This window comes from Pseudomonas sp. RL_5y_Pfl2_73 (genome assembly GCF_963970515.1).
Classification (GTDB): Bacteria; Pseudomonadota; Gammaproteobacteria; order Pseudomonadales; family Pseudomonadaceae; genus Aquipseudomonas.
The window spans coordinates 1-48,715 of record NZ_CAXAPD010000035.1; the positions used below are offsets into that span (position 1 = coordinate 1).

39 protein-coding genes, 1 tRNA gene and 1 riboswitch are annotated in these 48,715 nt (G+C 61.0%); of the genes, 14 read left to right on the plus strand and 26 right to left on the minus strand.

Going from position 1 to position 48,715, the window contains the following annotated elements; all coding sequences use genetic code 11:
- Positions 1-552: 552 nt before the first annotated feature.
- On the plus strand, positions 553-1,413 hold the full coding sequence (locus AACY42_RS24865; protein ID WP_339482970.1) for a hypothetical protein: 861 nt from the start codon (positions 553-555) through the stop codon (positions 1,411-1,413).
- 27 nt (positions 1,414-1,440) lie between these two features.
- On the opposite strand, the gene AACY42_RS24870 is transcribed toward AACY42_RS24865, so the two are convergent.
- The 8 genes from AACY42_RS24870 to AACY42_RS24905 all read right to left on the minus strand — a co-directional run bounded on the left by AACY42_RS24870 (position 1,441) and on the right by AACY42_RS24905 (position 10,095).
- Positions 1,441-2,319: a hypothetical protein gene (locus AACY42_RS24870; RefSeq protein WP_339482971.1), complete on the minus strand. Its 879-nt coding sequence runs from the start codon at positions 2,317-2,319 to the stop codon at positions 1,441-1,443.
- A 1,182-nt stretch (positions 2,320-3,501) separates the two neighbouring features.
- On the minus strand, positions 3,502-5,343 hold the full coding sequence (locus AACY42_RS24875; RefSeq protein WP_339482972.1) for a tyrosine-type recombinase/integrase: 1,842 nt from the start codon (positions 5,341-5,343) through the stop codon (positions 3,502-3,504).
- 222 nt (positions 5,344-5,565) lie between these two features.
- Positions 5,566-5,641 (minus strand) — tRNA-Gly (locus AACY42_RS24880).
- Between the two features lie 63 nt (positions 5,642-5,704).
- The gene (pgsA, locus tag AACY42_RS24885) at positions 5,705-6,265 is read right to left on the minus strand and encodes a CDP-diacylglycerol--glycerol-3-phosphate 3-phosphatidyltransferase (RefSeq protein ID WP_339482973.1); all 561 of its coding nucleotides are present in this window, start codon (positions 6,263-6,265) and stop codon (positions 5,705-5,707) included.
- Between the two features lie 32 nt (positions 6,266-6,297).
- Positions 6,298-8,121: an excinuclease ABC subunit UvrC gene (uvrC, locus tag AACY42_RS24890; RefSeq protein ID WP_339482974.1), complete on the minus strand. Its 1,824-nt coding sequence runs from the start codon at positions 8,119-8,121 to the stop codon at positions 6,298-6,300.
- Between the two features lie 2 nt (positions 8,122-8,123).
- On the minus strand, positions 8,124-8,765 hold the full coding sequence (gacA, locus tag AACY42_RS24895; RefSeq protein ID WP_003200277.1) for a response regulator transcription factor GacA: 642 nt from the start codon (positions 8,763-8,765) through the stop codon (positions 8,124-8,126).
- A 126-nt stretch (positions 8,766-8,891) separates the two neighbouring features.
- A complete protein-coding gene (locus tag AACY42_RS24900) occupies positions 8,892-9,326 on the minus strand; it encodes a GNAT family N-acetyltransferase (RefSeq protein WP_339482977.1) in 435 nt (144 codons plus the stop codon).
- A gap of 10 nt (positions 9,327-9,336) precedes the next feature.
- Positions 9,337-10,095, minus strand: a complete 759-nt coding sequence (locus AACY42_RS24905) for a carbon-nitrogen hydrolase family protein (protein WP_339482978.1) — start codon at positions 10,093-10,095, stop codon at positions 9,337-9,339.
- A 613-nt stretch (positions 10,096-10,708) separates the two neighbouring features.
- Here AACY42_RS24905 and AACY42_RS24910 point away from each other — a divergent pair.
- On the plus strand, positions 10,709-11,779 hold the full coding sequence (locus AACY42_RS24910; protein ID WP_339482979.1) for a 3-deoxy-7-phosphoheptulonate synthase: 1,071 nt from the start codon (positions 10,709-10,711) through the stop codon (positions 11,777-11,779).
- Positions 11,780-11,850: 71 nt separating this feature from the next.
- Here AACY42_RS24910 and AACY42_RS24915 read toward each other — a convergent pair whose 3' ends face one another.
- A complete protein-coding gene (locus AACY42_RS24915; protein WP_339482980.1) occupies positions 11,851-12,825 on the minus strand; it encodes a hypothetical protein in 975 nt (324 codons plus the stop codon).
- A gap of 410 nt (positions 12,826-13,235) precedes the next feature.
- Between AACY42_RS24915 and AACY42_RS24920 the strand changes: the two genes are divergently transcribed.
- The 10 genes from AACY42_RS24920 to AACY42_RS24965 all read left to right on the plus strand — a co-directional run bounded on the left by AACY42_RS24920 (position 13,236) and on the right by AACY42_RS24965 (position 26,276).
- Complete coding sequence (locus AACY42_RS24920) at positions 13,236-14,081, plus strand: esterase/lipase family protein (protein WP_339482981.1); 846 nt, start codon at positions 13,236-13,238, stop codon at positions 14,079-14,081.
- A 96-nt stretch (positions 14,082-14,177) separates the two neighbouring features.
- Positions 14,178-14,459, plus strand: coding sequence for a peptidylprolyl isomerase (locus tag AACY42_RS24925; RefSeq protein WP_339482983.1), 282 nt, complete (start codon positions 14,178-14,180; stop codon positions 14,457-14,459).
- A gap of 200 nt (positions 14,460-14,659) precedes the next feature.
- Positions 14,660-16,528, plus strand: coding sequence for an extracellular solute-binding protein (locus AACY42_RS24930; protein WP_339482985.1), 1,869 nt, complete (start codon positions 14,660-14,662; stop codon positions 16,526-16,528).
- A complete protein-coding gene (locus AACY42_RS24935; protein WP_339482987.1) occupies positions 16,528-17,586 on the plus strand; it encodes a microcin C ABC transporter permease YejB in 1,059 nt (352 codons plus the stop codon). The genes AACY42_RS24930 and AACY42_RS24935 overlap by 1 nt, the downstream gene beginning before the upstream one ends.
- A complete protein-coding gene (locus AACY42_RS24940; RefSeq protein ID WP_339482989.1) occupies positions 17,586-18,608 on the plus strand; it encodes an ABC transporter permease in 1,023 nt (340 codons plus the stop codon). Before AACY42_RS24935 ends, AACY42_RS24940 begins: the two co-directional genes overlap by 1 nt.
- A 25-nt stretch (positions 18,609-18,633) precedes the next feature.
- Positions 18,634-20,214: an ABC transporter ATP-binding protein gene (locus AACY42_RS24945; RefSeq protein ID WP_339483016.1), complete on the plus strand. Its 1,581-nt coding sequence runs from the start codon at positions 18,634-18,636 to the stop codon at positions 20,212-20,214.
- 85 nt (positions 20,215-20,299) lie between these two features.
- On the plus strand, positions 20,300-21,715 hold the full coding sequence (locus AACY42_RS24950) for a sigma-54 interaction domain-containing protein (protein WP_339482990.1): 1,416 nt from the start codon (positions 20,300-20,302) through the stop codon (positions 21,713-21,715).
- Positions 21,716-22,015: 300 nt separating this feature from the next.
- The gene (locus AACY42_RS24955) at positions 22,016-23,407 is read left to right on the plus strand and encodes a GntP family permease (protein WP_339482991.1); all 1,392 of its coding nucleotides are present in this window, start codon (positions 22,016-22,018) and stop codon (positions 23,405-23,407) included.
- A gap of 7 nt (positions 23,408-23,414) precedes the next feature.
- Positions 23,415-24,191 carry a 3-hydroxybutyrate dehydrogenase gene (gene hbdH, locus AACY42_RS24960; protein WP_339482993.1) on the plus strand — a complete coding sequence of 259 codons (777 nt, stop codon included), beginning with the start codon at positions 23,415-23,417 and terminating at the stop codon, positions 24,189-24,191.
- 129 nt (positions 24,192-24,320) lie between these two features.
- Complete coding sequence (locus AACY42_RS24965) at positions 24,321-26,276, plus strand: acetoacetate--CoA ligase (RefSeq protein ID WP_339482994.1); 1,956 nt, start codon at positions 24,321-24,323, stop codon at positions 26,274-26,276.
- 99 nt (positions 26,277-26,375) lie between these two features.
- Here the strand turns inward: AACY42_RS24965 and AACY42_RS24970 are convergent, their stop codons facing one another.
- Complete coding sequence (locus AACY42_RS24970) at positions 26,376-27,491, minus strand: PilT/PilU family type 4a pilus ATPase (RefSeq protein ID WP_339482995.1); 1,116 nt, start codon at positions 27,489-27,491, stop codon at positions 26,376-26,378.
- Positions 27,492-27,623: 132 nt separating this feature from the next.
- On the opposite strand from AACY42_RS24970, the gene AACY42_RS24975 reads away from it, so the two are divergent.
- Complete coding sequence (locus tag AACY42_RS24975) at positions 27,624-30,161, plus strand: hybrid sensor histidine kinase/response regulator (protein ID WP_339482996.1); 2,538 nt, start codon at positions 27,624-27,626, stop codon at positions 30,159-30,161.
- Positions 30,162-30,209: 48 nt separating this feature from the next.
- Positions 30,210-30,485, plus strand: a complete 276-nt coding sequence (locus tag AACY42_RS24980; RefSeq protein WP_003182808.1) for a peptidylprolyl isomerase — start codon at positions 30,210-30,212, stop codon at positions 30,483-30,485.
- A 151-nt stretch (positions 30,486-30,636) separates the two neighbouring features.
- On the opposite strand, the gene AACY42_RS24985 is transcribed toward AACY42_RS24980, so the two are convergent.
- The 16 genes from AACY42_RS24985 to cobW all read right to left on the minus strand — a co-directional run bounded on the left by AACY42_RS24985 (position 30,637) and on the right by cobW (position 47,278).
- Positions 30,637-31,560 (minus strand): sugar kinase, encoded by a 924-nt coding sequence (locus AACY42_RS24985; protein ID WP_339482999.1) that lies wholly within the window; start codon positions 31,558-31,560, stop codon positions 30,637-30,639.
- Between the two features lie 68 nt (positions 31,561-31,628).
- Positions 31,629-32,846 (minus strand): amino acid deaminase, encoded by a 1,218-nt coding sequence (locus tag AACY42_RS24990; RefSeq protein WP_339483000.1) that lies wholly within the window; start codon positions 32,844-32,846, stop codon positions 31,629-31,631.
- A 40-nt stretch (positions 32,847-32,886) separates the two neighbouring features.
- Positions 32,887-33,651 carry an IclR family transcriptional regulator gene (locus tag AACY42_RS24995; RefSeq protein ID WP_339483001.1) on the minus strand — a complete coding sequence of 255 codons (765 nt, stop codon included), beginning with the start codon at positions 33,649-33,651 and terminating at the stop codon, positions 32,887-32,889.
- A gap of 140 nt (positions 33,652-33,791) precedes the next feature.
- Complete coding sequence (locus AACY42_RS25000) at positions 33,792-34,181, minus strand: RidA family protein (RefSeq protein WP_024616640.1); 390 nt, start codon at positions 34,179-34,181, stop codon at positions 33,792-33,794.
- 39 nt (positions 34,182-34,220) lie between these two features.
- Positions 34,221-35,027, minus strand: a complete 807-nt coding sequence (locus tag AACY42_RS25005; RefSeq protein ID WP_339483004.1) for an amino acid ABC transporter ATP-binding protein — start codon at positions 35,025-35,027, stop codon at positions 34,221-34,223.
- The gene (locus AACY42_RS25010) at positions 35,024-35,686 is read right to left on the minus strand and encodes an amino acid ABC transporter permease (RefSeq protein WP_339483005.1); all 663 of its coding nucleotides are present in this window, start codon (positions 35,684-35,686) and stop codon (positions 35,024-35,026) included. Before AACY42_RS25010 ends, AACY42_RS25005 begins: the two co-directional genes overlap by 4 nt.
- 9 nt (positions 35,687-35,695) lie before the next feature.
- The gene (locus tag AACY42_RS25015; RefSeq protein ID WP_339483006.1) at positions 35,696-36,358 is read right to left on the minus strand and encodes an amino acid ABC transporter permease; all 663 of its coding nucleotides are present in this window, start codon (positions 36,356-36,358) and stop codon (positions 35,696-35,698) included.
- 54 nt (positions 36,359-36,412) lie between these two features.
- The gene (locus AACY42_RS25020) at positions 36,413-37,270 is read right to left on the minus strand and encodes a transporter substrate-binding domain-containing protein (RefSeq protein WP_339483007.1); all 858 of its coding nucleotides are present in this window, start codon (positions 37,268-37,270) and stop codon (positions 36,413-36,415) included.
- 415 nt (positions 37,271-37,685) lie between these two features.
- On the minus strand, positions 37,686-38,027 hold the full coding sequence (locus AACY42_RS25025; protein WP_339483008.1) for a hypothetical protein: 342 nt from the start codon (positions 38,025-38,027) through the stop codon (positions 37,686-37,688).
- Positions 38,028-38,139: 112 nt separating this feature from the next.
- Positions 38,140-38,421 (minus strand): type II toxin-antitoxin system RelE family toxin, encoded by a 282-nt coding sequence (locus AACY42_RS25030; RefSeq protein WP_339483010.1) that lies wholly within the window; start codon positions 38,419-38,421, stop codon positions 38,140-38,142.
- Positions 38,411-38,659, minus strand: a complete 249-nt coding sequence (locus tag AACY42_RS25035) for a type II toxin-antitoxin system Phd/YefM family antitoxin (protein ID WP_024616638.1) — start codon at positions 38,657-38,659, stop codon at positions 38,411-38,413. The genes AACY42_RS25030 and AACY42_RS25035 overlap by 11 nt, the downstream gene beginning before the upstream one ends.
- Positions 38,660-38,725: 66 nt before the next feature.
- Complete coding sequence (locus tag AACY42_RS25040) at positions 38,726-40,372, minus strand: phospholipase D-like domain-containing protein (protein WP_339483011.1); 1,647 nt, start codon at positions 40,370-40,372, stop codon at positions 38,726-38,728.
- Between the two features lie 199 nt (positions 40,373-40,571).
- The gene (locus AACY42_RS25045) at positions 40,572-41,135 is read right to left on the minus strand and encodes a vWA domain-containing protein (protein WP_339483018.1); all 564 of its coding nucleotides are present in this window, start codon (positions 41,133-41,135) and stop codon (positions 40,572-40,574) included.
- Positions 41,136-41,236: 101 nt separating this feature from the next.
- Positions 41,237-42,235 (minus strand): ATP-binding protein, encoded by a 999-nt coding sequence (locus AACY42_RS25050; RefSeq protein WP_339483012.1) that lies wholly within the window; start codon positions 42,233-42,235, stop codon positions 41,237-41,239.
- Between the two features lie 201 nt (positions 42,236-42,436).
- A complete protein-coding gene (gene cobN / locus AACY42_RS25055) occupies positions 42,437-46,210 on the minus strand; it encodes a cobaltochelatase subunit CobN (RefSeq protein ID WP_339483013.1) in 3,774 nt (1,257 codons plus the stop codon).
- A gap of 3 nt (positions 46,211-46,213) precedes the next feature.
- On the minus strand, positions 46,214-47,278 hold the full coding sequence (gene cobW / locus AACY42_RS25060) for a cobalamin biosynthesis protein CobW (protein WP_339483014.1): 1,065 nt from the start codon (positions 47,276-47,278) through the stop codon (positions 46,214-46,216).
- A 98-nt stretch (positions 47,279-47,376) separates the two neighbouring features.
- A riboswitch (cobalamin riboswitch) is annotated at positions 47,377-47,590 on the minus strand.
- Positions 47,591-48,715: the final 1,125 nt, after the last annotated feature.

Sequence of the window (48,715 nt, forward strand, 5' to 3'; positions counted from 1 at the left end):
GGCCAGGCCAGACACGCAACTGGGAGCCGATAGGCACGGTGCTGCTGAACCCGGATCGGGAGCAGCCAGCCGAGAAAAGAGCAGCATAGTTAGACGGTGACGCGACAACTACCTTGAAAAACGCCGATAGCTCAACCATGAGGGTTGCCTCGAACTATGCTGTTGCCAAATCATGGTGTCTTTCGATGAATAAAGGCGGCGGCGGTGTCAAACAATGTTGCCTGATTGCGGCGCCACGCTGAACCGCTACAAGCTGATTGTTCTGGATGGCCTGTTTCGGACTGTCTTGTAAACCCTTTGCGACGATTTTAACTTAAGCTGGCGCCAAGGCTACCTGACCAATCAACAACCTAAAGATTTATCCCAATCTGCCGATTTGACAAGACCGCCGAATGGATTGAGCGAGGCAGCTATTGAGCTTTTTCAGACTCCCCATGCACGTCCGTGGCGTTGTCAGCCTACGGGGTATCAACGGGTGGATCACAGTTTTTGACTCACAACCAAAGGCTTCCCCCATGGGCCTTGGTAAATCACTCACTAGGGATCAATAGCATGAGTAACGGGATCATAGGAACGAAAATCGTGACGCGCACGGGTTCGTTTGAAGCTAAATTCATTCCCTTCATTTATGTCATTGTTGAAGACCGTCTCGCACAAGAGGTCATCGATTTGACGTTACGCCATAACTCCGTCAATGAGCCCAAGTCCGCAATCAAGTACATCACCTCCGGCGTATGGGCGAACCAAGCCTCCTGCATGTATGGTTTTTACACTTATGGCAACGAGCTGACCGCCTCCTATCAAATCCCGTTCTTCTCCGCCTTGGCAGTCACTGACGGCGACGTTTGCGAAGAAGAACTGAACAAAAGGCTCAATCAAGTCATCAAGGGCAGCCTCAATGAGGATCAGTCGGCGATTAAAGAGAAAATCAGGAACCACACCACGCAATTCAAGCTTGAACACCTTCGTGGGCCGAATGAAGAACCGATAAAAGCCCTACCCGAGTACAACCACAAGCTATGGTTCGACGAAATCACCGAGCAGATGATTCTCGACCAGCATCAGAAAGAGGTGGGCAGCCCCGACAAGCTGACCCGACTGTTAGCGCAGCATGAAATTGGCACATTGCTGGAAGTCATCCAATACTCGAGATCCATCCTCAATGGCCAGGACGCGATTGTTGAAAATGAAAAGATTGATTACCACCGCTACTACGATCTGCTTAAGGCTTTTGTCCCTCAAACACATCCCGACCACGCGATGAACCACATCGAGTACTATATCCTGAGAGCCATAAGACGTTACAACCCCATTAAATGGGAACGTTACACCTCCCCCGTGAGGGATAGGATCATGGCCCTTGCCCAAGAGAATTACGATAGGTTCAGGAACAGTAGCTTTGACCTCCGCTAGTCAGCTCAATTAGTAACCGCCCTTCATTCACTTTGTCGGGCGGCCATTGCCCTTTGCAACCGGGGCAATGCTGGCGTTTGACGCGGAAAAAGTCACCAGAGGCGCATCGAGCCGTTGGCGTATATCCCCAAGAACTCTCTCCAGAGCATCGAGCCGCGATGCATTTTCTCTACCTAGATTGATAAGGTCGTTACGCTGCTGCTGTGTATGGGACGGCTCTGCCGTCACCTCCACCGCCATCGGCCCCTCCCTGGAGAACCCCCACTGTACGGTAGCCAGCAGGATGCCGCTGAAACCGACAGTCGCTCCCCACTTGAACACTCCCCGGGACGCAATCCAGATCCAAGAATCGCAAATCCGCCCGTCTACATAGGTCCGCCGGAAATGACGCAGTTTGCCCACCGCCAAGTTGTCCTTGAATTTGGGCGCACCGTCGAGGCAAGTACATTGCATATAAGCCACAAGCAGGCCGAAATAGCGCGAAAGAACAGCCTCCTTCGCCAGATCGGCAGGGTCATTGACGACACCGAGTTCAATCGCATCCTCCAAAGGCTTCGTACCCTCAGTCACTGCTGGGTAAAGCAATACATGAACCCGGCCGTGATCGTCACGCACAAACTCCATTGTCGCGCCACGTTCGGCGAGCAACTTCACAGCAGGCCTCAGGGACCTATCAAAGCACTCCTGTTGGTCGTAGGGGCGAGCACCAAAAAAAACCTCGAGCTGGCGCGAGTTTTTTCCTCCCGCGCGACCGCCAGGGGCGATACATAAGCTGTAGATATCACGCAACTGCATGGCGGCATCATGACGATTACAAAGCCCATTGAAGCGTTCGGTGGCCGAGTTCAAGAACGCCTGAAACGCGGCGTAGCGCTGCTGACGAGCGCTGTTGGCAGGTGATGTCACTTATAAGCCCTTTGTCGATCGGGTATTGATTCATTGCTGATCATCAATGATGCACTGATCGCTGCACAAAAACTCATATCCTAACGCTCGTTAAGTTGACGAGCTATGCTAGCTACCGCCTCTCGGCGTAAAGTTTGCCACCCTGCCCAAACAAAACATCCACGCGGTGAACAATGACGGTGCGACTTTACACCAAAGCTGACCTGGCGCTGCGATCGGACCTACCGAGACACCGCAGCCTCCGCCATGACAGCATCTTGACGGGTCGATCTTCATCGTCCCGCTTCTTGCACACTGACTTGCCGCCGCCCACGTTAATCGGGATACAAACCGTTCACTAGCCGAAACTTGGCGACGCATGCGGGGGATACTCGGAAGCCGGCTTTGCTTACATGCGCTACATAACACGGCGCTTTTCACAGCGGGCAAAAACACTTAACAACTCACTTATTACTCCCAGTGGCACCACAGACGAAGCCGCCAACACAGCAAGCCAGCTTCCCAGCGTCCTCGTTTTTAAACAGCACCTAGGCTCGAAGTGCTATGTGCAGGAAGCGGAAGCCTTGGCTGGATTTGCGGAAGCAATTTGCAGAGTAACAATCAGTGGTGAGTCTTCATGATGCAAGTCTGATAGGCCTTCAAGCGATCAATCCTAGGTCGCCGGCATCGGTGTTGCAGATAATTCGTTAAAACATGCTCGCCAATGCGGTACCTCATTACACCACCTAGACGCTGCAACTAGATCCAGAATATTTTTGGGAGTAAATGTGGGAGTATTTTTCACACATGAAAAAGCCCGATCGTTTCCGAATCGAGCTAAGTCATTGAAAAATATGGTCGGGACGGAGTGATTCGAACACTCGCCCCCTAGCACCCCATACGAGGGGTAGCTGAATTCCATGTTTATCCACCAGCCGTATCTGCCGAAAGCATAAAAAACCCGGCACGAGGCCGGGTGATTACCCGCCCCTCAAAAACACAGCCCCCAAATGAGAGGGATGGAGAGCTGACAAGAGAGTGCGGGAGCGGGATATTGCCAAATGGCGTCTTCCTGCGCAATAGAATCCTCTAGCCGACCAGCTCCGAAACATCAGGCGACTTGCGTAGCCCACACATTCAGGAGTAGCGCTAGACGGGCCCAAGAAAGCAGCGACATTCGTTGTCACCGCACGAGACAGCACCTCAGTTTGAGCCCAGCGAGTTATAAACGATTCGCACAGTCACGTCGAAGTTCTCCAGAGTGAGTACATCGATTGGCGAGCGCCCCTTCAGTCGCTCATGAGGCTCACAGACCGTCCGATAAAGCCTCCACGCATCAACATCCGGAAACTGCGCTAACGCAGCAAGTACCAACTTGTGCCGCAGTGGATCAAGCTGCCAATCAGGAATGCGCTGACCGCGATTCCCAAGGCTCAGGGACAACAGGCGCCGAGCCTTGATATCGCGGTTGATCTGATCTCGGGATTTGCCTGCCAGTTTGGCGAAGACAAGCAGCGGCAAATTATTCGAAGCTTCATAGGTGGCTAGCATCTCGGCGCGCTGACGTTGTATCTCAGATACTTCGGGTTCGCGCAGCTGTTCAGTCTGCGTTGAAGCAGGTAGGACAGGTGAATACTGAGCCGCGTTAAGGACCGGTTCGTTGCTGACGGATGTTTTGGAGGCTGGGACCGTCGTCGCTGGGAAGCCACTGCCGTACAGAACGGCGTTTGTGTTCGCGTTTTCCAACGCAGGTAACGAAGCTGCACCCTCTAAACGAATGGTAAGCGGAGAACTTGCCGCTTTCGGCTGGCCCTGCCCCCACAGATCCAGACGGTTCGCCCAATCCTGCATCATGGTCCGGCGCTGCTCCACGTATTCCGCGTGATTGTAGGCCGCACTCACCTTATCCGGATCAGCATGAGAAAGCTGGGCATCCACCCATACCTTCGGGTATCCGATCTCGTTCAGCGCCGTCGAGATCGTCGCCCTCATCCCATGACCAGTGAGTTGATCGGCATACCCCATCCGACGCAACGCGCCATTCAGCGTGTTCTCACTGATACGCTTGCTCAGATCGCTTCGATGCGCAAACAAGTAGCGTTGTGCGGGGACAACCTGTTCCAGCAAGTGACGCACAATCTCCAGCGCCTGAACCGACAACGGCACGATATAAGGCGGTACATTTTGGGTCTGCTTACCTGGCTTTCGCATGGCTAGCTGGAGCTGTTTCACCACCTCCGCGGGTATCACCCACAACCGCTTCTCCAGATCGAACTGGTCGGGTGTTGCCAACCGCAATTCGCCCGTGCGGACACCGGTCAGCAGCAACAACCGAAGGCCAAGCCGAGTTTGGTTGGCGCCACCGTAGTTTCGAAGAGCAGCCATCAATGCCGGGAGCTCGTCCATGCGAAGAAATGGATTATGCGTAACCGGAGGTTTGGGGAGTGCAACTACGTCAAGGTCTGACGCTGGGTTGTGCTCCAGCCCCTCGATCTTCACCAGCGCATAGCGGAACAATTGGTTGAACCAAGTCCGGCATTTTTCGGCTGTCGTTAAGGCCTTGCGCTGTTCGATCCTGCTCAGCAAATCCAACAGATCGTGACGATTGATATCGTAGATAGAACGCCCACCCAGTATAGGCAGGACGTCTTTACTGAAGATCCTCAAAATCTGCGAGAGCGTGCTCTGGCGCCCTTCCTTCAGGCTCAGCCTGCGGAACTCCACCCACTGATTGAACACGGCCTCGAAGGTGTGCTCCTTCGCAGCATGAACAGCAAGTCGCTGTTGTTTACGATGCTCATAGGGATTGATGCCCTGGGCAACCAAGGCGCGCGCCTCGTCACGTCGAGTACGTGCTTCTTTGAGGGAGATTTGCGGGTAACAACCCAAGGACATGCGCTTCTGCTTGCCTGCCCAGTAGTAACGGAAGAGCCAGACTTTTCCGCCTCTGGCCGTCACATTGAGTGTGAGACCATCACTGTCGCCGAGGGTGTAGTCATTACCGGTGATTCGGGCATGCCGAACTGTCATTTCTGAGAGTGCCATCGCGAGCTCCTGAACAGAGTCAGGGCCAGATGCTCATCTCGCTACGCAAACTGCTCCAGCATCAAACCGATTCGGTACGCGTCAGGATTCTGGACTTAATCCTGGACTTAAACGCACCGGATAGTGCTGGATTTCAGTGGTTCCCGCTGGAACGAAAAAAGGGCCTAAAGGCCCTGATTTCAATCACTTACAGAATTCAGTGGAACTCTGTAGCGCAATATTTGGAGCGGGAAACGAGACTCGAACTCGCGACCCCGACCTTGGCAAGGTCGTGCTCTACCAACTGAGCTATTCCCGCGTCTTGGTGTGGCGCATTCTATAGATTCAGACTACGCCGTCAACCCCTTGATTCAAAAAAGTTTTATTTCGGGTCTACATCCGTCCGCAGATGCGGCCAAGCGGCGCGCAGATATTGGATCATCGACCACAGCGTCAGGCCGGCGGATACCACCAGCAGCGCATAGCCCAACAGCACCCAGAAGCTGAAGTCCGAAGGATTCGCCAGCAGGATCACCAGCGCGAGCATCTGCGCGGCGGTTTTCCATTTGCCCAGGTTCGACACGGCGACCTGGGCGCGGGCACCCAGCTCGGCCATCCATTCACGGAGCGCCGAGACAACAATTTCGCGGCCGATGATCACCGCCGCCGGCAAGGTCAGCCAGAGGTTGCCGTGTTCCTGGACCAGCAGCACCAGGGCCACCGCGACCATCAGCTTGTCGGCCACCGGATCCAGGAAGGCACCAAACGGCGTGCTCTGCTCCAGACGTCGAGCCAGGTAACCATCCAGCCAGTCCGTCGCGGCGGCGAACGCAAAGACCGAGGCGGAGGCCATGTAGCTCCAGTGGTACGGCAAATAGAACAGCAAAATGAAGATTGGGATGAGCAGGACGCGTAGGACGGTAATCAGATTTGGGATATTCATCGGCACAACTGGCTGCGAGGTTGACGGGCATTCTACTCGCTGTGCAGGTTTGCATAAATCGACTCAGCGAGCTTTTTACTGATACCGGGTGCTTTGGCTATCTCCTCGATGCTGGCACGAGACAGCTCCTGCAATCCACCAAAATGTTTCAACAAGTCGCGGCGTCGCGTCGGGCCGACGCCTGCCACACCTTCCAGTGTAGACGTACGGCGCGTCTTGCCACGGCGGGCACGGTGTCCAGTGATGGCAAAACGGTGGGCTTCGTCGCGGATCTGCTGGATCAGGTGCAGCGCCGGAGAATCACCCTTGAGGGTGAACTCATGGGCAGCGTCGTTCAGGTACAAGGTCTCGAAACCGGCCTTGCGCGTTGCGCCCTTGGCCACGCCCAGCAAGATCAGGTCCGGCACCATCAGTTCATTGAGCACATCACGGGCCATGGACAACTGGCCTTTGCCACCGTCCACCAGGAGGATGTCTGGCAACTTGCCCTCCCCGTCCTTCAGCTTGCCGAAGCGTCGCATCAACGCCTGATGCATCGCCGCATAATCATCGCCCGGCGTGACGCCTTCGATGTTGTAACGGCGATAATCGGACTTGATCGGGCCTTCCGGACCGAACACCACGCAGGACGCCACCGTTGCCTCGCCACTGGAATGGCTGATGTCGTAGCACTCCAGCCGCTGCGGCGGCTCGTCCAGGTTGAGGACATCGGCCAGGGCCTCGAACCGCGCCGCCACGTGTTGACGGTTGGCCAGGCGCGCACCCAGGGCCTGTTCGGCGTTGGTCACGGCCAGTTGCTGCCAACGGGCACGGGTGCCACGAACGCGGTGACTGATGGTCAGTTCACGACCACGAAGCTTGTCGATGGCTTCGATCAGGGCAGGGAAATCCTCGTGGACCACGTTGACGATCAACTCGGCAGGTAAGTCGCGTTCCGGGCTGCTGATGTAGTACTGACCCAGAAATGCCGCCATGACCTCGGCCACGTCTTCCTCGATGCCCACCTGGGGAAAGAAGTTCTTGCTGCCCAGCACGCGACCGCCACGTACGCTGATCAAATGCACGCAAGCGCCACCCGGGTTGATGAACGCAGCGATCACATCGACATCACCGCTGCCCCCTTCCATGCTTTGCTGGTCCTGCACGCGGCGCAGCAGGCCAATCTGGTCGCGCAACTCGGCGGCCCGTTCGAACTCAAGGTTGACCGCCGCGTCTTCCATGGCTACCGACAATTCATCGGTCAGCGCATTGCTGCGGCCCTCCAGGAACATCACCGAGTGACGTACGTCTTCGGCGTAGACCTGCGGCTCGACAAACCCCACGCAAGGCGCCTTGCAGCGCTTGATCTGGTATTGCAGGCAGGGCCGGGTGCGATTCTTGTAATAGCTGTCTTCGCACTGGCGAACGAAAAACGTTTTCTGCAGCAGACTGAGGCTTTCACGAATCGCCCCAGCGCTGGGATAAGGACCAAAATACCGACCCTTGGCCTTTTTGGCGCCCCGATGAATGCTCAGGCGCGGAAAGGCACCGTCGGACAGAAACACATACGGGTAGGATTTATCGTCGCGCAACAGAATGTTGTACGGCGGACGCCACTCCTTGATCAGCGTCTGCTCAAGCAGCAGCGCCTCGGTTTCATTGGCGGTGATCGTTGTTTCGATTTGCGCGATGCGCCCCACCAGGGCGGCAGTCTTCGGGGCGAGACCGGTCTTGCGGAAGTAACTGGCCAGGCGTTTCTTGAGGTTCTTGGCCTTGCCGACGTACAGCAGGCGCGCCTCGCTGTCGAACATGCGGTACACGCCGGGGCGACCGCTGCAAGTGGACAGGAACGCGCTTGGATCAAACAATTCAGTCATTTTCAGGCGCTGGCATCGACCATGCCGTGGCGCACCGCCAACAGTGTCAATTCGACGTCACTGCTGATCGAAAGCTTCTCGAAGATACGGTAGCGGTAGGTGTTGACGGTTTTTGGCGACAGGCACAGCTTGTCGGAGATGATCTGCACCTTCTGGCAACCGACAATCATCAGGGCAATCTGGATTTCCCGCTCCGACAGCGCATCGAAGGGAGAATCGTTGGTTGGCTGGAATGATTTGATCGCCAATTGCTGGGCGATTTGTGGGCTGATGTAGCGTTGCCCGGCAAAAACCAGGCGAATGGCCTGGACCATCTCGTTCAAGCCAGCGCCCTTGGTGAGGTAGCCCGCCGCACCCGCCTGCAACAACCGGGTGGGGAACGGATCCTCTTCACACACGGTCACCGCGACCACCTTGATGTCCGGGTGACTGCGCAGCAGCTTGCGCGTGGCCTCAAGGCCGCCGATGCCAGGCATCTTGACGTCCATCAACACCACGTCGGGTTTCAATTCACGCGCCTTGATCAGGGATTCTTCCCCGGATTCAGCCTGGCCAACTACCTGCAGGCCATCGATGTCAGCCAGCATTCGTGTAATGCCCGTACGGACGAGATCATGGTCATCGACCACTAACACCCTAATCAAGCAGACACCTCACGATTTGGTCTTATTTGGGTTGCACAACACCTTAGCAAAAAGCATCCGGCAGACCTAGCGCAAAGGAACAGATAAAAGTTACAACACATCTTTATTGGCACAACGTCCGAGGCTTCAGGCACCGACGTCTCGCTGCATCCTCAGGAAACACTCATCCTCGCCCACGACGCGCAGGCCCATGCGTTCGTACAACGCCCTGGCCGGATTATCCTTGAACACCGTCAGGCGCAGCGCCGGGCGACGCTCCAACCCTACCAGCCCCCAAACCTGTCCGATCGCCCAGGTACCAGCGCCCCGCCCGCGAAACGCCTCGCCGATCTGCAACTCCCGGATATACAACGCTCGGGCATCACGACTGAGGCTGACGAAGCCCAGCGCCTGGCCGGCACGACTGATTATCCAGCTCTGGCGAATGATCCAGGCCAGATCGAATGCTTCGTCCTGCCAGAGCAAATCATGCTTGAGGTAATAAGGAAGCATGTTGTCGCAGGTCAGCTGCCGGGCGAAATCGATGTCCCCGGCCGTTGCCACACGCCACTCGAAACTCATGAACACCTCATCAACGCACTGCCACCGGCACGACTTGCCCTACCCAACCGCTGGCGTCGCGGCGGGCGATCACCAACAGCTCCCCCGTGCCTGGCGCTGTCGCGAGCAGCGAACCGTCCGGGCCCCAGATAGCACTGCGACCAGCCGATTCCCAGCCTCCGGTAGCGCCGCCATGATTGGCCATCAGCACGGCCATGGCATGCTGCCGGGCGTATCCTTGCAGCAATGCCGTATCGGGCACGTAGCCCCCCTCGGTGATCAACACCCCCGCCGCATACAGCGTAGCGCCCTGCCCGGCTGCCGCGGCAGCATGGCTGGCGTGGGAAAAATCGGCGCATACGGCCAGGGCGATGTAATCCTGCCCCATCGCCAGTATCGAGCCGCCATGCCCCGGGGCGAAGGTGACTTCTTCCCCAGGGTGCAGATGCTGCTTGCTGTACACCCCGAGGGAACCGTCCGCGCCAAGGACCAACGCGCCGATCAACACCGGGGCGTCCGCCGACAGGTGAATCGGCATGCCCACTACCGCCGTCAAGCCGAGCTCACGCGCCAACTCGCGCAGCGGTTGCAGTACGGCATCGTCCGCCAGGATGGCCAGATCCGCCGCTAGGCCACGTTCGTAGCCGGTGAGCGACAGCTCAGGAAACACTAGCAACTGCACGCCCTGTTCGACGGCAGCCTGCATGAAACGCTGATGACACCTGACGTTGGCGCGAATATCCCCCGCGATGGAGATCGACTGGGCGGCGGCGAAGATTGGAGCGGTCATAGGTCATCCTGGGAGGCGCTGCAAACTTGAAGTTTGTCATAAAGCCCAGCGGACTCAAGCCGAGGCGAACAATTGCATGCCCTCGATAGCATTTTCTGATTGAACGGGCGCACCGTCCTCAAGTAAGCTCAGGGCCATTCATCGGAGACAGACCATGCTCAACGCCCTCTCACCGCTTCAAACCGCCAGCGCCCCGCGCTCGGTTGCGGCTGCCTGGGCGAACAGCGTTCAAACTCCGGTCAGCTTGTATTTTGGGTATTGGTTTAGCCACTGGCGCGCCTGATACCCAACCGGCGCCCACTTTAAACGGGTCGCCTTCCAGAGTTTTCAAACCCCCGGTCGGCCTCCCGACCGGGGGTTTTGTTTTTCAGGCCACACACATTTGCAGCACCAGACAACTTGAGGATTGAGCCATGAACTACGCCACTTTTTACCGTTACGACAGTTTTTCCGCCTGGCGATTTACCAGCCACCGCTCGGGACAGCCTGCCGCCTCCGATCGGTCACCTACCGGTGGCAAGCCTCAATTGCGGGCCAATCCGGCCAATTGTCGAACACCCCTCTAGGGCCGGCCCGCGGGAACGAACCCGCTGCTCGTCCAGGAAGCCAGATCATGAATTCGTCCATCTCCGCTTTGCCGCTGTCCACGCTCAACCCTGCCAACGAAGCCCTGACCCTGCGTCTGCCGAGCTCGTTGCAACTCAAGCACCAATTGCCGCTCAGCACCGCGTTGAGCCACCAAGTGAGCGCCCATCGCCAGGCTATCCGCGCGATCCTCGACGGTGAGGACTCCCGCCTGCTGGTCATCGTCGGTCCCTGCTCGATCCACGACCCCAAATCCGCCCTCGAATACGCCGCCAACCTGGCTCGCGTGGCCCATGAAATGAGCGACAGCATGCTGCTGGTCATGCGCGCCTACGTGGAAAAGCCCCGCACGACCGTGGGCTGGAAAGGCTTGGCCTACGATCCTGGCCTGGATGGCAGCGATGACATGGCCGCCGGCCTGACCTTGTCCCGGGAACTGATGCGCGAAATGTTGCAACTGGGCTTGCCTGTCGCCACCGAATTGTTGCAACCCATGGCCGCCAGCTACTTCGATGACCTGCTCAGTTGGGTCGCCATCGGTGCGCGCACCACCGAGTCGCAGATCCACCGGGAAATGGCCAGCGGCCTGGGCATGCCCGTGGGGTTCAAGAACGGCACGGACGGCGGGGTCGGCATTGCCTGCGATGCCATGCGCTCTGCCGCCCATCCCCATCGGCATTTCGGCGTGGACAGCCAGGGGCATCCGGCGATCATCCAGACACCGGGCAACCCCGACACCCACTTGGTGCTGCGCGGCGGCCATCGCGGGCCGAACTACGACCAGCAGAGCGTCACGCAGGTACACCACGACCTGACCCGCCTCAAGATACCGGCGCGGATCATGGTGGACTGCAGCCACGCCAACAGCGGCAAAGACCCGCTGCGCCAACCGCAGGTGTTCAATGACGTGCTGGAACAACGACTGCAAGGGAACCGCTCCCTGATCGGCATGATGCTCGAAAGCCATCTGTTCGAAGGCTGCCAGCCGCTGGGCCCGTCGATGCGCTACGGCGTCTCGATCACCGATGGTTGCCTGGGCTGGGAGTCCACCGAGCAGCTGTTGCGCGATGCTCATCACAGGTTGCAATTGCCAGCCTGAGATCCCGAGACACCAGAGGGCGGCGCAGACCTTGTGGGAGCGAGCTCCCGCAAGGTTGTGCAGGCCTTCGTTCAGCCTGGCGCCTTGGAACGCACCTGGACCGTCACCCACTCGGACCGCTGGCTGACGTCATCCAGGCGCTCGACCTGATAGAACACGTTCACCGACCTGTCGCGCTGCGCCTGCCAATACCAGGCAGGAATCACAAACACCAGCGGCCGACCTGCCGTGGCCTCGGTGATTTCGCGTTCAAGCACATAGGCGGAGTTGCCATTGCACTGCAACCCGACCCACTCGCCCGCCTCCAGCCCGGGGTCATCGATGACAACCGTCACCCCTTCTTGCAGGTCGTCGACCTCCAGCCACCCAGCGTTCATCTCCCGAATCTGAAGGGCCTTCAACGCAGGGCGCAGCAGCGGACCGATGTGCAACGACAAGGGCTCGGCACGACGCACCGAATGCCCACGCCTGACGACATAGGCCAGGACCAGATCGTGTCCCACATAGGGAGCGATCAACGAGTGGTCGATCCAGAGCGATACCTCGCAGCCAACCGCATGAGCTTCTATATCCAGCACATCGCGCCACAGCGCGTTGGAATCCTTGCTGGCAGTCAGGATCAAGCGATCGCCAACCGCCATCCTGGCGTAGGGCCGAATGCTCACCCAGGTTCCGTCAGGCACCCGATTCGGATCGAGACTGCCGCCTACCGCATCGTTGGCAATGGCAGGCAGCAGTTGCGGCGATGCATCGCCGATCTCCAGTTGCAGGTGTTCTGAAACCAACGTGCCCGGCAATCGTTTGCCCATCACCTGGTAGGAGATCTCCAGCGAGCCACCGTCCAACTCGGCGATATGCGGTTCGCGCACGACGAACACGACGTCTCGCCCTACTTGCCGCTCCGTGACGAACCCGGCCACTTCATGCCGGTAAGGCTCACCCTCGTTGTTGAGCCCATGCCAACGCAGCAGCACCTCATCCCCGCACGTCATCATGGGATAAGGTTTGACGGTAACGACGGTCTTGCGCCAAGCGGGGTTGATCACCCCGTCCCTGGCCGCAGCCAGGACCGGTGGCGACAGCCTTGTTCCTGAGGTTGAGCGGGATCGTTGAAGAGAGGGGTAAGTGATCATATGCAGGCTCCAGTCCTTGGATGAAGGCACCGTTTGCATAACGGTGCTCGATGGAGCTATTAAACCCCACTCGCGCCAAACCCACAGCCAGACAAGACGACAACGGCGGTGGTCCCTGGCGTTCAAAGATGTAGCTGCATACGACCCGGGTTATAGGAGACCGCCTATACCTTTTGCCACTGTCGGGTTATTTCCCACTTTTCCCACTATTTCTATTCCGGTTTCCCCGGCCCAACGCGGTTTCTTCCTACACCATCCATTTCAGACCTGGATTAGAGTGAGGTCGCAAATTCATCGTGAACCTCTTCGAAAAAGGTACGAACATGCAACGGAATGCAACCACTCAATTTCCCATCCTGTTGATCCATGGGTTGTTCGGGTTTGACAGGGTCGGCGGTTTCGAACTTTTCCATGGCATCAAACAAGCCCTACGCGCAGGCGGTGCCCGGGTGTTCATCCCGAACTTGTCAGCCACCCATTCCAACGAGGCCAGAGGCGAACAACTGTTGGCGCAGATCGATCGGGTCCTGGTCGGCACCGGCACCACTCGGGTCAACCTGATCGGCCACAGCCAGGGTGCGCTGGCCTCCCGGTATGCTGGCGCGCTGGCACCCGACAGGGTGGCCTCGGTCACGTCGGTCAGCGGCCCTAACCATGGCTCCGAGCTGGCCGACTTCCTGCACAAGGCCCTTACCCCCGGACGGCTGCCAGGGCATGTGGCAAGGGGCGTCGCCACGCTGTTCGCCGATTTCATCTCGTTTCTGGACGGCCAGGCGCAGCTATCGCCGGCCGCCGTCGCCGCACTGGCGGCACTGACCACTGAAGGCGTGGGCGCCTTCAATGACAAATACCCTCAAGGCCTGCCAAAGCACTGGGGCGGGAACGGTCCGGACAGGGTCAACGGCGTGCGCTACTACTCATGGAGCGGCACGCTGCGAGAGTCGACGGATAAAGAACAAGGACCTCTGCAGGTTTTCTGCCGCGCCTTTTCCGAATACTTCATCACCGAAGCCGGGCAAAACGACGGCCTGGTCGGGCGTTTCAGTTCGCACTTGGGCAAGGTCATTCGCTCCGACTACCCCATGGACCACATGGAGGCTATCAACCCAGCAGGCACCACAGAGCTTTACCTGCGCCACGCCGAGCGCCTGCGCAAAGCTGGCCTTTGATCGCCGGACCCAAGGTTTTGACGCATTTTTAACAACACCCCGTTAATGAATCCGGTAGGCTCAACACCTTTAAATACAGCGAAAGGAATTTCCCCCATGGCCAAAGCCACTGCCCGCCACATCCTGGTTTCCACTGAAGACAAGTGCAACGAACTCAAGGCCCAGATCGAAGCTGGCGCCGATTTCGCCGAAGTAGCCAAGACCAACTCCTCCTGCCCATCCAGCCGTCAGGGCGGCGACCTGGGTTCGTTCGGCCCGGGCCAGATGGTCAAGGAATTCGACACTGTGGTATTCAGCGCACCGATCAATGTGGTCCAAGGCCCGGTCAAGACCCAATTCGGCTACCACCTGCTGGAAGTCACCAGCCGTCAGGACTGATGACCCCTAGTGGGAGCACGGCTTGCCCGCGATGAACGATGACGCGGAACAGCTGTTGGACCGCGGCGCGGCAATTGCGGGCAAGCCTTGCTCCCACAGGACTTGCTCCCACGCATAGCTCCCTTCGCCATAAGCGCTGGCGATACAGACGCCGCTCGCGTACAAATCGTTTCATCGATCATCCGGCTCTAAGGCTGACAATGCGACTGGCGTTCCCTTCCCTGTTATTGACTGCCGTGGTCCTGCTGACAGGCGCCGTCGGCGTCGATGCAGCACCGCAACATGCCCTGACCGTCTATGGCGAACCGGCCAAATATGCCGAAGGCTTCAGCCACTTCGCCTACACCAATCCCCAGGCCCCCAAAGGCGGGACCATGCGCCGCTCGGCCATCCAGATCGGCCATTTCGACCATCTGCTGCCGTATATCGACAAAGGCATCGGGGTCAGCCAGATCGATGGCCTACTGTATTCGCCACTGGCCCAGCGCTCGTTGGATGAACCCTATACCGTCTACGGTCTGGTGGCGCAGAAGATGGAGCGGGCTGACGATGGCCTGTCGCTGCGCTTCTACCTGAACCCCAAGGCACGCTTCGCCGATGGCAAGCCCATCACCGCCCAGGACGTGCGCTACAGCTTCGAGCTGTTGATGACCCAGGGCAGTCTGAGCTATCGCACCCAGTTAGCGGCGGTCAAGGACGTCGTGGTCGAGAACGAGCGCACCGTTCGCTTCAACTTCAAGAACAACGAAAGCCGCACCCTGCCCCTGGACATCGCCACCCTGCCAGTCTTTCCCGAACATTGGTGGAAGAGCCGCGATTTCGCCAGCGGCGGCGGTTACGAGGCGCCACTGGGCAGTGGCCCCTACCGGGTGAGCAAGGTCGATTCCGGGCGCAGCATTACCTTCAAGCGCAATGCCAATTGGTGGGGCAAGGACCTGCCGGTCAGTCGTGGGCTCTACAATTTCGACCATTTCAGAATCGAGTATTTTGGCGACATCGACGTCGCCCGCCAGGTGCTGCGCGGCGGCGCCTATGATTACAACCGTGAATTCTCTGCCACCGGTTATTCCATTGGCTATGACAGTCTGGCCCTGCAGGATGGTCGCCTGCAAAAGGCCCACCTGGCCACCGAGGCCCCCCAAACCGCCCAGGGTTTCGTCTTCAACCTGCAAAAACCGCAGTTCCAGGACCGCCGCGTGCGCCAGGCCCTGGCCATGCTCTGGGACTTCGAATGGAGCAACCGCCAGATGATGCGCAACCTCTATGTGCGTCAGCAGAGTTACTTTTCCAACACCGACCTTGCCGCCCGGAAACTGCCCGATGCCGGCGAGCTGGCGATTCTCGAGCCCTTGCGCGGGCAGATTCCCGACGAAGTCTTCACCCAAGTCTTCCAGGCCCCGAAAACCGACGGCAGTGGCGTGATCCGCGACAAACAACTGCAAGCCCTGGCGCTGCTGGAACAGGCCGGCTGGGAACCCGACGGCGACCGCTTGGTGAATGCCGAGGGCGAGCCGCTGAGCTTCACGTTCCTGAACACTCAGAACAGTGTCGACCGCCTGCTGCTGCCCTACAAACGAACCCTGGCGCAAATCGGCATCGACATGAGCATCCGCCGTATCGACGCGTCCCAGTACGTCAATCGCCTGATGAGTCGCGACTACGACATGATCATTACCGGTTACCCCGTCAGCACATCGCCGGGCATGGAGCTCTACAACTACTTCGGCTCAGCGGCCGCCAACGACCCGGGGGCCAACAACTACATGGCCTTGAAGAACCCGGCGGTGGACGCGCTGATCGACGGGCTGGTCAAGGCCACCACCCAAGCCGACATGCTGCACCATGCCCACGCCCTGGACCGGGTGCTGCAATGGAATTACTACTGGATCCCCAACTATTACCCGCCAGGCAGCTCGACCGCGTGGTGGAACCGCTTCGGTTTCCCGAAAGTACAGGCCAGCAATGACGAAGCCATCGAAAGCTGGTGGGAAGTGAGCACCACACCGTTGACCAACGAGCAGATGCGCGCCGAACGCATCAGACGCGGCGCCCCTGGAGGGGCGCATTGATGTGGGCTTATATCGCGCGGCGCCTGTTGCTGATCATCCCCACACTGGTGATTATCCTACTGGTGAACTTCGTCATCGTGCAGGCCGCGCCCGGCGGGCCGGTGGAACAGGCCATCGCCCAGCTGCAAGGCATCGGCGGCACCGGCGTCGGCAGTTCGGGTAATGCCATGACCGGCAGCTCCCGCGCCAGTCGCGGCCTGGATCCGCAACTGATCAAGGACATCGAGAAACAATACGGCTTCGATAAACCGGCCCACGAACGCCTGTGGCTGATGCTCGGCAGCTATGCCCGTCTCGACTTCGGCAAGAGCTTCTTCCGCGGCGCAACGGTCACCGACCTGATCCTGGAAAAGATGCCGGTGACCATTTCCCTCGGGCTCTGGGCGACGCTGATCACTTACCTGGCGTCGATCCCCCTGGGCATCCGCAAGGCTGTGCGTCACGGCTCGGCATTCGATGTGTGGAGCAGCACAGCGATCATCATTGGTTATGCGATGCCGGCATTCCTCTTCGCGATGTTCCTGATCGTCGTGTTCGCCGGCGGCACCTCGCTGAACTGGTTTCCGGTGCGTGGGCTGGTGTCGGACAACTTCGAGTCGCTGTCGACGCTGGGCAAGATCGCCGACTACTTCTGGCACCTGGTACTGCCAGTCACGTCGCTGGTGATCGGCGGCTTCGCCACCCTGACGATCCTGACCAAGAACTCGTTCCTCAATGAAATCACCCGCCAGTACGTGGTCACCGCGCGAGCCAAGGGCATGAGTGAGCGACGGGTCCTGTACGGCCATGTGTTCCGCAATGCGATGCTGCTGGTGGTATCGGGTATTCCCCAGGCATTCATCAGCGTGTTCTTCGCCGGCTCCTTGTTGATCGAGGTGATTTTTTCCCTCGACGGCCTGGGACGCATGAGCTACGAAGCCGCGGTGGCCCGGGATTATCCGGTGGTGTTCGGCTCGCTGTTCATCTTTACGCTGTTCGGCCTGCTGATCAAACTCATCGGCGACCTCTGCTACACCCTGGTGGACCCGCGCATCGACTTCGCTGCGAGGAACGCCTGATGTTCAAGTTTTCCCCCTTGGGCCACCGGCGCTTCGAACGTTTCAAGAAGAACCGTCGGGGCTGGTGGTCGCTGTGGCTGTTCATCGGCCTGTTCATCCTGAGCCTGGGTGGCGAGTTGATCGCCAATGACAAGCCGCTGGTGGTCAGCTACCAGGGCTCACTGTATTTCCCGGTATTCAAGCGCCATACCGAACGGGAGTTTGGTGGACAGCTGCCATTCCAGGCCGACTACCGCAGCAGTTACGTGCAGAACCTGATCCACAAGGACGGCGGCTGGCTGTGGTTTCCACCGATCCCGTTCAGCGACGACACGCCCAATTACGACCTCAATCAGCCGGCCCCGAGCCCTCCCTCATCGCAGAACTGGCTGGGCACCGATGACCAATCCCGGGACGTGCTGGCCCGGGTGATCTTCGGCGCGCGGGTGTCGATCCTGTTCGCCCTGGCCCTGACCGCCATCAGCGCACTGATCGGCATCGCCGCCGGTGCGCTGCAGGGGTATTACGGTGGCTGGGTGGATTTGCTGGGGCAACGCTTGCTGGAAGTCTGGTCCGGACTGCCGGTGCTCTACCTGCTGATCATTTTGTCCGGCTTCGTGGAGCCGAATTTCTGGTGGCTGCTGGGGATCATGGCGCTGTTTTCCTGGCTGGCCCTGGTGGATGTGGTCCGCGCCGAGTTCCTGCGCGGGCGCAACCTCGAATACGTGAAAGCCGCCCGGGCCCTGGGTTTGTCGGACCGCAAGGTGATCGTGCGGCATATCCTGCCCAACGCGATGAACGCCACCCTGAGCTACCTGCCCTTCATCCTCACCGGGGCGATCTCCACCCTCACCGCCCTGGATTTCCTTGGTTTCGGCATGCCGGCCGGCAGTGCATCGCTGGGCGAATTGATCGCCCAGGGCAAGCAGAACCTGCAAGCACCGTGGCTGGGGCTGACGGCGTTTTTCACCCTGGCGCTGATTCTTTCTCTACTGGTGTTTATCGGCGAGGCGTTGCGAGACGCGTTCGATCCTCGATCTTGAAACGGCCATGAAGCGGAACCTTGAGATGAGCGACAACCTGATCGAAATCCGCGACCTGAGCGTGGCCTTCAACGACCAGACCGTGGTGCGCAACCTGTGCCTGGACATCCGCCCTGGCGAATGCCTGGCCCTGGTGGGCGAGTCCGGCTCCGGCAAGTCAGTGACGGCCCACTCGATCCTGCAATTGCTGCACGAAACAGAAGCCCGCACCACCGGCAGCATTCGCTATCGCGGCCAGGAACTGCTGGGCGCCGATACCACAGCCCTGCGAAAGCTGCGCGGCAACCGGATCGCGATGATCTTCCAGGAGCCGATGACCTCGCTGAACCCGCTGCACAGCGTCGAGAAGCAGATCGGTGAAACCCTGATGCTGCACCGGGGCCTGGGCGGCAAAGCGGCGCGCCAGCGCATTCTGGAACTGCTGGCCCTGGTGGGCATCCGGAAACCCGCCGAACGCCTCAAGGCCTATCCCCATCAACTGTCCGGCGGCCAGCGGCAACGGGTGATGATCGCCATGGCCCTGGCCTGCGAGCCGGAACTGTTGATTGCCGACGAACCGACCACCGCACTGGACGTGACCGTGCAGCGCAAGATCCTGCTGCTGCTCAAGTCCCTGCAGCAACGGCTCGGCATGTCCTTGCTGCTGATCAGCCACGACCTCAACCTGGTGCGCAGCATCGCCCAACGGGTGTGCGTGATGAAGGCTGGGGAAATCGTCGAACAGGCGCCTTGCGAAACCCTGTTCAGCGCACCGAAACATCCCTACAGCTGCGAGCTGCTGCATGCCGAACCGGAAGGCGAAGCCCTGCCCCGGGACGAGCGCGAAAACGTGTTGCAGGTACAGGACCTGCACGTGAGTTTTCCCTTGGGCGGCGGGCTGTTCCAGCGCAAGGAATACCTGCGCGCCGTGGACGGTATCAGCCTTAGCATCCAGCGCGGCAAGACCCTGGGCATCGTCGGCGAATCCGGTTCCGGCAAGTCCACGCTCGGCCAGGCGATCCTGCGGCTGATCGACTCCAAAGGCAGCATCCACTTCCAGGGCCAGGCCCTCGACCAGCTGTCGCACAAGGCACTGCGGCCGTGGCGCAAGCAAATGCAGGTGGTGTTCCAGGACCCGTTCGGCAGCCTCAGCCCGCGTATGTCGGTGCAGCAGATCATCAGCGAAGGCCTTGAAGTCCACCAGCCTTCCAGCGCCGAACAGTGTGAAGCCCGGGTGATCCAGGCCCTCAAGGAGGTCGGCCTCGACCCTTCGACCCGTCATCGTTACCCCCACGAGTTCTCCGGCGGCCAGCGCCAGCGTATTGCCATTGCCCGGGCCTTGGTGCTCAAGCCGGCGTTGATTCTGCTGGACGAACCGACCTCGGCACTGGACCGCACCGTGCAGAAACAAGTCGTTGCCCTGCTCCGCCAGCTCCAGGAGAAGTACGACTTGACCTACCTGTTCATCAGCCATGACCTCGCGGTGGTCCGTGCCTTGGCCCACGACATGATCGTGATCAAGGACGGCAAAGTGGTCGAGCAAGGCGCCAGTCATGACGTGTTCGACTCGCCCCAGCATCCCTATACCAAGGAGTTGTTGGCGGCGGCGCATCCGGGCTGGGCATAATCGGCGTTATGCAGTTGGACCGCGTCGCGGCCTTCGCGAGCAAGTCGAAGAGGCCCGAACAGAACCCACACATTCTGGAACTATCATGAACCCCACCGAAAGCCTCAAGGATTACAAGCGCGTCCGCACGCTGGCGATCCGCTCGTTGTTCGAGATCATCGAGCAGTCCAGCGAAGGTACGGTGATTGTCGACCGTGACGCGAATATCGTCTGGATGAACGAACGCTACGCCCGCCGCTTCGGCCTGAACTCGGCGCAGGAGGCGATTGGCCGGGCATGCGAAAGCGTGATTCCCAGCAGCCTGTTGCGCGAAGTGGTGCGCACCGGACGCCCGATTCTGCTGGACATGCAGGACACGCCCAAGGAGCCGTTGGTGGTGATGCGCCTGCCGATCCACGACAGCGTCGGAGCCGTGATCGGTGCCATCGGTTTTGCCTTGTTCGACGAGCTGCGCAGCCTGTCACCCATGCTCAAGCGCTACCTGAGCATGCAGGAAGAACTGGCCTCGACCCGCTCGCTGCTGCGGGCACGACAAACCAAATACAACTTTGCCCATTTCATCGGCACCAGCAACGCCGGCCTTGAGGTCAAACGCCGTGCCCGACGCAGCGCCAGCGCTGATTCGCCGGTGCTGCTGCTCGGCGAAACCGGCACCGGCAAGGAACTGCTGGCCCAGGCCATCCACAGTGCTTCGCCGCGCGCGCACAAGGCGTTCGTCAGCATCAACAGCGCGGCGATTCCTGAATCGCTGCTGGAAGCCGAATTTTTCGGCACCGCCCCAGGGGCCTTTACCGGGGCCGACCGCAAGGGTCGCGCCGGCAAGCTGCAAATTGCCCAGGGCGGCACGCTGTTCCTCGACGAAATCGGCGACATGCCGCTGCCGCTGCAAAGCAAACTGCTGCGAGTGCTCCAGGAAAAGGAATACGAACCGGTGGGCTCCAACGAGGTGCTGCAAAGCGACGTGCGGGTGATCGCTGCCACCTCCATGGACCTGGAAGCGGCGATCAAGCGCGGAGAGTTTCGCGCCGACCTGTATTACCGCCTCAACGTACTGCCGATCCAGGTCCCGCCGTTGCGCGAACGCCTGGATGACTTGCCGGCCTTAAGCGAAGCGATCCTTGAAGAACTGCGCAGCCAGCACGAATTGAACCGCGCAGCCCTCGACCTGCTGCGGCAACACGCCTGGCCGGGCAACATCCGTGAACTGCGCAACGTGCTGGAGCGGGCCGCACTGCTCAGCGATGACCCGGTGCTCACGGCGGTGGACATCCGCGCCGCCATCGGCACCTTCATACCGGTAACCCACACGGCAAGCCCGTCCCTGGAACCGCTGTCGCAAGAAACTTTCAGCCAGGCCCGGGCACGATTCGACCGGCAGTTGATCGAAACCACCCTCGCGCAATGCGGGGGCAAAGTGGTTGAAGCGGCCGAGCGGTTGGGGTTGGGGCGGTCGACGTTGTACAAGAAGATGGTGGCGTTGGGGATTGCCGAGTCTCAATAAAGAGATTTAATTCTCTATATATAGATAGCTCCTTTGGAGCCCTTCGCGCTCATCGCGAGCAGGCTCGCTCCCACATGGGATGGCGTTTCTCCTGTTCAACGCGGTCAACTGTGGGAGCGAGCCTGCTCGCGATGAGGCCAACCCTGCCAAAAAAATCTCAAAACAGAGACAAGCCTCTCATTCCCGCCCCACAACCTCAAACAATTTCCTTATATTTCAGCCAGTTACGCACCTGGCACAAAACTCGCTAAAGCCCCCCCCACAGCGTCACCACAACAATAACAATCCAGGAGACACACCATGAGTGTGATCATTGCCTTGGCAGCCCTCACGCTGCTGATGGTCGCCGCCTACCGTGGCTACAGCGTTATCCTCTTTGCCCCCATCGCCGCCCTCGGCGCCGTCCTGCTCACCGACCCGTCCGCCGTCGCCCCTGCCTTCACCGGGGTGTTCATGGAAAAAATGGTCGGCTTCATCAAGCTGTATTTCCCGGTGTTCCTGCTCGGCGCGGTGTTCGGCAAGTTGATCGAGCTGTCGGGGTTCTCCCGCGCCATCGTTGCCGCGGCGATTCGCTTGCTGGGGACGCGCCAGGCCATGCTGGTGATCGTGCTGGTCTGTGCCTTGCTGACCTATGGCGGCGTGTCGCTGTTCGTCGTGGTGTTCGCGGTGTACCCGTTCGCCGCCGAGATGTTCCGCCAGAGTAATATCCCCAAGCGCCTGATCCCGGCCACCATCGCCCTCGGCGCATTCTCGTTCACCATGGACGCCCTGCCTGGCACGCCGCAGATCCAGAACATCATCCCCAGCACGTTCTTCAACACCACCGCCTGGGCCGCACCGTGGCTGGGCGTGATCGGCACGCTCTTCGTGTTCAGCCTCGGCATGCTGTTCCTGCAACGCCAGCGCAACAAGGCCCAGCGCACGGGCGAAGGCTACGGCTCCGAGTTGCGCAACGAGCCGGAAACCGCCGAAGACATCAAGCTGCCGAACCCCTGGATCGCTGTTTCGCCACTGCTGGCGGTAGGGCTCATGAACCTGTTGTTCACCCAGTGGATTCCCCAGTGGTATGGCAAAACCCACAGCCTGGCGCTGCCGGGCATGGCGACGCCAGTGACCAGCGACATCGCCAAGCTCACCGCGATCTGGGCGGTGCAGGCGGCATTGCTGGTGGGCATCATCATGGTCTTGCTGTTCGGTTTCCGGACCATTCGCAGCAAACTGGCCGAAGGCAGCAAGAGCGCCGTGGGCGGCGCATTACTGGCGGCGATGAACACCGCTTCGGAATACGGCTTCGGCGCGGTCATCGCATCCTTACCGGGTTTCCTGGTACTGGCCGACTGGCTCAAGAACATTCCCAACCCACTGGTCAACGAAGCGGTGACCGTCACGCTGTTGGCGGGCATCACCGGCTCCGCCTCGGGGGGTATGAGCATCGCTTTGGCGGCGATGTCCGAAACCTTTATCAACGCTGCCCACGCCGCCAACATTCCCCTGGAAGTGCTACACCGGGTGGCCGCCATGGCCAGCGGTGGCATGGACACCCTGCCCCACAACGGCGCCGTGATTACCTTGCTGGCCGTCACCGGGTTGACCCACCGCGAAGCCTATAAAGACATTTTCTGCATTACGCTGATCAAGACCCTCGCGGTGTTCTTCGTGATCGGTACGTTCTACGCCACTGGCATTGTATGAGGCTCCCATGACGACAGTTCTTTCGGGCAAAACGGCCCTGGTCACCGGCTCTACCAGCGGCATCGGCCTGGGCATCGCCTTGAGCCTGGCCAAGGCCGGGGCCAACCTGGTCCTCAACGGCTTTGGCGATGCCTCGGCAGTGATCGCCGAGGTGAAACAGTTCGGCGGCAAGGTCGGCCATCATCCGGCCGACGTCAGCGACCCGGCACAGATCGCCGACATGCTCGCCTACGCCGAGCGCGAGTTCGGCGGCGTGGACATCCTGGTGAACAACGCCGGGATCCAGCACGTGGCCGCCGTGGAGGATTTCCCGGTGGAACGCTGGGACTCGATCATTGCCATCAACCTGTCCTCAGTGTTCCACGCCACCCGCCTGAGCCTGCCGGGCATGCGTGCCAAGGGCTGGGGACGGATTATCAACGTCGCCTCGGTGCACGGTCAGGTCGGCTCGGTGGGCAAGGCGGCGTATGTCGCGGCCAAGCATGGGGTGATCGGTTTGACCAAGGTGGTCGGCCTGGAAACCGCCACCAGCAACGTGACCTGCAACGCTATCTGCCCGGGCTGGGTGCTGACACCGCTGGTGCAAAAACAGATCGATGATCGCATTGCCGCCGGCGTCGATCCGCAGCAGGCACAGCACGATCTGTTGGCCGAGAAACAGCCGTCCCTGGCATTCGTCACCCCGCCGCAACTGGGGGAGCTGGTGCTGTTCCTGTGCAGCGAAGCCGGCAGCCAGGTGCGCGGCGCGGCGTGGAATATCGATGGTGGATGGTTGGCTCAGTAAATCCCTTGCGATCCCTTGTGACGAGGGGGATTCATCCCCTTGCTCCCACAGAGTGGAGATAAATCTCCTCGCCACAAGGTTGGGTCGCTCTATAGTTTGTGTGTACACAAAAAAAACAAGAGGCACCCCATGTCCGACATCCTCTGGCAACCCAGCCCCGAACGCATCGCCCAGTCGCGCATGAACGCCTTTCGCCAGTTCGTCAACGCGCGACATCACCTGCAACTGAACGACTACCCAACCCTGCACGCCTGGAGCATCGACCAGCGCGAGGCCTTCTGGCAGGCCATCGTCGATTTCTTCGAGATTCGCTTTCACCAGACGCCCGATGCGGTATTGGTGGAAGGTTCGCAAATGCCCAGCGCCCAGTGGTTCCCTGGCGCCACGCTGAACTTCGCCGAACACCTGCTGCGCCGCCGCGATGACGCCGTCGCGGTGGTGGCGCTCGACGAAAACGGCGGCCAGGAACAACTGACCTGGGCCGAACTCGCCGCCCATGTCGCTGGCCTGCAAGCAAGTCTGAAAGCCGCCGGCGTCACTCAGGGCGATCGGGTCGCCGCTTGCATGCCCAACACCTGGCAGACCCTGGTCGGCATGCTCGCCACCACCAGCCTGGGCGCTATCTGGTCGTGTTCCTCACCCGACTTCGGAACCCAAGGCGTCATCGACCGGTTCGGCCAGATCGAACCCAAGGTGCTGATCACCTGCGCCGGTTATCGCTACGCTGGCAAGGCCATCGACCAGCGGGCCAAGGTCAATGAAATCCTCGAACGGCTACCGTCGCTGCAGCAACTGATCGTGTTGCCATATGCGCTGCCGGACGTGCGCGTCGAGGCCTTCAAGACCTCGGCCGCTGTCGCGCTGTGGAACAACTTTTATCAACCCGGTGGCGAACCGACGTTCGTCAGCGTGCCCTTCGATCACCCGCTGTACATCCTGTATTCCAGCGGCACGACCGGCGTGCCGAAGTGCATCGTCCATGGCACCGGTGGCGTGCTGCTGCAACACGTCAAGGAACATGGCCTGCACGTCGACCTCGGGCCCGAGGATCGGCTGTTCTACTACACGACCTGCGGTTGGATGATGTGGAACTGGCTGGTGTCGGCCCTCGCCGTGGGCAGCACAGTGGTGCTCTACGACGGTTCGCCGTTCCACCCTGGCCACGAGCGCTTGCTCGACTTGATCGATCAGCAGCGCATCAGCGTCTTCGGCACCAGTCCCAAGTTCCTTGCCGCCCTGGAAAGCGAGGACCTCAAGCCCCGCCAGACCCACCGCCTCGACAGCCTGAAAACCCTCCTTTCCACCGGTTCGGCGCTGGCACCCCATAGCTACGATTACGTGTACCGCGACGTCAAGCCCGACGTCTGCCTGGCCTCGATGTCCGGCGGCACCGACATTGTGTCCTGCTTCGTCAACGGCAACCCGCTGTCACCGGTGCGCCGGGGCGAAATGCAGGGCAAGAGCCTGGGCATGGCCGTGCAGGTCTGGAACGAGGCCGGTAAACCGATCATTGGAGAAAAGGGTGAGTTGGTGTGCACCCGGCATTTCCCGGCGATGCCCATTGGCTTGTGGAACGACCCTCGGCAGGAAAAACTTCGCGCCTCCTACTTCGCCCAGTTTCCCGGGGTGTGGGCTCAAGGTGACTACGCCGAAGAACTGCCCCACGGCGGTTTCTTGATCCATGGACGCTCCGACGCCGTGCTCAACCCCGGCGGCGTGCGCATCGGCACGGCGGAAATCTATCGGCAGGTGGAAAAAGTCGAGCAAGTGCTGGACTGCGTCGCCATCGGCCAACAATGGCAGGGCGATGTCCGGGTGGTGCTGTTCGTGCGCCTGCGCGATGGCGTGATACTGGATGAAGCCCTGGAGCAACGGATCCGTCAGGTCATCCGGGCCAACACCACACCGCGTCATGTGCCGGCGAAGATCCTCGCGGTCAGTGATATTCCACGGACCATCAGCGGCAAGGTGGTGGAGCTGGCGGTGCGCAATGTGGTGCATGGCGAGGTGGTGAAGAACACCGATGCCCTGGCCAACCCCGGGGCTTTGGAGCAATTTCGGGATCGTCCGGAGCTGGCTACTTGAACTGAACAGGCCTCAGACGTGTGGGGAGCAAAAACACTTGTGGGAGCCAGGTCTGTAGGAGCAAAGCTTTGCTCCTACAATGGCTACTCCAATAGGTGTTCAGTCCATAAGCCCCCACTCACCCGCCGCCGGATCGGCCGGTGGCACCGCCCCCGACTCGGCATGCAGCTTCAAACGCAAGCGCAGATTGTTCGCCGAGTCGGCATTTTTCAGGGCTTCTTCCTCATCGATGGCACCTTCAACCACCAGGTTGAACAACGCGTGATCAAAGGTTTGCATCCCCAGTTCTTCTGACTTTTCCATGATCCCCTTGAGCTCGTCGAGCTCGTTGCGCCGGATCAGGTCGGCCACCGTAGGCGAGCCCAGCATGACCTCCACCGCCGCCCGCCGCTGGCCAGTGCAGGTGCGCACCAGACGCTGGGAGACGAACGCCTTGAGGTTGTTGCCCAGGTCATTGAGCAACTGCGGCCGACGCTCTTGCGGAAAGAAATTGATCACCCGGTCCAGGGCCTGATTGGCGTTGTGGGCATGTAAAGTGGAAATCACCAAGTGCCCGGTGTCGGCAAACGCCAAGGCATGTTCCATGGTTTCCCGGTCGCGGATTTCACCGATCAGCACCACGTCCGGGGCCTGGCGCAGCGTGTTTTTCAGGGCCGCATGGAAACTGCGGGTGTCGACACCGACTTCCCGTTGATTGATGATGGATTTCTTGTGCCGATGGACATACTCCACCGGGTCCTCGATGGTGATGATGTGGCCGCTGCTGTTGCGATTGCGGTAGTCGATCAGCGCCGCCAGGGAGGTCGACTTGCCCGAACCTGTCGCACCGACGAACAGCATCAGCCCCTGTTTCTGCATGATGGCGTCTAAAAGCACCCGCGGCAGTTTCAGGTCTTCGAAGCGCGGGATGTCCAGCTTGACGTTGCGTATCACCATGGACACGTCATTGCGCTGCTTGAAGATATTGACACGGAACCGCCCGACGCCGGCCAAGGAGATCGCCAGGTTCATTTCCAATTCCCGATCGAACTCAAGGCGCTGTTCGGCGTCCATGAGAGACTCGGCGAGCATGGCAATGTCACCGACCTTGAACGCCTCGTTCCCCAAGGGCTTGAGTACACCCTCGAAGCGCGCGCACGGTGGCGCGCCCGTGGACATGTAAAGGTCGGAACCATTCTGGCTCGCCAGGATTCGCAACAACGGATCGATTTCCATGGACTGAAACTTCCGCGAGACATCAATGAAACAAGCTGAGCCGAACATGAAACCCTTCAGCCCCACCCGCACCTACCTTCCCCAGAGGATAGTAGACGCCGTGGCACAGACACGACAGCCAGGGGTTGTGTGATGAACGCGATACCCACCGGCAGCGAAACACAGCGCCTGGTCAGCCAACTGGACTGGTCCCTGACCTCGCTGGGCACTGCCCAAAACTGGCCCCAGAGCCTACTCACCGCCGTGGACATCGTGCTCCATTCGCCCACGCCGATGGCCTTGCTGTGGGGACCGCAGCTGTCCCATCTCTACAACGACGCCTTCGCCCGATTGGCCGGTGACAAGCATCCCTGGGCGTTCGGCAAGCCGACCCATACAGCATGGCCCGAACTCAGGAGTGCGACCGAAGGGATTTACCACCGCGTGTTGCATGGCCAGACACACACCTGCCGCGATCAACAATGGCGCGTGCCCTTCGCCGGCCGTCTCTGTGATGTCTGGCTAGACCTGACCTACAGCCCGGTGCATGACGAAAGCGGCAGCGTCACCGGCATCCTGGTCAGCGCCATCGAGACCAGCGAACGACGCCGCCTGGCCATGGAGTTCGAACGCCGCTCCGAGGCCAGCCTCAAGGCCCAACACGAAAGCGAAGAGCGCTTGCAACTGGCCCTGGCCGCCGCCGATGCGTTGGGCACCTGGGATTGGGACATCAGCGAGGATCGCTTTATTGCCGACGCACATTTCGCCCTGTTGCATGGCGTCGACCCCAGCCTGGCGCGCCAGTTGCCCATCAGCGCCTATCTCGAAGGCGTGCACCCCGAGGACCGGGCGATGGTTGCCCGCAGCATCAAACACTGCATCACCCACGGCACTGAATACGCCGAAGAGTACCGACTGCTGCAGCCCGACGATGAGTTGCGCTGGGTGTACGTGCGCGGCCGTTGCTACAAGGATCGCCACGGCCGCCCCAAGCGCTTTCTTGGCGCGGCGCTGGACCTGACCGAACGCAAGCGCACCGAGCAAGCCCTGCGCCAGAGCCAGAGCGAGCTGCAGTTGATCATCAACGCCATGCCGATCCTCATCAGCTACGTGGACCGCGAAGAGCGTTTCCGACTGAACAACAGCGCTTACCTGGACTGGTACGGCCTGACCCCGCAGGAGCTCTATGGCAAAACCGTCCGCGAAGTGCTCGGCGAAGAGGCCTATGTCGCCCGCGCTCAGCAGATCGCCGAGGCCCTGGCCGGCAAGCCGTGCAGCTTCACCGTGCAGATGGACCATCGCGACGGGCGCCCGCGCCATTCGCTGATCAACTACCTGCCTCGCCATGGACCGGACGATGCGGTGAACGGTTTCTACATCTTCGTGATCGACGAAACCGAGAGTCGGAAAACCGAGGAGGCCCTGCGCAACCTCAACGAAACACTGGAAGAACGTGTCATTGCCCGCACCCAGCAACTGGCCGAAGCCAATCACCGGCTGCAAAGCGAGATGTTCGAACGCGAGCGTGCCGAAGAGGCCCTGCGCCATGCGCAGAAAATGGAAGCCGTGGGCCAGCTCACCGGCGGCATTGCCCATGACTTCAACAACATGCTCACCGGCATCCTCGGCAGCCTCGACCTGATGCAACGCTACATCGCCGCAGGGCGTATCGCCGAGATCGGGCGTTTCACCGAAGCGGCGGTGTCCTCGGCCAACCGCGCGGCTGCCCTGACCCATCGGCTGCTGGCCTTTTCCCGACGCCAGTCCCTGGACCGCAAACCGCTGGACGTCAATGACCTGGTGCGCTCGCTCGAAGACCTGCTGAGCCGGACCACGGGCGATCACATCGTGCTGCGGCTGCAACTGGCCAGCGAGCTGTGGCCGGTCAACACCGACGCCAGTCAGTTGGAAAACGCCCTGCTCAACCTGGTGATCAATGCCCGCGATGCCATGCCCGAGGGCGGCGAATTGATCATCGAAACCGCCAATGTCTATCTCGACGGTACGGACATCAACACCCTGGAGCCGGTCAAGGCCGGCGACTACGTGATGATCGCCGTCAGCGACAACGGCAGCGGCATGACCCCCGCCGTGCGGGCCAAGGCTTTCGATCCGTTCTTCACCACCAAGCCCATCGGCCAGGGCACCGGCCTGGGCTTGTCGATGATCTACGGGTTTGCCCAGCAGTCGGGTGGGCACCTCAACCTGGACAGTGTGCCGGGCCAGGGCACGCGGGTGCAGTTGTACCTGCCACGCTTGCACGTTTCGCCGACCCAACCACCCGACACGCCAGAGACGGTCGTCGTACCGCCGGCCATCGCCGGGGAAACCGTGTTGCTGGTGGAGGATGAACCCGCCGTGCGCATGCTGGTGCTCGACCTGTTGCAGGCCTTGGGCTACACGGCTCTCGACGCCCGGGACGCCGCGACCGCGCTTCCCGTGCTGGAATCGGACCAGCGCGTCGACCTGCTGGTGACCGATGTCGGGCTGCCGGGTATGAACGGCCGGCAACTGGCGGAAATCGCCCGTCAGCACCGACCTGGGCTCAAAGTGCTGTTCATGACCGGCTACGCCCAGAAAGCCGCCGAACGCCAGGGGTTCCTCGACCAGGGCATGGACATGGTCGCCAAGCCCTTCACCCTCGATCTGCTGGCCAACAAGATTCGGACGATGATCAGCCATGACAACTGACTTGAGGCATAATCGCCGCCCCGTCGCACCGTTCAGGTCACCACAGCAATGAAAGCCCAAGCCCGCCATATCCTGGTGAAAACCGCCGAAGAAGCCGAACAACTCAAGCAACGCATCGCCAAGGGCGAAGCTTTCGACGTGCTGGCCAAGAAATACTCCACCTGCCCCTCCGGCAAACGCGGTGGCGACCTGGGTGAAGTAAGGCCGGGGCAGATGGTCGGGGTGATTGATGCGGTGATTTTCAAGAAGCCGCTGCGGGTGGTGCATGGGCCGATCAAGAGCAAGTTCGGGTATCACCTGGTGCAGGTGTTCTACCGGGATTGATCGGTCACTTTGTCAGCGAAGCCTGTCTGCGGAAAAAAGCGTGCCTGTGGGAGCCAAGCTTGCTCGCGATCCAGGCGATGCAGTTCTTCAGAACTTCCGCGCTCTCGTTCATCGCGAGCAAGCTTGGCTCCCACAGGCGCATCGCCCCCAGTCAGCCCCTGGGCAGCAACGCCCCCGGCACCTGGATCACCCGGCTCGCCAACAGGTGCCCGGCCTCGGCCGCTTCCACCGGGCTACCGCCGAGCAAACGGCTCGCCAGGTACGCGGCGCTGAAGGAGTCCCCCGCCGCCGTGGTGTCCACGACGCGCTCGACCCGCAGGGCAGGAACTTCATAAGACTGGCCGTTGCAACGAATCAGGCAGGCCTCGGCGCCACGCTTGAGCACCACCTCGCACGTGCCGAGCGGCGCATAGGCAGCGAACACCGCCTCGCTGTCGGCATGACCGAACAACGCCTGCTCGTCTTCTACGGTCAGCAGCGCCAATTCCACATAGGGCAAGACACTGCGATACGCCGCCCGCGCCGCTTCGATCGAGGCCCAGAGCCTGGGCCGGAAATTATTGTCGAACACCACCCGCGCCCCGCGCCGACGCGCCTCGACCAGGGTTTCGATGAGCTTGCCACGCCCCTGCTCGCCGAGCACCGCCAGGGTGACGCCGCTGAAATACAGCACATCGTAATCCGGCATCGCCGCCAGGATCGCCCCAGCGGCCGGAGTGGTAAAACACTCGCGCACCGCCGCCTCGTTGCGCCAGTACAGGAATCGCCGCTCACCCGCCGCATCGGTCTGGATGCAATACAAACCCGGCAGGCGTCCCGGCAAGCGCTGGACCCTCTGCAGCCCGATGTTCTCGGCGGCCCAGCTTTCGCACATGGCATCGCTGAAACTGTCGTCGCCCAGGGCCGTGACGTAATCCACCGCGCCCCTGTCGCCCAAGGCGCGGGCCAGGTACACCGCCGTGTTCAGGGTGTCGCCGCCGAAGCTTTGCTGCAGGCTGCCGTCAGCGCGTTGTTGCAGTTCGATCATGCATTCGCCAATCAGGGCGATGCGGGGTTTCTGGGAGGAATTGCTCATAAGTGATCCTGATATTTCGGTGGTGCCTGGAAGATCGCTAATCGCGGGCAAGCCACTCGGTTCAAAGGCTAGAAACACGTCTCCATGCCCTCGACCACCCGCAACTGCTCATCCACCAGGCACCCCACCCGCCACTTGTCGAACGTCAAACACGGATGGGACGTACCAAACGAAATAATATCGCCCACACGCAACTCTACCCCCGCCGCCACGCTCATGAACGCATGTTGGTCCATCACCGCCGTCACCTTGCAGCCGCTCACATCGTCACCCACCACCGCGTCCGATCCAGGCTGGTAGCGCTTGAGCGGCACCGGTAATCCGGCGTCGTAGGCCACGTCGCGCTTGCCCAGGGCGATCACCGCGAAGCCCGGCTCCGGCAGCGATTGCACATGGGCCCAGACTTCCAGGGCCGGACGCAGGCCTTCGTGCAGGTCGCTGCGGCGCTCCAGCACGCAGCACTGCGCCTCTTTGTAGATGCCATGGTCGTGGGCCACGTAGCTGCCGGGACGCAGCACGCTGAGGAAACGCCGGTGGGCATTCTGGGCTTCGAAGGATTCGGCAATCAGGTCGTACCAGGCCGACCCCGAGGCGGTGATGATTGGTTTGTCGAGGGCAAAGGTGCCGTTGTCCTGCAGTTGCACCGCCAACCGCACCAAGGACGCCGCGAACGCGCGAATACCACTGATGGCGTGGTCACCGTGGATCACCCCTTCGTAGCCTTCGATGCCGGTCAACGCCAGGGCCGATTGCGCCTGGATCGCCTCGGCCAGGGCCAGCACCTCGGCTTCGGTCCGGCAGCCACAACGACCGCCGACCACGCCGTACTCGATCATCACATTGAGCCGTACGCCGCGAGCGGCGAAGTAAACGCCAAGGTCAGCGACGTTGTCCGGATGATCGACCAGGCAGTGGAATTCGAACGCCGGATCGGCGAGCAAATCGGCAATCAGCGCCATGTTCGGCGTGCCCACCAATTGGTTGGCCATCAACACCCGACGCACACCGTGGGCGTAAGCGGCGCGGGTCTGCACGGCGCTGGCGAGGGTCAGACCCCAGGCACCGGCCTCCAGTTGCCGGCGAAACAGCGCGGGGGTCATGCTGGTCTTGCCGTGGGGCGCCAGTTCGGCACCACTGGCGCTGACGAACCCTTGCATCCAACGAATGTTGTGCTCCAGCGCCGCGCGATGCAGCACCAGCGCCGGCAGGCTGACGTCCCGTAGCAGGTGGGCGCCGACGGTGGCGGCGCCCTTCTCGACGCCGGCATTAAGGATGGCGGAAGGCATGTTCGAACTCCTCGCACACGGCCATTCGTGCCGTTGCTGTCTATTCATTGATACGACGGGCCAGGTGGTTGGCGCTTTCGATCAGCACCCGGCGGTAGTCGGCGTAATTGTTCTTGGCGTCGGCCCTTGGGGCGACGATGCACAGGGTGGCGATGGCCACGCCGCTGGGGTCTTTGACCGGTGCGGCGAAGCAATGGGTGAAGGTATCGGCGACGCTGTCGAAGGAGAAAAATCCATCGAGACCGGCCTGGCGGATTTCCTTGAGGAATTGCTCCAGGGGCAGGCGCTCGCCATCCGGCAGGATGAAGTCGTCGGGGTCGATCAGGTCGACGATCTGCTGGTCACTCAAATGCGCCAGCAGCAGGCGCCCGGACGCCGTCCAGGGGATCGGCGCGTTTTCCCCGATGTCCGATGAAATGCGGAAATGCCGCTCGCCTTCCTTCATCAGCGCGACCGTATATTTGCGCCCATTGAGCAGGCACATCTGCGCCGTTTCCCGGGTCTGGCGCACGATCTCCTGCAACGCCTGGTCAGCCTCGCGGCTCAAATCGAAATGCCGCAAGTGTGCCTGCCCGAGAAAATACAACTGGCGGCCCAGGTAGACATGGCCGTCCTTGCCCACCGGCTCGAGGATGCGCCGCTCCAGCAGCGACGCCACCAGTTCATAGACCGTGGACTTGGGGCTGCCGATGCCGCTGGCAATATCGTTCGGGCGCAGCGGTTGGCCGATTTCCTTGAGGAAGTCGAGGATATCGAACGCCCTATCCAGTCCCCGGGCCCGGCGGTTGATGGTGTCTTCGGTCATTTATTGCATTCCCGTTCATTGGTCGTAGGCGCTGTCGAGTGTAACGAGGCTGCGATCTTTCCCCAGCCAATTGAGTCTTGAGCGAAAGCCCGAAAGATCAGGATCAAAAGATCGCAGCCTTCGGCAGCGCCTACAACGGTTCAGCCCTTTTTCTTGTAGGCGACGCAGTCGATCTCGACCTTGCAATCGACCATCATGCTCGCTTGCACGCAGGCCCGGGCCGGGGCGTGTTCCGGGCTGAAGTATTCGCCGAAGACCTTGTTGAAACTCCAGAAATCCCGCGGGTCTTCCAGCCACACACCGCAGCGCACCACATCTTCCAGGCCATATCCGGCCTCCTCGAGAATGGCGACCAGGTTTTTCATGGTCTGGTGGGTCTGCTCGACGATCCCGCCGACAATAATCTCGCCGTTCACCGCCGGTACCTGGCCGGACACGTGCAACCAGCCATCGGCTTCCACGGCGCGGGCGAATGGCCGAGGCTGGCCGCCGCCTGCGGTGCTGCCGGTGCCGTAGCGCGTAATGCTCATGGGTTATCTCCTTGTTGAATCGATTGAAAGCTCAATGGATTAAAAACGTGTGTTCTTGAGAAATTCCGCCAGGCGCGGTGATTGCGGACGCTCGAATAATTCCTTCGGCGGCCCCTGCTCTTCGATGCGCCCCTGGTTCATAAACACAATCTTGTCCGACACCTCGAAGGCAAAGCGCATTTCGTGGGTCACCAGCAGCATGGTCATGCCGTCTTCGGCCAGGCCCTTGATCACGTTCAGCACCTCGCCCACCAGTTCCGGGTCCAGGGCCGAAGTGACTTCGTCGAACAGCATCAGGCTGGGGTTCATGGCAATCGCCCGGGCAATCGCCACGCGCTGCTGCTGGCCGCCAGACAACTGGCCGGGAAAGTGATCGCGCCGCTCCAACAAGCCCACCCGTTCCAGCCATTTCTCGGCCAAGGCCACCGCCTCGTCCTTGGGTAGCTTTTTCACTTTGAGCAGACCGAGGGTGACGTTCTGCAACGCGGTCAAATGCGGGAACAGGTTGAACTGCTGGAAGGCCATGCCGGTCATGGCCCGGTGCCGGGCGATGACTTTTTCAGCGTGGCGCACACGCTTGCCGTCAATGTCGTCGTAACCGATGGACTCGCCGTCGAGCATGATCTGCCCGCCCTGGAACTCTTCCAGCATGTTGACGCAGCGCAGCAGCGTGGTCTTGCCCGAACCGCTGGAGCCGATCAACGTGACCACGTTGCCGCGCTGCATGCTCAGGTCCACGCCCTTGAGCACTTCCAGCGGTCCGTATTGTTTGCGCAGGCCGCGAATGTCCAGCAGCGGCTGGGTGTTGGAGCGCTCCGTATTGGAGAGATTCGAAACGTCAGTCATGGCAAGGCCACCCGCTTTTCAATGTGCCGCCCGAGCAATTCGATGGCGTAATTGATGATGAAAAAGAGAAACCCGGCGAACAGGTAAAACTCCAGGGTCAGAAAGGTCCGGGCGATGATCTGCTGGGTGCTGAGCAGCAATTCGGCGACGCCGATCACCGACAGCAGGGTCGAGGCCTTGACGATCTCAGTGGAAGAATTGACCCAGGTCGGCAAGATCTGCCGCAACGCCTGGGGCAACAGCACATAACCCAGCGCTTGGAAAAAGGTCAGGCCGATGGCCTGGCTCGCTTCCATCTGCCCACGGGGCAATGCCTGCAAGGCCCCGCGCACGATCTCGGCCACGTGAGAGCCACAAAACAGCGTCAGGCCCAGGACACCGGCCTGGAATGCGCCGATCTGCCAGCCCAGGGCCGGGGCCATGTAGAAGCAGGCCAGCACCAGCACGAACACCGGCGTGCCGCGAATCAAGTCGACGTAAAAGCGAAACGGCGCGCGCATCCAGATCCGACCGTAGGTCAGCACCAGCCCGGTGACCAGGCCGATCAAGGTGCCCAACACAATCGCCAGCAGCGAACACTGCACACTGGTCAGGAAACCGCCCCACAGGGTGTCCCGGGCGACCCACAACTCATGCAACCAACTGGGTGATTCATACATGGGAAACTCCTAACGGCGGATCGCCAGGCGCTGCTCAAAATAGCGCAGCACCATGGCAATGAGGTAACAGGCCGCGACATACAGGGCCGTGGTCACCAGCCAGGTTTCGATCACCCGATAGCTCTCCACGTTGATCTTGCGGGCGTAATAGGTCAGCTCCGGCACCGCAATCGCGGCCGCCAGGGAGGTGTCCTTGAACAGCGAAATGAAGTTGTTCGACAAGGCCGGCAACACGTTGCGCAGCATCACCGGCACGGTGACGTAGGCTTTGACCTGCCACTCGCCCAGGCCAATGGCCAATCCCGCTTCACGCTGACCCTTGTGAATGCTCAACAGGCCGCCGCGAAACACTTCGGTCAGGTAGGCCCCGGCGTACAGCGAGAGGGTGATGACGAACGACGGCAACTTGTCCAGGCGGATGCCCAGGCTCGGCAAAGCGAAGTAGATCAACAGGATCAACACCAGGATCGGCGTATTGCGGATCACCGTGACATACACCGACGCCAGCACCCGCAAGACCCGATGTTTGCTCAGCAGCGCAAACGCCATCCCCAGGCCGATCACGCAACCGATGGCGATCGACACCAGCGCCAGGGAAAGCCCCAGGCCAAGCCCCGCCAGCAGCGTGTCGAAATCGCGCCAGACGGCGGCAAAGTTCAACTGATAATTCATGGTCGGCAGTACCTTCGACGGAGCGCTCGCCAGGGGCGCCCCGGGCTCAGAGGGTCATTTGAATTCAACGGGGAAACCGATCGCAGGCGACGGCAGCTCGACACCGAACCACTGCTTGAAGGACGCCGCGTAGGTGGGGAACTCCACGCCGGTCATGGCTTCATGCAAGGTGGTGTTGACGAAGTTCAGCCAGTCCTGGTCGCCGCGCTTGACCGCACAGGCGTAGGTTTGCGGGCTCCAGGCATAGGCCGGGCTGCGGTAGCGGCCAGGGTTCTGCACCATCAGGTACTTGACCGAGGACTGGTCGGTGGCGGCGGCATCGGCGCGGCCGGAGTTCACCGCCTGGTACATCAGGTCGACGCTGTCGTACTGGTCAACCTTGGCCTTGGGCAGCGCCTGGTGCACCAGTTCCTCGGCGTAGACGTTCTGCAGCACCGCCACGGTGACGCCGTCGCCGGCGGCCTTGAGGTCTTCGATTTCCTTGTACTTGCTGTTGGCCGGCAGCAGCAGGCCCACGCCTTCGCGGTAGTACGGCGAGGTGAACGCCACTTGCTGGGCGCGGCTGGCGGTGACGGTGATGAACTGGCAGCTCATGTCGACCTTATCGGTCAGCAGGTTGGGAATGCGCGCATCGGAAGACTGCACCACGAACTCGACTTTCTCCGGGTCATTGAACAGGCCCTTGGCGACCATCCGCGCAATATCGATATCAAAGCCCTGCAACTTGCCATCCGCTGCCTGGAAGTGCCACGGCGCATTGGTACTGCCCGTGCCCACGATCAATTTCCCCCGCTGCAGCACGCTGTCCAGCTTGCTGTCGGCCGCCTGAGCGACGCCCATGGCGGCCGTCGTGGCCGTCGTGGCCGCGAAGAGAAGAACACACGTTTTGAACAAGGAAGGTCGACGTTGCATGGTAAGTACTCCAGAATGAGTTTATTCCGCTATACCGGAATGAGGTATGTAACAACGGAATAGACAGCAGAAAGTGTGCCACAGGCTTGCAGGGAGAAGGTGAGGAAAATGGAAAGTTAAGGAAATCAGGGAGATGGGAAGCAAGACGATTGATGGCGCCCTGCAGGCCGCACCGTTATTGCTACCATTGGCCACGGCCTTGCGGGTAACAAGGCCCCAAACCGGTGCCGCTGCACAGAAACGAAACGGGTAAGCGGTCAACGCAGAAGTGGAACTGCGAATAAGGACCTGTGGGAGCGGGCTTGCTCGCGAAGGCGGTGTGTCAGTCAACCACGAAGTTGAATCTGCCGGCCTCTTCGCGAGCAAGCCCGCTCCCACAATGAATCAGCGGTGTTTTTAGGCCTGAGAGGGCGCGCTATTTGCGCTTGTAGCTCTTGCTGCCGCCGGGCGTGAGGCAATAGACCCCGCCCCGGGAACCGACGCAGTAATTGCCATTGCCGCATTGGCAACCCTCGGATGATTTGAGCAACGACTGCGGCCGGGCCTCGTTCCGAAGCCCCAGCACAGCGGAACAGGACTTCTTCGAAGCACTGATGGAGCCGTCGTTGCACAGGAAGGTATCGCCGTCACATCCGGCAATACCGCCCTTGCGACCGGAACACGGTTGATTGGCGGCAAGGGCCGAAGCACCCAAGGCCAACAACAGGATAGCAACGCTGATACGAAGTAAAGCTGACGGTCCGTGACAGAGATTCATAGCAGCTTCCAGGCTGATAGATAGCTCTATGCCAGCATCGGATCATCTACTGCGCCTAACGCCCGCAAAAACCTCACCATGGACAACAACTCGCCGGCGGGGAATTTGGCTATTACCGCTTGGCTGCCTCGTCATACACCTGGCCGCGCTCGCGCTTACCTACTGCGATCACCGTAACGACCAGCAAATCATCTACTACCCGGTAAACCAATCGATAGCCTGCATTGCGCAGCTTGATTTTATAGGCATTGCCCAACCCATGTAGGCGGTCGGCCTGGACATGCGGGTTCACCAGTCGCTCTTCAAGCTTCTTTTTGAACTGCTCTCTCAGTGAAGCTCCCAGCTTTTGCCATTCCTTCCATGCCTTATCGGAAAACTCCAACTCATAGGTCATCAAGAGAAACCTTGATCGTTGGATCATTTTCACGCTCGCGGCAGAGAGCGACCAACTCCATGTCTTCAAGCCGATCCATCATGGCTTCATACTCCCTAGCAGGGACGCAATAAAAAGCCGGCTCGTTTCGGTTGAGGATCGCTACAGATAACCCTCCCCCGGCAGCGACAGTGCCCATCGGATTTTTCTTAAGCTCGGAAATACTGGCTACAACCTGAGAAAGCACGATATGTGTCATGAGATGAGTCCTTAAGCACTCTTAATGGCACTAAAAATAGCACCCTAAAACATCTCTTACCACCGTTCAACGCCCGCAAAACCTCACCCTGGACAACATCCGCAAATCCCCCTCGCGGTAATAGTCATCACTCCAACTGTCATCCACTGCCAGTGGCTTGACCTGCTTGAGGGCGAGTTTTTTCGCGAAGTAGCGAAAGCGGTAATGTTCATAGAAACGCAGCAACTCCAGCCCGTAGCGGTCGGCCAGGTCGGTGTTGCCCTGGATGATCAGGTAGTTCTCGTCGTTGCCGCTGCTGGCTGCGGCGCTCAGGTTGTGGCTGCCGCTGAGGATGGTCGGCGTGTCGCTGGTGAAGTCGGTGACGATGGCTTTGGTGTGCACCAGCAGGTTGCCCTTCTGGCCTTTCATGTTTTCCCGCAACCAGCCTTCCAGGCCGGTGTTGAGCAGCGCGGTGGCGGCGAATTCGGCGGTGCGGTCGGCGTGAAAGCCGGTGATGCGACTCTTGGTGTTTTGCAGGCCGTAGCGCAACACGTCGTCATTGGGGGCGCCGAGCAAGGCGTCGAGGATGCGCTCGGGCAACACAAAGGCGGTGACGAACAACAGGTCCTTTCGCGCGCCCTTGATGATGTCGACGAAGCGATCCAGGTCGCCCTCCCCGGTGCGCGGCGAGAACCCAGCGAACAAGGCCTCTTGCGGCGCCATGGCATTGTTGCGGGTCAGCCACTGGCGAGTCGCATCGACGTCCTGGGGCGTGGCCCAGACTTGCTCGAACACCTGGAGGTAGCTGGCGCTCATCCGAGGGTCGTCGAGCACATGAACCACATTGGCCTGGCGGTAGACACCGTTGGCGGTGAAGTTGGTGCTGCCGCACAGCACGGCTTCGGGTTGCAATGAGCCGCTGGCATCCACCTTGCTCAGCACAATGAACTTGTTATGAAAAATGTTGTGGGTGATCCGCCCGCGCTTGTTGGCCGCCGGCATTTTTTCGAGGCTGGCTTCGTTACGCGCCGTGGTGTCGTCGCCCGGCTCGGCGTGGTACAGCACTCGCACTTGGGCACCGCGAGCGTGAGCGGCCGTCACCGCCTCGACGATCACCGGCAGTTCGTATTCATAAATGGCGACGTCCAGGGTCCAGTTGGCATCCAGCGCCCGATCGATAAAACCGGTCAGGCGCCCCAGCAGGCCATTTTCCAACCAGCGACGCGGGGCGTCGGGCCAGTCATCGATGGACAGGTGCTTGTTGGCGCCGATCAGCGCGTCCACTTCAGGAAACTTGCGCTGGAACGCCTGGCTGGCGGCCACGGCACGGTTGAAAATCACCCGCTGGTTGGCCGGCTGCCCGTCGTCGCTGGTGACGGTGACGGCCAGGGATTCGCCCAACTGCGGTGCTTCGGGGCTGCCGTAGGCCAGGTGCACGCGGTAGTGCATGGTCACGCCGGGGTTGACCGCGTAGTCGGCCCAGCGAAATTTCTGCAACGGTGCCTTGTCGCTGGGGGTGGCGTGGAACTGGGGAAAGGTGTGGGCCTTGTCGGGGAAGGTCAGGCTGTTGAACAGGAACAGCCAGGGCTTGTCGCCCTGCTGCTTCTCGATGGCAAAGCCCAGCAGCCCTTTGCGTCGGGATTCCGCCAAGTCCATGGCGAGCAGCACGCCGTTGGTGCCGGCATAGGCCTTGACCCGAAAATCGTCCTGGGCGTTGGTGACGAGTACGCGCATGGTTCACTCCTGTGAGGGGCTGCCTGAGCATAGTGCAGTGATGCGGGTTCGCTGGGCATATCCAGAACCGAGGTGATGCCTTCGCGAGCAGGCTCGCTCCCACAGGAAGAGCTGTGGCGTTCATTGGCCGTGTGCTCACAGCAGAACCAATGTGGGAGCGAGCCTGCTCGCGATGAGGCCAGACAAACCGCTGCCAATCTCAGCCATGCCCCCCTTCATCGATATGCCGATACTCCGCCTGCAACCGTTGCGCCAACTGCCGGGCCCGGCCCAGGCGGATCGGGCTTCGCTCGATGTCGATCAACAGGCACGGACAATCGAGGAACGGCGGTGAAAGCCCCTCCTTGACTCGCCCATCGGTCATCACCAAGACCCGCTGCTGCTCCGCCGGGTAACGCTTGCGCCGCGCCACCAGCCAGCGCTCGGCCTCGTTCAACGCCGCCAGCAGCGGCGTTCCGCCACCGGCGCCCAGCCCATCGAGCCAGTCGCGCAGGCCGGCCGAGGCCTTGAGGCCCTGCACCTGCCAATTGGGGAGCGTGCCGCTGGCCGTCAACAGCGCCAGGCGGGCGCGTTGTCGGTAGGCGTCGTCGAACAACTGCGCCAGCAGGCCCTTGCCGTCACTCAAGGCGCGATGACGCCGGGTCGAGGCCGACGCATCGACGATGACCAGCCACAACTCATGGGGCGAACGCTGGCGACTGTGAAAGCGCAGGTCTTCGTACAGACGTGGCCGGCCATTGAGCAACGTCCCCGGCCAGTTCACCAAACCGCTGGCCGCCGCTTTGCTGCGGCCCTGGCGGCCCTGGTCGAGTCGTCCTGCACGGGGTCTGGCATTCGCCCCCGCCGGCGAACGGGGGCGAATGCCTAGGGCTTTTTTGGCCAGTTCGGCACGTCGCGCCGGGCACCGGTCGGCAATGCCCGGGCCGGCAGGTCGCCCCACTGGCCCTGGCCTTCGTTGGGTTCAGTGGGTTTCTGCGCGCCGCTCGGCGCCTGGGACGGTGTCGGTGCCGAATGCCCGCGCCGCCGGTGCCGCAAGGCAAACTCGGCGACCGCATCGATGTCTTCATCGGCAATTTCAGCAGCCCCGCGCCAGGCCGCATGGGCCCGGGCCGCCCGCAGCCAGACCAGGTCGGCGCGCAAGCCATCGACCCCCGCGGCAAAACAACGCTTGGTGATCTGCGCCAGCGCCGCATCATCCAGAGCGATCCCGGCCAAGCGGTCGCGCGCCTGCTGGCAACGTTCGCGCAACTGCGCCTGGGCCGTCTCCCACGCCGCACAGAACGCCAGCGGATCGCTGTCGAAATCCAGTCGCCGCCGGATGATCTGGCCACGTTCAGCCGGTGCAGTATGACCGTCGAGGGCGACGTTCAAGCCAAAACGGTCGAGCAACTGCGGGCGCAGCTCCCCCTCCTCCGGGTTCATGGTGCCAATCAGCACAAAGCGCGCCGGATGCCGATGGGAAATGCCGTCGCGCTCAATAAGGTTGGTGCCGCTGGCGGCCACATCGAGCAGCAAGTCCACCAGGTGATCGGGTAGCAGGTTCACTTCATCGACGTACAGCACGCCACCGTCGGCCTTGGCCAATACGCCGGGCGAAAACTGCACGCGCCCTTCCCCCAGCGCCGCGTCCAGGTCCAGGGTGCCCACCAGCCGCTCTTCGGTAGCACCCAGGGGCAAAGTGACGAACTGACCGCTGGCCAACAAGTCCGCCAGGCCTCGGGCCAACGTGGACTTGGCCATGCCCCTAGGCCCTTCGATCAGCACTCCGCCGATCTTCGGATCGATCGCTGCCAGGCACAGGGCCAGTTTCAGGTCATCGGCACCGACCACGGCGGAGAGTGGGAAATGGGGGGTGTGGGTCATGTTGAATATCTCATGAGTGTTCGATAGTCCCCTGTGGCGAGGGCGCTTGCTCCCGCCGGGCTGTGCAGGAGCTGACGAGCGAAGCGAGGCTGCGATCTTTCCCCAGACCCTTGAGTCTCAAGCGAACGATCAAAAGATCGCAGCCTTCGGCAGTTCCTACAGCGCAACCCAGCGGGAGCCATTACTGGCCACAAAGGCACGTCAGCCATCTTCTTCAATGTCCAACAACAAATTCTCCAGCGCCTCACGGTACTCGCCCGGTGCCTGCCACATCCCCCGCTGCTGTGCTTCGAGCATGCGCTCGGTCATGTCCCGCAGGGCGTCGGGGTTGTGCTGGCGGACGAAATCCCGGGTGTCCGGGTCGAGCAGGTAGGCATCGGCCAGCAAGGCGTACTGGTGATCGTCGATCAACCGGGTGGTGGCGTCGAAGGCAAACAGGTTGTCCACCGTCGCCGCCAGCTCGAACGCGCCTTTATAGCCGTGACGCTTCACGCCGTCGATCCACTTCGGATTCGCCGCGCGGGAACGGATAACGCGGTTGAGCTCTTCTTTCAGGGTGCGAATCCTGGGCAGGTCCGGCTGGCTGTGATCGCCATGGTAACTGGCCGCCGCATCACCACTGAGGGTCTCGACCGCCGCCAGCATGCCGCCCTGGAACTGGTAGTAGTCATTGGAATCGAGCAGGTCGTGCTCGCGATTGTCCTGATTCTGCAACACCGCCTGCACCTGGCTCAAGCGCCGGGAGAACTGCTCCCGGGCAGCCGTGCCTTCATCGCTGGCACCGTAGGCATAACCGCCCCAGTTCAGGTACACCTCGGCCAGATCCTCGCGGCTCTGCCATAAGCGACCGTCAATCGCGCCCTGCACGCCCGCGCCATAAGCACCGGGCTTGGCGCCGAAGATCCGCCAACCGGCCTGGCGCGCCGCGGCCTCAGGCTCAAGGCCCGACGCCAGCAAGGCTTCGCGCTCACTGCGCACCTTGGCCGCCAAGGGGTTCAGATTGTCCGGCTCATCGAGGGTGGCGACGGCCTGCACAGCGGCATCGAACAAGTGAATCAGGTTGGCAAAGGCGTCACGGAAGAAACCGGACACGCGTAGCGTGACATCGACCCGAGGCCGGTCCAGCAGGCTCAGCGGCAGGATCTCGAAGTCATCGACCCGCTGGCTGCCGGTGGCCCACACCGGGCGCACGCCCATCAACGCCATGGCCTGGGCGATGTCATCGCCACCGGTGCGCATGGTGGCGGTGCCCCACACCGACAGGCCGAGCTGACGCAGGTGGTCGCCGTGGTCCTGCAAGTGCCGCTCAAGAATCAGGTTCGCCGATTGGAAACCGATACGCCACGCCGTGGTGGTGGGCAGGTTGCGCACGTCCACCGAGAAGAAGTTGCGCCCAGTGGGCAGCACGTCCAGGCGCCCGCGGCTCGGCGCGCCGCTGGGGCCGGCCGGCACGAAGCGCCCGCTCAAGGCATCGAGCAGGCCGCGCATTTCCGCCGGGCCGCAAGCGTCCAGGCGCGGGGCCACGACGGATCGCAGGTTTTCAATGATGCTGCCCACCACCTCCCAGCCTGGTGCGTCGAGCGGCTCCACCGCACCGTCCAGGGCCTGCTCGATCAACTGCACAGCAAACAGCTCCAGGCGCTCGCGGGTATCGCCGGTGGTGCGCCAAGGCTCGGCGCTGACCTGCCGCAATGCCTCGGGACAGTCGCCGGTCCAGGGCTCGGCCAAGGCACAATCCAGCGGGTCGAACCCCAGCCCGAACGCCTTGGCCAGCGCCCGTAACAGACTCGACTGCGCGCCTTTGCCGTCGCCCCGGGGAATGCGCAGCAACGCCAGCAAGGTGTCGATGCGCAGCCGTCCGTTGGGCGACTCACCAAAAATGTGCAGGCCGTCGCGGATCTGCGACTCCTTCAAGTCGCACAGGTAAGTGTCCAGGCGTGGCAGCCAGATCGCCGCGTCTGTGTCGCTGTCGAGCCCGGCATCGAGTTGCAGTTCGCGGTCGATGTGCGTCTCGCGCACCAGGTTGAGGATGTCCCGTTGCAGCTCCCGGGCACGGCGCGGATCGAGCAATTGCGCCTCGTAGTACTCGTCGGCCAGCAACTCGAGGTTACGCAGCGGTCCATAAGTTTCGGCCCGGGTCAGGGGCGGCATCAAGTGGTCGATGATCACCGCCTGAGTGCGACGTTTGGCCTGGGCGCCCTCACCCGGGTCGTTGACGATGAACGGATAGATATTCGGCAGCGGCCCCAACAGCACGTCCGGCCAGCAGTTTTCCGACAACCCGACGCCCTTGCCCGGCAGCCATTCGAGGTTGCCATGCTTGCCGACGTGGATCACCCCGTGGACACTGTAGGTGTGACGCAACCAGAAATAGAACGCCAGGTAACCGTGGGGCGGCACTAGGTCCGGGTCGTGGTACACCGCGCTCGGATCGACCTGATAACCCCGCGCCGGCTGGATGCCGACAAACGTCAGGCCCAGGCGCAGGCCGGCGACCATCAGGCGTCCGTCGCGGAACATCGGGTCCTGCTCGGGTTTGCCCCAGCGCGCCAGCACCGCTTGGCGATTGGCCTCGGGCAGTGCGTCGAACAGGGATTGGTAGGCATCGAGGGCCAGGCTCTGGTGACAGGGGCGCAGGTCGAGGCTGTCCAGGTCGTTACTGACCCCGCCGAGCAATTGCTGGATCAACGCGGTGCCGCTCGCCGGCAGTTCAGCCGGCAACGGATAGCCTTCGGCCTGCAAGGCCCGCAAGATATTCAAGGCCGCTGCCGGGGTGTCCAGGCCGACGCCATTGCCGATGCGACCGTCGCGGGTCGGGTAGTTGGCGAGGATCAGCGCCACACGCTTTTGGGGATTGGGCAAGCGCGCCAGGGTGGTCCAGCGTCGGGCCAGTTCGGCGACAAAATCCATGCGCTCGGGCGCGGCGCGGTAGCAGACCACGTCGCTCTGGCTGCGCTCGCTGCGCCAGGCCAGGTCCTTGAAACTGATGGGGCGGCTGATGATCCGTCCGTCCAGTTCCGGCAAGGCAATGTGCATCGCCAGGTCCCGCGGTCCCAGGCCCTGCTCGCTGGCACGCCAGCCGGGTTCGTTGTCCTGGGCGCAGATCGCCTGGATCACCGGGATGTTGCGGCGAAACGGTCGCAAGTGCGGAGCTTCGGGGCTGGATTGAGCGAAGCCGGTGGTGTTGAGGATCACCCCCGCTTCCACTTCGTCCAGCCAGTCCTCTACCAGCGCCAGGCAAGCCGGCTCCTTGAGGCTGGCCACGGCAATCGGCAGTGGATTGAGCCCCGCCGCTTGCAGGCGCTGGCAAAACACGTCGATGAACGCGGTGTTCGCCGCTTGCAGGTGGGAGCGATAAAACAGCACTGCCGCCACCGGTTGCCCGGCGCTCCAGTCGGCTTGCCAATCGTCGAGGTTGGCGCTGGTTTTCGTCGGGTGATAGATGGCCGTGCGTGGCAAGGCCTGCGGCTCGGCCCACGGATAATCGCGGCCGAACCATTGGCTGCCCAAGTTGTAAAACAGGTCCAGGGCATTGCCCAGCCCGCCCTGGCGCAAGAACTGCCAGAGCCGGTCGCGGTCTTCGCAGGGCACGTTGCTCAGGTCACTGAGTTCCGGGTCCGGACGATCATCCCCCGGCACCAGGATCAGCTTCTCCCCGCGCCCAGCCAGCTCCATCAGGCGCTCGATGCCGTAACGCCAATAGCCGATGCCGCCGTGCAGCGACAGAAGGATGACCTTGGCGTGGCGCAGCACGTCTTCGACATACAGATCCACCGAGGCGTGGTTCTGCACCTGCATCGGGTTGGCGAGGCGAAACTCTGGATAATCATCCGGCAACTGCTTCGCCGCTTCGGCCAGCAGCGCCAGGCTGGAGTCACCGCTGCACAGGATCACCAGTTCGGCGGGGGTTTGCCCCAGGTCGGCAATGTTGTCATCCGACACAAAGCCGCCGGGCTGGGTCCTGAGCAGGTGCATGGCTTAGGCGCCGAGGGCTGCGCGCAACTGCGCTTCGAGCAGCGCGGCGTCAAGCGCCTGGCCGATCAGCACCAGACGAGTGACCCGCGCCTCCTCTGCGCCCCACTGGCGGTCGAAATGCTTGTCAAAACGCGTCCCGACGCCCTGGATCAACAGGCGCATTGGCTTGTTCGGGATTGCCGCGAAACCCTTGACCCGCAGCACGCCGTGCTGAACCACCAGTTGCGTCAGCGCGTCGAGCAACAGGCTTTCGTCAGCCTGGGGCAGCTCGATGGAAATGGAATCGAAGGCGTCATGATCGTGGTCATCATCGTCACCATCGTGGTGATGGTCGTGATGGCTGTGGCGGCCGTCGATGTGTTCCTCGGAACCGGCGCCCAGGCCGATCAGCACGTCCAGTGGCAGGCGACCGCTGCTGGCTTCGATGACCTTGACCGCTGGCGGGAGTTCTTCGGCGACTTCCAGGCGCACCTTGGCCAGGTCTTCAGGGCTGATCAGGTCGGCCTTGTTGAGGATCACCAGGTCGGCGCTGGCCAGTTGGTCGGCGAACAGTTCGTGCAGCGGCGACTCGTGATCCAGGTTCGGGTCGAGTTTGCGCTGGGCATCGACCTGGTCGGGGAAGGCAGCAAAGGTACCCGCGGCCACGGCCGGGCTATCCACCACAGTGATGACCGCATCGACGGTGCAGGCGCTGCGGATTTCCGGCCATTGGAAGGCCTGGACCAGCGGCTTGGGCAGGGCCAGGCCGGAGGTTTCGATGAGGATGTGGTCAAGGTCGCCACGCCGGGCCACCAGCTCGCGCATCACCGGGAAGAACTCTTCCTGCACCGTGCAGCACAAGCAGCCGTTGGCCAGTTCATAGACGCGGCCGCTGGCCTCTTCTTCGGTGCAACCGATGGCACACTGCTTGAGGATCTCGCCGTCGATGCCCAGCTCACCGAACTCGTTGACGATCACGGCGATGCGCCGGCCCTGAGCGTTGTCGAGCATATGCCGCAGCAAGGTGGTTTTACCCGAGCCGAGGAAACCGGTGACGATGGTGACGGGGAGTTTGGCCAGTGTTTTCATCGGATGCCCTTTGGCAAGGTGGCGGGCAAACGGGACGACAACCGCTGGCACAGGCGCGCGCGGAAAAGTTCGCCACCGGATCACCCCGCCCGGTTGTAGTGAGAATCTGTCTCGAGGCAGGTCTCCTGGCTGACGGCGGGCCAATCTTTCGACTGGCAATTGCTGCGCCTTCCCGTGCGCCCCTTTAAAAGGGCATGCACAGTGGCCTTGCAGAAACCTCACCGTTCACAGTTGCGGGGGCAGCCGCGGCTTGGACCGCGTTCCCTTCTTAGCTCCGGCACATGCCGAAGAACCTCGAAGGCGCAAGGCTACGCAGGGTGTGGGGGCGGGTCAATCTCCAGAGCGTTCTGCGGTGCATGGACGGGCCTCATCGCGAGCAAGCTCGCTCTCACAGGGACCTTCGCCGGGCCCAAAATTCAAGGTCAATGTAGATCCACTGTGGGAGCAGCTTGCTCGCGATTGGGTACGACCCGATACTCATCTTAGACCTTCCAACCGACAACTGAGCCGCGCACGGGGACAGATACATCTTCCGAGCAGGCTTGCATCAAGAAAATGGCAAAAATAACAAGTACGACCAACCTGACGGGTGGATGCAACTCAAACCCAGCCAATCGTTTTAGCAATAAAAAATAGTCATCAATAGAAAAATAACGACAAGCCCCAACATAACATCCATGAATCCTACACAAAGTTCACGCCAGGAAAACGCCTCCATCGCGCCTCCGCCGAATCAGGAACGGCCTTTGTGAAAAAATGGCAAAGCACCCATTGATACTATGTTTCACCAGCTATTCAGCCACACAAACGAATAGGCATACTCTCTGAACATATGCGCACCATGATGAAGCTCCCCCCCATGAAAACCAGATACTTAACCGGCTGAGAAAATTCAAACCCAGCAATTTTTTTTATCGACAAACAGATACCCATCATCACAAGAAGCGCCACCCCTCCCCATATTCCGCCCGTAGCCAACACCATACAGAGCTCACTCCAAAAAAAAGCGCCCACCCCACCTCCTCAATAACTAACTGACACCCATACCAATTTACAAAAATATTCAAACACCAACGCAAACAAACCTGAACACCACCAAACTAAAAAACTCCAACCACGATCTTGCAGTCATCTGTTACAAGCCAACGTTCGCGATAGAAGCCCACCCCGCATTCAGCCACGCGGCCATACAGTGCAATCTTAGACTTCCATCTGCGAATTCAAGCTAAGAAACTAGGCGCCAGTATTTCCGAGCCCCCTACTTACGTACCCTCCCGCCAAACCTCCATAAAAACCTATCATCGCTGCCCCTGTAGTGGTCAACTAATCCCGGACACGACGTTAAGTTTTTCCTCGGCCCGAGCTGGCGCCAGCCCACCGTTGAATTGGTGAGGCCGAATCCAGTTGTACCGATGCATCAAAAAGTGACTGATGTCG

Excerpts from the sequence above, each read along its gene's own strand:
- AACY42_RS24865 (WP_339482970.1), top strand. The coding sequence starts at position 553 with ATGAGTAACGGGATCATAGGAACGAAAATCGTGACGCGCACGGGTTCG.
- AACY42_RS24875 (WP_339482972.1), bottom strand. The coding sequence starts at position 5,343 with ATGGCACTCTCAGAAATGACAGTTCGGCATGCCCGAATCACCGGTAAT.
- AACY42_RS24985 (WP_339482999.1), bottom strand. The coding sequence starts at position 31,560 with ATGAGCAATTCCTCCCAGAAACCCCGCATCGCCCTGATTGGCGAATGC.
- AACY42_RS24950 (WP_339482990.1), top strand. The coding sequence starts at position 20,300 with ATGAACCCCACCGAAAGCCTCAAGGATTACAAGCGCGTCCGCACGCTG.
- AACY42_RS24900 (WP_339482977.1), bottom strand. The coding sequence starts at position 9,326 with ATGAGTTTCGAGTGGCGTGTGGCAACGGCCGGGGACATCGATTTCGCC.
- hbdH (WP_339482993.1), top strand. The coding sequence starts at position 23,415 with ATGACGACAGTTCTTTCGGGCAAAACGGCCCTGGTCACCGGCTCTACC.
- AACY42_RS25020 (WP_339483007.1), bottom strand. The coding sequence starts at position 37,270 with ATGCAACGTCGACCTTCCTTGTTCAAAACGTGTGTTCTTCTCTTCGCG.
- AACY42_RS24995 (WP_339483001.1), bottom strand. The coding sequence starts at position 33,651 with ATGACCGAAGACACCATCAACCGCCGGGCCCGGGGACTGGATAGGGCG.
- AACY42_RS25000 (WP_024616640.1), bottom strand. The coding sequence starts at position 34,181 with ATGAGCATTACGCGCTACGGCACCGGCAGCACCGCAGGCGGCGGCCAG.
- uvrC (WP_339482974.1), bottom strand. The coding sequence starts at position 8,121 with ATGACTGAATTGTTTGATCCAAGCGCGTTCCTGTCCACTTGCAGCGGT.
- AACY42_RS24925 (WP_339482983.1), top strand. The coding sequence starts at position 14,178 with ATGGCCAAAGCCACTGCCCGCCACATCCTGGTTTCCACTGAAGACAAG.
- AACY42_RS25025 (WP_339483008.1), bottom strand. The coding sequence starts at position 38,027 with ATGAATCTCTGTCACGGACCGTCAGCTTTACTTCGTATCAGCGTTGCT.
- cobW (WP_339483014.1), bottom strand. The coding sequence starts at position 47,278 with ATGAAAACACTGGCCAAACTCCCCGTCACCATCGTCACCGGTTTCCTC.
- AACY42_RS25040 (WP_339483011.1), bottom strand. The coding sequence starts at position 40,372 with ATGCGCGTACTCGTCACCAACGCCCAGGACGATTTTCGGGTCAAGGCC.
- AACY42_RS24990 (WP_339483000.1), bottom strand. The coding sequence starts at position 32,846 with ATGCCTTCCGCCATCCTTAATGCCGGCGTCGAGAAGGGCGCCGCCACC.
- AACY42_RS24975 (WP_339482996.1), top strand. The coding sequence starts at position 27,624 with ATGAACGCGATACCCACCGGCAGCGAAACACAGCGCCTGGTCAGCCAA.
- AACY42_RS25030 (WP_339483010.1), bottom strand. The coding sequence starts at position 38,421 with ATGACCTATGAGTTGGAGTTTTCCGATAAGGCATGGAAGGAATGGCAA.
- AACY42_RS24940 (WP_339482989.1), top strand. The coding sequence starts at position 17,586 with ATGTTCAAGTTTTCCCCCTTGGGCCACCGGCGCTTCGAACGTTTCAAG.
- cobN (WP_339483013.1), bottom strand. The coding sequence starts at position 46,210 with ATGCACCTGCTCAGGACCCAGCCCGGCGGCTTTGTGTCGGATGACAAC.
- AACY42_RS24970 (WP_339482995.1), bottom strand. The coding sequence starts at position 27,491 with ATGGAAATCGATCCGTTGTTGCGAATCCTGGCGAGCCAGAATGGTTCC.
- AACY42_RS24965 (WP_339482994.1), top strand. The coding sequence starts at position 24,321 with ATGTCCGACATCCTCTGGCAACCCAGCCCCGAACGCATCGCCCAGTCG.
- AACY42_RS24945 (WP_339483016.1), top strand. The coding sequence starts at position 18,634 with ATGAGCGACAACCTGATCGAAATCCGCGACCTGAGCGTGGCCTTCAAC.
- AACY42_RS24980 (WP_003182808.1), top strand. The coding sequence starts at position 30,210 with ATGAAAGCCCAAGCCCGCCATATCCTGGTGAAAACCGCCGAAGAAGCC.
- pgsA (WP_339482973.1), bottom strand. The coding sequence starts at position 6,265 with ATGAATATCCCAAATCTGATTACCGTCCTACGCGTCCTGCTCATCCCA.
- AACY42_RS24905 (WP_339482978.1), bottom strand. The coding sequence starts at position 10,095 with ATGACCGCTCCAATCTTCGCCGCCGCCCAGTCGATCTCCATCGCGGGG.
- AACY42_RS25010 (WP_339483005.1), bottom strand. The coding sequence starts at position 35,686 with ATGTATGAATCACCCAGTTGGTTGCATGAGTTGTGGGTCGCCCGGGAC.
- AACY42_RS25050 (WP_339483012.1), bottom strand. The coding sequence starts at position 42,235 with ATGACCCACACCCCCCATTTCCCACTCTCCGCCGTGGTCGGTGCCGAT.
- AACY42_RS25015 (WP_339483006.1), bottom strand. The coding sequence starts at position 36,358 with ATGAATTATCAGTTGAACTTTGCCGCCGTCTGGCGCGATTTCGACACG.
- AACY42_RS25005 (WP_339483004.1), bottom strand. The coding sequence starts at position 35,027 with ATGACTGACGTTTCGAATCTCTCCAATACGGAGCGCTCCAACACCCAG.
- AACY42_RS24920 (WP_339482981.1), top strand. The coding sequence starts at position 13,236 with ATGCAACGGAATGCAACCACTCAATTTCCCATCCTGTTGATCCATGGG.
- AACY42_RS24910 (WP_339482979.1), top strand. The coding sequence starts at position 10,709 with ATGAATTCGTCCATCTCCGCTTTGCCGCTGTCCACGCTCAACCCTGCC.
- AACY42_RS24930 (WP_339482985.1), top strand. The coding sequence starts at position 14,660 with ATGCGACTGGCGTTCCCTTCCCTGTTATTGACTGCCGTGGTCCTGCTG.
- AACY42_RS24935 (WP_339482987.1), top strand. The coding sequence starts at position 16,528 with ATGTGGGCTTATATCGCGCGGCGCCTGTTGCTGATCATCCCCACACTG.
- AACY42_RS25035 (WP_024616638.1), bottom strand. The coding sequence starts at position 38,659 with ATGACACATATCGTGCTTTCTCAGGTTGTAGCCAGTATTTCCGAGCTT.
- AACY42_RS24955 (WP_339482991.1), top strand. The coding sequence starts at position 22,016 with ATGAGTGTGATCATTGCCTTGGCAGCCCTCACGCTGCTGATGGTCGCC.